The sequence below is a fragment of the Cedecea neteri genome, assembly GCF_000758305.1.
Taxonomy (GTDB): Bacteria; Pseudomonadota; Gammaproteobacteria; order Enterobacterales; family Enterobacteriaceae; genus Cedecea; species Cedecea neteri_C.
Genome location: NZ_CP009458.1, coordinates 115,344 through 171,731 on the forward strand (window position 1 = coordinate 115,344; position 56,388 = coordinate 171,731).

The 56,388-nt window shown below is 55.6% G+C and carries 56 protein-coding genes (2 of these 56 running past the window's edge); 33 read left to right on the forward strand and 23 right to left on the reverse strand.

Translation table 11 applies throughout. The features are described from left to right. Positions 1–69 carry the start of a hypothetical protein gene (locus tag LH23_RS00525; RefSeq protein ID WP_039286933.1) on the reverse strand. Its footprint begins 183 nt before the window's first position, so the window shows 69 of its 252 coding nt (coding positions 1–69); the start codon lies at positions 67–69; the stop codon falls past the left edge of the window. Between the two features lie 407 nt (positions 70–476). Further along, positions 477–827 carry a helix-turn-helix domain-containing protein gene (locus LH23_RS00530; protein WP_039286935.1) on the reverse strand — a complete coding sequence of 117 codons (351 nt, stop codon included), beginning with the start codon at positions 825–827 and terminating at the stop codon, positions 477–479. A gap of 335 nt (positions 828–1,162) precedes the next feature. Here LH23_RS00530 and LH23_RS00535 point away from each other — a divergent pair, with 335 nt between their 5' ends. Both LH23_RS00535 and oqxB read left to right on the forward strand, forming a co-directional pair. Then, positions 1,163–2,341: an efflux RND transporter periplasmic adaptor subunit gene (locus LH23_RS00535; protein ID WP_039286938.1), complete on the forward strand. Its 1,179-nt coding sequence runs from the start codon at positions 1,163–1,165 to the stop codon at positions 2,339–2,341. A 23-nt stretch (positions 2,342–2,364) separates the two neighbouring features. Continuing rightward, on the forward strand, positions 2,365–5,517 hold the full coding sequence (oqxB, locus tag LH23_RS00540; RefSeq protein WP_039286941.1) for a multidrug efflux RND transporter permease subunit OqxB: 3,153 nt from the start codon (positions 2,365–2,367) through the stop codon (positions 5,515–5,517). Positions 5,518–5,619: 102 nt separating this feature from the next. Here the strand turns inward: oqxB and LH23_RS00545 are convergent, their stop codons facing one another. Together LH23_RS00545 and LH23_RS00550 are read right to left on the reverse strand one after the other, a co-directional pair. Further along, positions 5,620–6,099 carry an RrF2 family transcriptional regulator gene (locus tag LH23_RS00545; protein ID WP_008458195.1) on the reverse strand — a complete coding sequence of 160 codons (480 nt, stop codon included), beginning with the start codon at positions 6,097–6,099 and terminating at the stop codon, positions 5,620–5,622. Between the two features lie 292 nt (positions 6,100–6,391). Beyond that, on the reverse strand, positions 6,392–6,976 hold the full coding sequence (locus tag LH23_RS00550; protein ID WP_039286944.1) for a hypothetical protein: 585 nt from the start codon (positions 6,974–6,976) through the stop codon (positions 6,392–6,394). A 202-nt stretch (positions 6,977–7,178) separates the two neighbouring features. Between LH23_RS00550 and LH23_RS00555 the strand changes: the two genes are divergently transcribed. The 4 genes from LH23_RS00555 (at position 7,179) to LH23_RS00570 (ending at position 9,932) form a co-directional block, all read left to right on the forward strand. Continuing rightward, the gene (locus tag LH23_RS00555; protein ID WP_039286947.1) at positions 7,179–8,066 is read left to right on the forward strand and encodes an AbaSI family restriction endonuclease; all 888 of its coding nucleotides are present in this window, start codon (positions 7,179–7,181) and stop codon (positions 8,064–8,066) included. Between the two features lie 131 nt (positions 8,067–8,197). Further along, positions 8,198–9,118, forward strand: coding sequence for a curved DNA-binding protein (gene cbpA / locus LH23_RS00560; protein WP_039286950.1), 921 nt, complete (start codon positions 8,198–8,200; stop codon positions 9,116–9,118). Then, positions 9,118–9,423: a chaperone modulator CbpM gene (gene cbpM / locus LH23_RS00565; RefSeq protein ID WP_039286953.1), complete on the forward strand. Its 306-nt coding sequence runs from the start codon at positions 9,118–9,120 to the stop codon at positions 9,421–9,423. The genes cbpA and cbpM overlap by 1 nt, the downstream gene beginning before the upstream one ends. Positions 9,424–9,572: 149 nt before the next feature. Continuing rightward, positions 9,573–9,932 (forward strand): hypothetical protein, encoded by a 360-nt coding sequence (locus tag LH23_RS00570; RefSeq protein ID WP_039286956.1) that lies wholly within the window; start codon positions 9,573–9,575, stop codon positions 9,930–9,932. Between the two features lie 47 nt (positions 9,933–9,979). On the opposite strand, the gene LH23_RS00575 is transcribed toward LH23_RS00570, so the two are convergent. Next, the gene (locus LH23_RS00575) at positions 9,980–10,765 is read right to left on the reverse strand and encodes an AraC family transcriptional regulator (RefSeq protein WP_039286961.1); all 786 of its coding nucleotides are present in this window, start codon (positions 10,763–10,765) and stop codon (positions 9,980–9,982) included. A 92-nt stretch (positions 10,766–10,857) separates the two neighbouring features. On the opposite strand from LH23_RS00575, the gene LH23_RS00580 reads away from it, so the two are divergent. Then, entirely contained in the window at positions 10,858–11,724 is an 867-nt protein-coding gene (locus LH23_RS00580; protein WP_039286963.1) for an EamA family transporter, read from the forward strand. Here LH23_RS00580 and LH23_RS00585 read toward each other — a convergent pair. Next, positions 11,721–12,401: a nitroreductase gene (locus LH23_RS00585; RefSeq protein WP_039286966.1), complete on the reverse strand. Its 681-nt coding sequence runs from the start codon at positions 12,399–12,401 to the stop codon at positions 11,721–11,723. The genes LH23_RS00580 and LH23_RS00585 overlap by 4 nt on opposite strands. Positions 12,402–12,520: 119 nt before the next feature. Between LH23_RS00585 and LH23_RS00590 the strand changes: the two genes are divergently transcribed. Continuing rightward, positions 12,521–13,453, forward strand: coding sequence for a LysR family transcriptional regulator (locus LH23_RS00590; protein WP_039286969.1), 933 nt, complete (start codon positions 12,521–12,523; stop codon positions 13,451–13,453). On the opposite strand, the gene LH23_RS00595 is transcribed toward LH23_RS00590, so the two are convergent. The 3 genes from LH23_RS00595 to LH23_RS00605 all read right to left on the reverse strand — a co-directional run bounded on the left by LH23_RS00595 (position 13,450) and on the right by LH23_RS00605 (position 15,405). Further along, complete coding sequence (locus LH23_RS00595) at positions 13,450–13,851, reverse strand: type II TA system antitoxin MqsA family protein (RefSeq protein ID WP_039286972.1); 402 nt, start codon at positions 13,849–13,851, stop codon at positions 13,450–13,452. The genes LH23_RS00590 and LH23_RS00595 overlap by 4 nt on opposite strands. 1 nt (position 13,852) lies before the next feature. Further along, positions 13,853–14,152 carry a type II toxin-antitoxin system MqsR family toxin gene (locus LH23_RS00600; RefSeq protein ID WP_039286975.1) on the reverse strand — a complete coding sequence of 100 codons (300 nt, stop codon included), beginning with the start codon at positions 14,150–14,152 and terminating at the stop codon, positions 13,853–13,855. A gap of 116 nt (positions 14,153–14,268) precedes the next feature. Next, positions 14,269–15,405, reverse strand: coding sequence for an alpha/beta fold hydrolase (locus LH23_RS00605; protein WP_039286978.1), 1,137 nt, complete (start codon positions 15,403–15,405; stop codon positions 14,269–14,271). Between the two features lie 187 nt (positions 15,406–15,592). On the opposite strand from LH23_RS00605, the gene LH23_RS00610 reads away from it, so the two are divergent. From LH23_RS00610 to LH23_RS00625, 4 genes are read left to right on the forward strand one after another with little or no spacing between them, the layout of a single operon-like run. Continuing rightward, positions 15,593–16,105 (forward strand): winged helix-turn-helix transcriptional regulator, encoded by a 513-nt coding sequence (locus LH23_RS00610; RefSeq protein WP_052050090.1) that lies wholly within the window; start codon positions 15,593–15,595, stop codon positions 16,103–16,105. Then, on the forward strand, positions 16,038–17,093 hold the full coding sequence (locus LH23_RS00615) for a 2-dehydropantoate 2-reductase (protein ID WP_197062501.1): 1,056 nt from the start codon (positions 16,038–16,040) through the stop codon (positions 17,091–17,093). Before LH23_RS00610 ends, LH23_RS00615 begins: the two co-directional genes overlap by 68 nt. A 9-nt stretch (positions 17,094–17,102) precedes the next feature. Continuing rightward, positions 17,103–17,951, forward strand: a complete 849-nt coding sequence (locus LH23_RS00620; RefSeq protein ID WP_039286984.1) for an AraC family transcriptional regulator — start codon at positions 17,103–17,105, stop codon at positions 17,949–17,951. Between the two features lie 50 nt (positions 17,952–18,001). Beyond that, the gene (locus LH23_RS00625) at positions 18,002–19,375 is read left to right on the forward strand and encodes an MFS transporter (protein WP_231560166.1); all 1,374 of its coding nucleotides are present in this window, start codon (positions 18,002–18,004) and stop codon (positions 19,373–19,375) included. Between the two features lie 3 nt (positions 19,376–19,378). Here LH23_RS00625 and LH23_RS00630 read toward each other — a convergent pair whose 3' ends face one another. Beyond that, on the reverse strand, positions 19,379–20,410 hold the full coding sequence (locus tag LH23_RS00630) for an SDR family oxidoreductase (protein WP_039286986.1): 1,032 nt from the start codon (positions 20,408–20,410) through the stop codon (positions 19,379–19,381). An 81-nt stretch (positions 20,411–20,491) separates the two neighbouring features. Between LH23_RS00630 and LH23_RS00635 the strand changes: the two genes are divergently transcribed. After that, a complete protein-coding gene (locus LH23_RS00635; RefSeq protein WP_039286991.1) occupies positions 20,492–21,457 on the forward strand; it encodes an AraC family transcriptional regulator in 966 nt (321 codons plus the stop codon). A gap of 48 nt (positions 21,458–21,505) precedes the next feature. On the opposite strand, the gene mgrA is transcribed toward LH23_RS00635, so the two are convergent. Continuing rightward, a complete protein-coding gene (gene mgrA / locus LH23_RS00640; RefSeq protein WP_039286994.1) occupies positions 21,506–22,540 on the reverse strand; it encodes an L-glyceraldehyde 3-phosphate reductase in 1,035 nt (344 codons plus the stop codon). 239 nt (positions 22,541–22,779) lie between these two features. Here mgrA and LH23_RS00645 point away from each other — a divergent pair, with 239 nt between their 5' ends. Continuing rightward, positions 22,780–23,691, forward strand: coding sequence for a LysR family transcriptional regulator (locus LH23_RS00645; protein WP_197062502.1), 912 nt, complete (start codon positions 22,780–22,782; stop codon positions 23,689–23,691). 146 nt (positions 23,692–23,837) lie between these two features. Here the strand turns inward: LH23_RS00645 and LH23_RS00650 are convergent, their stop codons facing one another. From LH23_RS00650 to LH23_RS00670, 4 genes are all read right to left on the reverse strand, one after another. Continuing rightward, positions 23,838–24,902 (reverse strand): aldo/keto reductase, encoded by a 1,065-nt coding sequence (locus tag LH23_RS00650; protein WP_039287000.1) that lies wholly within the window; start codon positions 24,900–24,902, stop codon positions 23,838–23,840. Positions 24,903–24,945: 43 nt separating this feature from the next. Beyond that, complete coding sequence (locus LH23_RS00655; protein ID WP_039296256.1) at positions 24,946–25,536, reverse strand: cupin; 591 nt, start codon at positions 25,534–25,536, stop codon at positions 24,946–24,948. Positions 25,537–25,763: 227 nt separating this feature from the next. After that, entirely contained in the window at positions 25,764–29,831 is a 4,068-nt protein-coding gene (locus LH23_RS24350; protein WP_156108005.1) for an autotransporter outer membrane beta-barrel domain-containing protein, read from the reverse strand. A gap of 594 nt (positions 29,832–30,425) precedes the next feature. Then, positions 30,426–31,037 carry a histidine phosphatase family protein gene (locus LH23_RS00670; protein ID WP_039287004.1) on the reverse strand — a complete coding sequence of 204 codons (612 nt, stop codon included), beginning with the start codon at positions 31,035–31,037 and terminating at the stop codon, positions 30,426–30,428. Between the two features lie 66 nt (positions 31,038–31,103). On the opposite strand from LH23_RS00670, the gene LH23_RS00675 reads away from it, so the two are divergent. The 3 genes from LH23_RS00675 (at position 31,104) to LH23_RS00685 (ending at position 32,209) form a co-directional block, all read left to right on the forward strand. After that, complete coding sequence (locus tag LH23_RS00675; protein WP_039287007.1) at positions 31,104–31,406, forward strand: ArsR/SmtB family transcription factor; 303 nt, start codon at positions 31,104–31,106, stop codon at positions 31,404–31,406. A gap of 8 nt (positions 31,407–31,414) precedes the next feature. Further along, positions 31,415–31,939 carry a rhodanese family protein gene (locus tag LH23_RS00680; RefSeq protein ID WP_039287010.1) on the forward strand — a complete coding sequence of 175 codons (525 nt, stop codon included), beginning with the start codon at positions 31,415–31,417 and terminating at the stop codon, positions 31,937–31,939. A gap of 90 nt (positions 31,940–32,029) precedes the next feature. Next, positions 32,030–32,209: a hypothetical protein gene (locus tag LH23_RS00685; protein ID WP_039287014.1), complete on the forward strand. Its 180-nt coding sequence runs from the start codon at positions 32,030–32,032 to the stop codon at positions 32,207–32,209. A 113-nt stretch (positions 32,210–32,322) separates the two neighbouring features. Here LH23_RS00685 and LH23_RS00690 read toward each other — a convergent pair whose 3' ends face one another. Further along, positions 32,323–32,610 carry a DUF2623 family protein gene (locus LH23_RS00690; RefSeq protein ID WP_008458220.1) on the reverse strand — a complete coding sequence of 96 codons (288 nt, stop codon included), beginning with the start codon at positions 32,608–32,610 and terminating at the stop codon, positions 32,323–32,325. A gap of 351 nt (positions 32,611–32,961) precedes the next feature. On the opposite strand from LH23_RS00690, the gene LH23_RS00695 reads away from it, so the two are divergent. Further along, positions 32,962–33,417: an L-alanine exporter AlaE gene (locus LH23_RS00695; RefSeq protein WP_039287017.1), complete on the forward strand. Its 456-nt coding sequence runs from the start codon at positions 32,962–32,964 to the stop codon at positions 33,415–33,417. 43 nt (positions 33,418–33,460) lie between these two features. Here LH23_RS00695 and LH23_RS00700 read toward each other — a convergent pair whose 3' ends face one another. Beyond that, positions 33,461–33,805: a DUF2002 family protein gene (locus tag LH23_RS00700; protein WP_008458222.1), complete on the reverse strand. Its 345-nt coding sequence runs from the start codon at positions 33,803–33,805 to the stop codon at positions 33,461–33,463. A 160-nt stretch (positions 33,806–33,965) separates the two neighbouring features. Between LH23_RS00700 and LH23_RS00705 the strand changes: the two genes are divergently transcribed. Next, the gene (locus LH23_RS00705; protein ID WP_008458223.1) at positions 33,966–34,295 is read left to right on the forward strand and encodes a DUF883 family protein; all 330 of its coding nucleotides are present in this window, start codon (positions 33,966–33,968) and stop codon (positions 34,293–34,295) included. A 71-nt stretch (positions 34,296–34,366) separates the two neighbouring features. Here LH23_RS00705 and LH23_RS00710 read toward each other — a convergent pair whose 3' ends face one another. Then, on the reverse strand, positions 34,367–35,743 hold the full coding sequence (locus LH23_RS00710; RefSeq protein WP_052050094.1) for a PLP-dependent aminotransferase family protein: 1,377 nt from the start codon (positions 35,741–35,743) through the stop codon (positions 34,367–34,369). An 87-nt stretch (positions 35,744–35,830) separates the two neighbouring features. Here LH23_RS00710 and LH23_RS00715 point away from each other — a divergent pair, with 87 nt between their 5' ends. From LH23_RS00715 to leuA, 14 genes are all read left to right on the forward strand, one after another. Further along, complete coding sequence (locus LH23_RS00715; RefSeq protein WP_008458225.1) at positions 35,831–36,262, forward strand: carboxymuconolactone decarboxylase family protein; 432 nt, start codon at positions 35,831–35,833, stop codon at positions 36,260–36,262. Between the two features lie 453 nt (positions 36,263–36,715). Beyond that, positions 36,716–36,952: a glutaredoxin-like protein NrdH gene (gene nrdH, locus LH23_RS00720; RefSeq protein WP_039287022.1), complete on the forward strand. Its 237-nt coding sequence runs from the start codon at positions 36,716–36,718 to the stop codon at positions 36,950–36,952. Then, on the forward strand, positions 36,949–37,359 hold the full coding sequence (gene nrdI / locus LH23_RS00725; protein ID WP_008458227.1) for a class Ib ribonucleoside-diphosphate reductase assembly flavoprotein NrdI: 411 nt from the start codon (positions 36,949–36,951) through the stop codon (positions 37,357–37,359). Before nrdH ends, nrdI begins: the two co-directional genes overlap by 4 nt. A gap of 35 nt (positions 37,360–37,394) precedes the next feature. Further along, positions 37,395–39,476: a class 1b ribonucleoside-diphosphate reductase subunit alpha gene (gene nrdE, locus LH23_RS00730; protein WP_419672748.1), complete on the forward strand. Its 2,082-nt coding sequence runs from the start codon at positions 37,395–37,397 to the stop codon at positions 39,474–39,476. 22 nt (positions 39,477–39,498) lie between these two features. Continuing rightward, positions 39,499–40,461 (forward strand): class 1b ribonucleoside-diphosphate reductase subunit beta, encoded by a 963-nt coding sequence (gene nrdF / locus LH23_RS00735; protein ID WP_039287029.1) that lies wholly within the window; start codon positions 39,499–39,501, stop codon positions 40,459–40,461. Between the two features lie 34 nt (positions 40,462–40,495). Continuing rightward, a complete protein-coding gene (locus LH23_RS00740) occupies positions 40,496–41,686 on the forward strand; it encodes an alginate lyase family protein (protein ID WP_039287032.1) in 1,191 nt (396 codons plus the stop codon). A gap of 255 nt (positions 41,687–41,941) precedes the next feature. After that, complete coding sequence (proV, locus tag LH23_RS00745) at positions 41,942–43,141, forward strand: glycine betaine/L-proline ABC transporter ATP-binding protein ProV (protein ID WP_039287034.1); 1,200 nt, start codon at positions 41,942–41,944, stop codon at positions 43,139–43,141. After that, a complete protein-coding gene (proW, locus tag LH23_RS00750) occupies positions 43,138–44,217 on the forward strand; it encodes a glycine betaine/L-proline ABC transporter permease ProW (RefSeq protein WP_039287037.1) in 1,080 nt (359 codons plus the stop codon). Before proV ends, proW begins: the two co-directional genes overlap by 4 nt. 56 nt (positions 44,218–44,273) lie before the next feature. Beyond that, on the forward strand, positions 44,274–45,266 hold the full coding sequence (gene proX, locus LH23_RS00755) for a glycine betaine/L-proline ABC transporter substrate-binding protein ProX (RefSeq protein ID WP_039287040.1): 993 nt from the start codon (positions 44,274–44,276) through the stop codon (positions 45,264–45,266). Between the two features lie 259 nt (positions 45,267–45,525). Then, on the forward strand, positions 45,526–46,704 hold the full coding sequence (locus tag LH23_RS00760; RefSeq protein WP_039287042.1) for an MFS transporter: 1,179 nt from the start codon (positions 45,526–45,528) through the stop codon (positions 46,702–46,704). 455 nt (positions 46,705–47,159) lie between these two features. After that, entirely contained in the window at positions 47,160–47,690 is a 531-nt protein-coding gene (gene mprA, locus LH23_RS00765) for a transcriptional repressor MprA (RefSeq protein WP_039287045.1), read from the forward strand. 135 nt (positions 47,691–47,825) lie between these two features. After that, positions 47,826–48,998: a multidrug efflux MFS transporter periplasmic adaptor subunit EmrA gene (gene emrA / locus LH23_RS00770; protein WP_039287048.1), complete on the forward strand. Its 1,173-nt coding sequence runs from the start codon at positions 47,826–47,828 to the stop codon at positions 48,996–48,998. Between the two features lie 15 nt (positions 48,999–49,013). Further along, positions 49,014–50,552 (forward strand): multidrug efflux MFS transporter permease subunit EmrB, encoded by a 1,539-nt coding sequence (gene emrB, locus LH23_RS00775; RefSeq protein ID WP_039287050.1) that lies wholly within the window; start codon positions 49,014–49,016, stop codon positions 50,550–50,552. A 299-nt stretch (positions 50,553–50,851) separates the two neighbouring features. Next, a complete protein-coding gene (gene leuA / locus LH23_RS00780) occupies positions 50,852–52,513 on the forward strand; it encodes a 2-isopropylmalate synthase (protein ID WP_039296264.1) in 1,662 nt (553 codons plus the stop codon). Here the strand turns inward: leuA and LH23_RS00785 are convergent. The 5 genes from LH23_RS00785 to yqaB form a co-directional block, all read right to left on the reverse strand. After that, entirely contained in the window at positions 52,510–53,274 is a 765-nt protein-coding gene (locus tag LH23_RS00785) for an AraC family transcriptional regulator (RefSeq protein ID WP_039287053.1), read from the reverse strand. The two genes, leuA and LH23_RS00785, sit on opposite strands and share 4 nt — an antisense overlap. Before the next feature lie 89 nt (positions 53,275–53,363). Continuing rightward, positions 53,364–53,879 carry an S-ribosylhomocysteine lyase gene (gene luxS, locus LH23_RS00790; RefSeq protein WP_039287055.1) on the reverse strand — a complete coding sequence of 172 codons (516 nt, stop codon included), beginning with the start codon at positions 53,877–53,879 and terminating at the stop codon, positions 53,364–53,366. Positions 53,880–54,035: 156 nt separating this feature from the next. After that, positions 54,036–55,592, reverse strand: a complete 1,557-nt coding sequence (gene gshA, locus LH23_RS00795; protein ID WP_039287058.1) for a glutamate--cysteine ligase — start codon at positions 55,590–55,592, stop codon at positions 54,036–54,038. A gap of 76 nt (positions 55,593–55,668) precedes the next feature. Next, positions 55,669–56,097 (reverse strand): YqaA family protein, encoded by a 429-nt coding sequence (locus LH23_RS00800; RefSeq protein WP_008458252.1) that lies wholly within the window; start codon positions 56,095–56,097, stop codon positions 55,669–55,671. Further along, positions 56,094–56,388, reverse strand: partial view of a fructose-1-phosphate/6-phosphogluconate phosphatase gene (yqaB, locus tag LH23_RS00805; RefSeq protein ID WP_039287062.1) — the 3' portion only. 272 nt of this gene lie beyond the right edge of the window; 295 of the gene's 567 nt are visible here — the last part of the coding sequence; its start codon lies off the right edge, out of view — the gene reads right to left on this strand; its stop codon occupies positions 56,094–56,096. The genes LH23_RS00800 and yqaB overlap by 4 nt, the downstream gene beginning before the upstream one ends.

The following is a 56,388-nucleotide window of genomic DNA, read 5'->3' on the forward strand; positions in this document are numbered from 1 at the left end:
GCCGATCACGCCATCCAGTAAACCCGCACCGCTAACTGACTTAACTTCCTGAGTGGATAATTCTTTCATGATTTTCACCATAATAAAATAAACGGAAAGAAAGGTTAAAAGCTCTCGCGGATAGTGAGGCGGTAAAACAATGCATTCCCTACCCTGATATAATTTCTAATACAGGCCAGGCAAAAGATCAAACCACCATAAAACATTATTTTTTTATTTTTAATAGGCCTGTTTTTAACAAGCTTATAAATGTCACATTACTTTAATGGTGATTATTTGAATAAGCATTTGTACAAAATGGAATATAGCGAAAAGGTGGGTTAACTATGTTATATATTGTATATAGGCAGGTTTATTTCATCGACTATATATTCATTCTGATTCAACAGGCTGAACGCCATTTTAATATGACTTAAAAAGAAACAGGCATCACCCAACCCGCTCTGACCAAAGAGCAGGCTGGAAGTCGATGTCTCTCAGGCCCCATAGCGGTTCCCGGTGTGCGCCAACTGCCGACGCCACACGCCCGGCGCAATGCCGAACTGGCGCTTGAAGCTGCGGTTGAAAGACTGCTGCGAGTCAAAGCCCAGGGAGATCGCCACGTTCAGGATCGGCTCTTCGGTGCGGCTCAGGCGCTCGGCGGATTTTTTCAGCTTTTGCGCACGAATGTACTCGCCCAGGTTGTAGCCGGTGTGCTGCTTGAAGATCCGCTGCAGGTGCCACTTCGAGTACCCTGCCCGCTCGGAAACGGTGTTGATGTCGAGGCGGCTGTCGAGGTGGTTATCAATCCAGCCGAGTAAATCATGCATGAAGGCATCGGTGCTCATTGTCTCTCTCCCCTGCGGGTTTGTTAAAAGCATCTTTATCAGTTGCATTTAAATCTGACCTGCTTTGACAATAATTGCAAGTTTTATTGTTACATTAAATCCTCGTTACAAATGGGCCTTTTTCGAATGGCACAAATAGCACAGAAAGTGCAACAATTATTCTTGCACTTAGTTCTACGCCTTCCTACAATCGCCGCGATACTGTATTCGTAATTGATACACATTTTGTGCCGATGAGCGACACAAATGGCCTCAGGTCAGCCCGGACAAAGGAAGTGGCGCGGCACCCTCCGCTGCGTCTTGCCCGGCCGACTTCAACTATCGGAATAAGAATAATGAGCCTGCAAAAACATTGGGTTAGCCTTCATCTGCGCGTGTTGGGGCCGGTACTGCTTGCCGCGCTGCTCGCCGGATGCGACTGGGGAGTCGCACAAAACGCCGTGCCGCAGGCACCAGCCGTGAGCGTCGCCGACGTGGTGGTGAAACCCGTTAGCCAGTGGGATAGTTTTAACGGCCGCATCGAAGCGGTGGAAAGCGTTCAGCTCCGCCCCCGCGTCTCCGGCTACATCGACAAAGTGAACTACACCGACGGCCAGGAAGTGAAGAAAGGTGAAGTGCTGTTCACCATCGACGACAGAACCTACCGCGCCGCGCTGGAACAGGCGCAGGCGGCGTTGATGAGAGCCAAAACCCAGGCCAGCCTCGCCCGCAGCGAAGCCAGCCGCACCGACAAGCTGATCGGCACCAACGTGATTTCCCGCGAAGAGTGGGAACAGCGCCGCTCCGCCGCCACCCAGGCTGACGCCGATATTCGTGCGGCCCAGGCGGCGGTTGACGCGGCGCAGCTAAACCTCGACTTCACCAAAGTCACTGCCCCGATCGACGGCCGCGCCAGCCGCGCGCTGATCACCAGCGGCAACCTGGTCACGGCGGGCGACAGCGCCAGCGTGCTCACCACTGTGGTGTCTCAGAAGACGGTTTACGCCTACTTTGACGTGGATGAATCCACCTATCTGCACTACCAAAACCTTGCCCGCAGCGGCCAGGGGGCGTCCAGCGACCATAAAGCCCTGCCGGTAGAAATTGGTCTGTCCGGCGAGGAAGGTTACCCGCATCAGGGTACCGTGGATTTCCTCGACAACCAGCTCACCGCCAGCACCGGCACCATCCGCATGCGCGCCCTGCTGGATAACGCTCAGCGTCAGTTCACGCCGGGGCTGTTCGCCCGCGTTCGTCTGCCGGGCAGCGCGGAGTTCCAGGCGCTGCTGATCAACGACAAAGCGGTGCTGACCGACCAGGACAGAAAATACGTCTACATCGTGGATAAAGACGGCAAGGCCCAGCGCCGCGACATCACGCCAGGGCGCCTCGCCGCCGGGCTGCGCATCGTGCAGCAGGGGCTGAACCCTGGCGATAAAGTCATCGTCGACGGGCTACAGAAAGTGTTTATGCCGGGCATGCCGGTGAACGCGAAACCTGTCGCCATGGCCGCCACCAGCGCTGCCGTTAACTGATCCCTTACCAGAGAATCCGACGCATGGACTTTTCCCGCTTTTTTATCGACAGGCCGATTTTTGCCGCGGTGCTGTCGATTCTGATTTTTATTACGGGGCTTATCGCGATCCCGCTGCTGCCGATCAGTGAATACCCGGACGTCGTGCCGCCAAGCGTGCAGGTCCGGGCGGAATACCCTGGCGCTAACCCGAAAGTGATCGCTGAAACCGTGGCGACGCCGCTGGAAGAAGCGATCAACGGCGTCGAAAATATGATGTACATGAAATCCGTTGCTGGTTCCGACGGCGTGTTGGTCACTACCGTGACCTTCCGCCCGGGCACCGATCCGGATCAGGCGCAGGTTCAGGTGCAGAACCGCGTTTCCCAGGCCGAAGCTCGCCTGCCGGAAGACGTTCGCCGCCTCGGTATTACTACCCAGAAACAGTCGCCCACGCTGACCCTGGTGGTACATCTGTTCTCGCCGAACGGCAAGTACGACTCGCTGTACATGCGTAACTACGCCACGTTGAAAGTGAAGGACGAACTCGCGCGCCTGCCGGGCGTCGGGCAGATCCAGATTTTCGGCTCCGGCGAATACGCCATGCGCGTGTGGCTGGATCCGAACAAAGTGGCGGCGCGTGGCCTTACGGCTTCTGACGTGGTCACGGCGATGCAAGAGCAGAACGTGCAGGTGTCTGCCGGTCAGCTCGGCGCAGAGCCGCTGCCGAAAGCGAGCGACTTCCTGATTTCTATTAACGCCCAGGGCCGCCTACACAGCGAAGAAGAGTTCGGCAACATCATCCTGAAAACCGCCCCGGACGGATCGCTGGTTCGCCTGCGTGACGTGGCACGTATCGAGCTGGGTTCAGGCAGTTATGCCCTGCGCTCCCAACTGAACAACAAAGATGCGGTCGGGATCGGTATCTTCCAGGCCCCCGGCGCCAACGCCATCGACCTGTCTAACGCCGTGCGCGCCAAGATGGCCGAGCTGTCCACACGTTTCCCGGAAGACATGAAGTGGGCCGCACCTTACGACCCGACCGTGTTCGTCCGCGACTCCATCCGGGCGGTGGTGCAAACCCTGCTGGAAGCGGTGGTGCTGGTTGTGCTGGTTGTGATCCTGTTCCTGCAAACCTGGCGTGCGTCCATCATCCCGCTGATTGCCGTTCCGGTTTCAGTGGTGGGTACGTTCAGCATTCTTTACCTGCTCGGCTTCTCGCTGAACACGCTGAGTCTGTTCGGGTTGGTGCTCGCCATCGGCATCGTGGTGGATGACGCCATCGTGGTGGTGGAAAACGTCGAGCGTAACATCGAAGAAGGGCTTGCCCCGCTGCAGGCGGCGCACCAGGCCATGCGCGAGGTTTCCGGGCCGATTATCGCTATCGCCCTGGTGCTGTGCGCGGTGTTCGTGCCGATGGCGTTCCTCTCCGGCGTCACCGGGCAGTTCTACAAGCAGTTCGCGGTGACCATCGCCATTTCGACGGTGATTTCGGCGATTAACTCCCTGACGCTTTCCCCGGCGCTGGCAGCTCTGCTGCTGAAGCCGCACGGCGCGCCGAAGGACATGCCTACCCGGCTGATCGACCGCCTGTTCGGCTGGCTGTTCCGCCCGTTCAACCGCTTCTTCCACCGCAGTTCGGAAGGCTACCAGGGTCTGGTGAGTAAAACCCTTGGCCGCCGTGGCGCGGTGTTTGCGGTGTACGTGCTGCTGCTGTGCGCTGCCGGAGTGATGTTCAAAACCGTGCCGGGTGGGTTTATTCCGACCCAGGATAAGCTCTACCTGATCGGCGGCGTGAAAATGCCGGAAGGTTCTTCGCTGGAGCGCACCGACGCGGTGATCCGCAAGATGAGCGAAATCGGGATGAACACCGAAGGCGTGGATTACGCGGTGGCATTCCCTGGCCTGAACGCGCTGCAGTTCACCAACACGCCGAATACCGGCACGGTGTTCTTCGGCCTGAAGCCGTTCGGCGAGCGCAAGCATACCGCGGCGGAAATTAACGCCGAGATCAACGCCAAAATCTCGCAAATTCAGGAAGGTTTCGGCTTCTCGATTCTGCCGCCGCCGATTCTGGGGCTGGGTCAGGGTTCCGGCTACTCGCTGTATATCCAGGACCGGGCGGGCTTAGGCTACGGGGCGCTGCAAACCGCGGTGAACACCATGTCCGGCGCGATCATGCAAACGCCGGGGATGCACTTCCCAATCTCTACCTATCAGGCGAACGTGCCGCAGCTGGATGTGCAGGTAGACCGTGACAAAGCCAAAGCGCAGGGCGTGTCGCTGACCGATCTGTTCGGCACACTGCAGACTTATTTGGGCTCGTCCTACGTGAACGACTTCAACGAGTTTGGCCGCACCTGGCGAGTTATGGCTCAGGCCGACGGACAGTTCCGTGACAGCGTGGAAGACATCGGCAACCTGCGCACCCGCAACAGCCAGGGGGAAATGGTGCCGATCGGCAGCATGGTGAAAATCACCACCACCTACGGGCCGGACCCGGTGATCCGCTACAACGGCTACCCGGCGGCGGATCTCATCGGCGATGCCGATCCACGCGTGCTCTCCTCCGCGCAGGCAATGACTAAGCTGGCCGCGATGTCCGGGCAGGTATTGCCGAACGGGATGAACATCGAATGGACGGATCTGAGCTACCAGCAGGCAACCCAAGGCAACACGGCGATGATCGTCTTCCCGGTAGCTGTGCTGCTGGCGTTCCTGGTGCTCGCCGCGCTGTATGAAAGCTGGACGCTGCCGCTGGCGGTGATCCTGATCGTGCCGATGACCATGCTGTCCGCGCTGTTTGGCGTCTGGCTGACCGGGGGCGATAACAACGTGTTCGTGCAGGTCGGGTTGGTGGTGCTGATGGGCCTGGCCTGTAAGAACGCCATCCTGATCGTCGAGTTCGCCCGCGAGCTGGAGATGCAGGGCAAAGGCATTATGGAGTCCGCGCTGGAAGCCTGTCGCCTGCGTCTGCGCCCTATCGTGATGACCTCGATTGCCTTTATCGCCGGGACTATCCCGCTGATTCTGGGCCACGGCGCGGGCGCAGAAGTCCGCGGCGTAACCGGGGTGACGGTGTTCTCGGGCATGTTAGGGGTGACGCTGTTTGGTCTGTTCCTGACGCCGGTGTTCTACGTCACGCTGCGCAAGCTCGTGACGCGCGGCAAAACCCAGGCAAAAACTGTCGAGGCGTGAATGTCATAAATCAGGCGGTGTAAAAGCCGCCTGGTTAGCCCAACAAAAAACCGCCTTTCAAAGAGGCGGTTTTTTTATTTCTGCGGAAAGTGGCTGCGGGGTTTAATGGCCTTTTTTGTACAGCGCCTCTAGCTCAGGCACCGGCTGGCAGCCGCTGGTATCGCTTTTTTTCACTTTCTCCAGCGCGCTGGCCACGGTATGGCGAGCCAGCACCGCCAGCGATGCCTCTTCGGCTTCTTCTGCAATCGTTTTGAAGTACCAGCAGGCGTTGGCGCTCACCACGCAGCGGGCAGGCACGTCCGGGCGGGAAGCCCAAATCTTTTTGTCTTCAATCACCGACAGGTAAATATCTCGCAGGGTTATCTCTTCGGCCGGGCGGCCAAGATGAATGGAACCGTTGCGCCCCAGCGTCGAGACAATAATGCCGTCACGCGTGAGGGGAACCATCAGTTTACGGATAAAGCTCGGGTTGGCTTCCAGGCCGTAGGCGAGGATGGCGCTGGTCGAACGTTCACCCATTTGCTCCGCCATCGCTACGCTGAGAACCATCTGCAAAGCTGTCGGGAAGCGGTAATCTAACATTTCATTTTCCTGGGTCGCGGTGAATCTTGTTCTTTTTTGCACCGCTAAGGTGAATAATCAATGAGCAACAATATACCAAATGTCACGTTTTTTTTGAAGCAATCTGAGCTTTCGCTGGGAGCCAGCTCAAAATAACTGAAAGCTCGTTTTCAATAAGTTACGTTACTAAACTATTCAATAAATGAATTCTGCCAGGCTGGTTAATTAATTCAAGTATTTGCCATACTGAATAATAAGTCATCTAGCTCGCGTTTAATAAAATGCCCCGGCCAGTTTTGACCGGGGAACATATTTAGCGGCATTCTGGTTTCCAGTTTAACGCCTGCAGCGCCGCCATATCTTTGTCGTTATCCCCTTTGATTCGCTTCACCATTTCGTTTTCGGTGACTTTTGGATCGGCAGGATACTGGCGGGCAAACTGCAGGTTGACGATACCGCCGCAGGCTTCACGGGCAAGCCACACGTCGGACTCGTAGCCGCTTTGTTTTGCATCGCCCGGCTTCGGCAGATAGATAATGCGAACCTCGGCCACATCACCGTTCCGCGCCACGTCGAAATGCGGTTTCGGCACCGTGCGGTTTAACTCCAGCGCGGTCGCCTGCATCCAGCGATCTAGCGGCGCGTTAATTTTGATCTGATTAACCGTAATCAGCCGGGTCCACTGCCAGTTTTCGGCTTTTTCACCGTCGGTGGTGTATTCCCACACCGCCTGCTGCGGCGTTGAGCGAGTGAAGGATTGCCCGTAGGTTTTACCGGCAAAAGCGATGCTTTGCGGGGCGGTCAGGTCTTTAATTTGCGATGTTTTTGCCGACTGTGGGCCAGCACAGGCGGCCAGCAGGCAGGCCGAAGCCAGAACAGCGATGGAGTAACGGTTCAACGGTAAGTTTCCTTCTTTTTGTTATTTAATCACGCCAGAAGTCGAGGCAGAAAATAGCCTCCAGCAGCCTGAAGCGATGCTTGCAGGCGATTTTATGCTCTCTGACCTTAGAAGGAAGTGAGTGAATTATCAATTTTTGCAGATATACTTCGCAGAATGATCTCTTCAATTGAAAATTTAAGATCGTTATAAAAGGAAGTCTATGAGTAAAACGGATTATATCCTGAGATCTCTTGCTAAGATTTCAGGCAAGCGCTGGGAACATTACACGATTAATCGAATCTACCATCTCCTGAACGATCCTGACCTGGAGTTTATTTGCCAGCAGTGCATCAGGAAAAACGATGGAAAAATCTATCTCGCAGATCTTTTTTTCCCTCAGTTAGGCCTATATCTGGAAATCGATGAAGGGCATCATGACAGTGAAGACGCAAAAATAAGAGATGCCATACGCCGCCTTGATATAACTGAGGCAACAGGTTTTCGCGAAGAGAGGATCCCCGCCAGTGACGTCAGTATCAACGAACTTGATAAATATATAGATAAATTCATCGAGTTAGTTAAAGAAATTAAATCAACTCTTTTGCAGCAAAAAGCGTTTAAGCCATGGGACTATGAACATCGCTATACTGCTTGCAACCATATAAAAAAAGGGATGATATCAGTAGGGCCAGAAGCTCTTTTTCGCCACCATAAGGATGCTCTAAACTGCTTTGGATATGAAAAGGGGCATCATCAGGCGGGTCACTGGAATATACCAGAACATGTTAACAAGATTATTGGTCTTGAAGGAAAAAATATGATCTGGTTCCCAAAACTTTATGAGCAGAAAGATTGGAAAAATTCACTTTCAGATAATGGCAAACTTATCACAGAATACCCGAACGATCTGCAAAAGAGCTATACAGAACGCTGGGATCACCGAGTTGTAATGGCTCATTCGCGAGATGAGTTAAACCGAACACTGTATCGCTTTCTTGGCGTGTTTAAGGTTGATCCAGCCACATTATCCTCTGCAGAGAAAAAATTTATTCGGATCGCCACTAGTGTAAAAACATTCCCAAAATGTCTCTGCAAAAAAACTGATTAACGAGCTCTTTCCTGCTTTTCAACAATGGAAAGCAGGATTCCGCCCCACCTTCCCGCAACGGGCCTATACTTATCGGCGACACTTTTCCGCACGTTCTGTTCTGCATGCACTGATTTATGCGAGATAACGCTATGGAATTAAAGGATTATTACGCCATCATGGGCGTGAAACCGACGGACGAACTCAAAACCATCAAAACTGCCTACCGCCGCCTGGCGCGCAAATATCACCCCGACGTCAGTAAAGAGCCCGATGCAGAAGCCCGCTTTAAAGAGGTGGCCGAAGCCTGGGAAGTGCTGAGCGACGAGCAGCGCCGCGCCGAGTACGACCAGATGTGGCAGCACCGCAACGACCCGCAGTTTAATCAGCAGTTCCACCAGGGCGGCGAGCAGAGTTACAACGCCCAGGACTTCGAAGATATCTTCTCGTCTATGTTCGGCCAGCAGGCCAGGCATTCTCGCCAGCCGCACGCCGTGCGTGGCCACGATTTAGAAATCGAAGTTGCCGTATTCCTCGAAGAAACCCTGGCCGAACACAGCCGTACCATCAGCTACAAGCTGCCGGTCTATAACGTGTTTGGTATCGTCGAGCAGGAAATCCCGAAAACGCTGAATGTAAAAATTCCGGCGGGCGTCGGCGACGGGCAGCGCATTCGGCTCAAAGGCCAGGGCACGCCGGGTGAAAACGGTGGGCCAAACGGTGACCTGTGGCTGGTGATTCATATCGCGCCGCATCCGCTGTTCGACATTGTCGGCCACAACCTTGAAGTCGTGGTGCCGCTTGCCCCGTGGGAAGCCGCGCTGGGGGCAAAAGTCGAGGTTCCTACCCTCAAAGACAGCATTCTGATGACCATTCCTGCCGGCAGCCAGGCCGGGCAGAAGCTGCGCATCAAGGGCAAAGGGCTGGTTAGCAAACAGCACACCGGTGACCTGTTCGCGGTGATCAAAATCGTAATGCCGCCTAAGCCGGATGAAAACGCCGCGGCGCTGTGGCAACAGTTGGCAGACGCCCAGTCGGCGTTCAATCCGCGCAAAGATTGGGGGAAAAAATAATGACTAACGTCACCGTCACTTTTACCATCACTGAGTTCTGTCTGCACACCGGCATTCAGGAGGAAGAACTCAATGAGATTGTCGGCCTTGGCGTCGTCGAACCTTACGATTTTGAGGTCAAACCGTGGCAGTTTGACGACCACGCGATCAACATAGCGCAGCGGGCATTGCGGTTAAGGCGAGAATTAGAACTCGACTGGCCCGGCATCGCTGTGGCGCTCACCCTGCTGGAGGAGAATGAACGCCTGCGTCAGGAGAATCGTCTGCTTCGGCAGCGTATAGGGCGATTTATTCGCCATCCATAAGCGTATCTTCTGGTGGATTATTCAGCAGAATATATCCACCAGCCGTGAACATCCTGATTAATTTAGGAATATTACCTAAGGCAACATCCGCTTCGCTGTGCCAGGCTTATTCACGGTCATAAGGACTGATAACGTTTGTTGAGGATATTATGAAAAAAACGATCATCGCTTTATCTGCAATTCTGCTGGCTGCCCCTGTTTTTGCCGCGACCACCACACATGCAACCGATGAGACCGTCGCTGCGGCACACGAAGGCGCGAACACCGCCAAAGAGAAACTGCACGAGGCAGAGAACAAAGGCGAAGAGCTGAAGCTCAAGTCTAAACACGCCGCCGAAGGTAAAAGCGACAGCGTAGGCAGCAAGGTGAGCGAAGGCTCCCAGAAGGCCTGGCATAAAACCAAAGAAGGCACCGAGAAAGGTTGGGACGCAACCAAAGAAGGTGCTGAAAAAGGCTGGAATAAAACCAAAGAAGGCGCGGCTGACCTGAAGAAAAAGGTCACTGAATAAGTCGCTTTCTTTAAACAATAAGCCGCGAAAGCGGCTTTTTTATTGCCTCAACCTGCCAGTTTTTCAGCAAAATATCGTCCCGGCGTTTTCCCCAACGCTTTTTTAAACACACCAGAAAAAGCCCCCGGACTGCTGTAGCCTAAATCCAGCGCAACACGCGTGATCGCTTCCCCCTCACCTAACCGACCTATCGCCGCCAGCAGGCAGGCCTGTTGCCGCCATGCCACAAAGCTGATGCCGGTCTGCTGCCTGAACTGGCGGGTAAAGGTTCGGCGGCTCATGCCCACGCGCGCCGCCATATCGTCGAGGGACGTTTCCAGCGAAGGTGCCAGCAAGAACGCCCGGCAGGCCGCCTGCAGACGAGGCTCGTCGGGCAGCGGGGCATTGAGAGAAAGCGCAGGCATCGACGCAATTTCATAGAGCAGCAAATCAAGCAGGCTTTGGCTGCGCCCTTCAGGCTGAGTGACATTGGTCAGGTCGACAGACTGCACCAGCAGTTCGCGTAGCAGCAGCGACACGCCAAAAACCTGGCTTGTCTGCGGCAGCCTGAGCCGGTGCGCTGCGGCGTCACTGATATAGCCGTTAAGCATGATGACCGGCCCACGCATTTGCATGGCGTGAACCAGGCCGCCCGGCACCCAAATGGCGCACTGTGGCGGCACCGCCCAGTTTCCACCTGGCGTCTCCACGGAGATAACGCCGCTAGCGGCGTAGGCAAACTGCCCGCGCTCGTGGCTGTGCTGCGGAAAACACTCGCCATCGGCGAAGTGCTTCTCCGTGACAATCACCGCCTGAGGCGAATCCCGATAAACTGCTGCGCTGTTATTTTGCATGGCCCAATTTTAACAATAATTGACCCGTTAATAAAAGCAGGCCAATTCGGGAAGCGCTACAGTCACGGCGACACTTTTCACCGGACAAAGACATGCAGCGCAAACACCTTTTTCTCGCCCTGGTCGTCACCGCGGCCTGGGGGATTAACTTTCCACTCACCCGGCTCGGACTGGCCCATATCGATCCGCTTTTGTTAACCGCTCTGCGGTTTACGCTTGCCGCCCTGCCCTGGGTTTTCTTTATCAAACGCCCGGCGGTGGCTCTGCGCTGGATAGTGGCCTACGGTCTGATTTTTGGCGTGGCGATGTGGGCGCTGATCAATCTGGGTATCGCGTTTGGCGTGCCGCCCGGCAGCGCCGCCTTGCTTATCCAGCTCAGCGCTTTTTTTACCCTGGGCTGGGGCGTTCTGCTGTTTGGCGAGCGTCTGACACGCCCGCAGCGCTATGGCATCGTTCTGGCGGCGGTGGGCCTGCTTGGCGTGCTGCTGGATAGCACCGGCAGCGCAACGCTAACCGGGTTGATACTGATTGTGATCAGCGCGCTGGCCTGGAGCGCCGGCAACATCATCATCAAACTTTCCGGCGTGAAAGAGATCTTTGCTTTTGTGGTGTGGGCCAGCCTGTTTCCCCCGGTGCCGCTGGTGCTGCTGACCTGGGTCTGGCACGGTTCCGCGCCCTTCACTTCGCTGGCGCAAAATATCGATAAACAGGCCGTGCTTTCGCTGCTGTTCCAGGTTTATGCCGCCACGCATTTCTGCTACTGGGGCTGGAACACCTTGCTTCACAAATACCCGGCTTCCCGCGTGGCACCGCTTTCTCTGCTGATCCCGGTCTTCGCCATGCTCAGCTCGGCGTTGATTCTTGGCCAGGTTCCCGATCTCGCCAGCGCGCTTTCGCTGGCGGCGATCCTGCTGGCCCTGGCCATCGGCATGAAAAAAGAGCGCCCGCTCGGCCGTTAGTTATGCAGCGTCACGCTGTCGTCCACGCTCTGGCGCCACATGCGGACCTGAGCAGAAGGCGCATTCGGGTCGGCATAGCCGAAGGAGATCCCGAACAGCAGGCGATACTCGTCCGACACGCCAAGAATTTTACGCGTCGCATCGGCATGGAAGCCGAGCAGCGTCTGCGGAATACCGGCAAAACCACGTGCCGCCAAAGACAGCAGGAAGCTCTGCCCGTACATGCCGATGTCGGATGCCACGCGCACGTTGTCGCCAAACGAGGGCATAAACAGGAACGCTACGTGTGGGGCACCGAAGAAGTTGAAGTTGCGCAGATACGCTTCGCGGCGCTTCTCTTTATCGTCACGGGCGATGCCAAGCGCATCGTAATAAACCTTCGCCTGGCGCTGGCTGCGCTCGTAATAATCGCCGTGAAAATCGTCATAGCTGAAGCTGAAATCTGGCGTGACGTTACCCGCCGTATCGTTCTCAATCATCATTTTTTGCAGCGCATCTTTGGTTGCGCCGGAGGCAATATGGACGTTCCACGGCTGCGTGTTGCAGTTGGACGGAGAATGCTGGGCATCCTGTAAAACATCCCGAATTTGTGCCTCTGTCAGCGGCGTAGGCAGAAACGCTCTGGATGAAAAACGCTGACGCACGGCCTCGTCAAAAGCCAAAACTTTATTGCTCATACCATTCTCTCTCTGTTTCCCGGCGAGTCCGGGCATCATTACTTGCCGGGGAGGATAACGCTGCCTGACATAGCGAAAAACCGTATAATCCATTAAGGACTTTTGCGGAAATTGCACAAATGAAAGATCTGAGCCAGATAAACGCGCGCTCAATGCGCCTCTTCCTTGCCGTTATCAGCGAAGGCAGCTTTTCAGAAGTGGCCCGCCAGGAGAACCTTTCGCCCTCTTCCGTTTCCCGCACCGTGATTCAGCTTGAGCAATCGCTGGAGACACAGCTGCTTTACCGCAACACGCGAGCCGTGGTCGCCACCGAGGCGGGGAATATCTATGCCACAGCGTTCAGGGAAATGCTGAGGCAGCTTGAGCAGGCGCAAAACCAGATTGTCGAGCGCCGCCAGCAGCCCGGCGGCGTGCTTCGCTTCAACGCGCCGGTGTCTTTCGGCCTGCGTCACATCGCCCCGTGGATTGCTGAATTCAGCGAGCGCTACCCGGCGCTGAGGCTGGAGCTAAATCTGACCGATAACTACATCGACCCGCTGGCGGACGGCACCGATCTGCTGCTGCGCATCTCGCCGATGCAGGACAGTTCGCTGCACGGACGTTTTATTACCCGCCAGCGCGCTTACCTGGTCGCCAGCCCGGCCTATCTCGCCCGCTACGGCACGCCGCAAAAGCCCGAAGAGCTACACAATCACAAGCTACTGGCCTACCGAGGGCTGATGGGCCTTCAGCGTTGGTATTTCACGCAGGGCGAAGAAAAAATACAGCTAACGCCGGAGCCTAAAATCGTTTCTGGCAATGCGGAGATGCTGGTGAAAGCGGCAGAAGATGGCGCAGGTATCGTGCTGTTCCCGGACTGGCAAATCAGCGATGCGCTGCGGGCCAAGCGGCTTATCCCGATGATGACGGATTACACCGCATCCTACAGCGCCACCGACCATTCGCTCTATATGCTCTACCCCGGCGGGCGCTTTCCGTCGCTTAACACCCGCACGGCAATAGACTTCTTTATGGCGAAGTTCGGCTCTCCGCCCTACTGGCAGGAGGCTTAACTCGTTTTGAGCTCGTCAAAAAGCTCAGGGTGTTTATCCAGCGCTTTAAACAGCAGGATCAGCGGCCGAGGGGGGGCAATGCGCCCCGTTTCATAGCGGCTGAATGCATTTGCTCCCCCGCCAAAAAACTCGGCGGCCTGCGCCTGATTCAGCTTCAGGCGTTTACGCACGGCGGCAATAAAGGCGGGGTCGACCTCCTGGGCATTCACTTCGCGATTAAACGCCAGCATGCCGCTGAAATACGCCTCACCTTCCCCATCGGCAAAAACAATTTCACCGCAGTCATTGCAGTGCAGCCCGGTCACGCCCGGAAACGTTTTGGAATGGCCTTTGTATTCGTAGTGAATATCGCGGGCTTCATGAACGGCATGTTCGCCGCCGCACACAGGGCATTTCATCTCAGGACTCCTTAAATGACACGATAAGCACTCCGCCATAAACAATCAGCTTTATATAGAGCGACTGCCCATTGAAGACTGGCCGGTAGACCTCATGCCAGAGGGTATGATCGTGGTAAGCCGTCATACTTTTTTCGAAATCCCTGGGGCTAAGCGCCAGCACGACGTCGAAAAAATCCCGCTTTGCGGTAAAACCAAGCGCTGCGCCACTCGCTAATGCGGTATGGGTTATCGCAACATTGCCCGATCTGACCATCGAGTGAATAAAACTCAGGCGGGTATGGGGCGTTCTCTTCTCCATGAGATTAACCTATCTGCAAAAATATGCAAATAGGTTAATTTCGTTCCTGGTGCGTGTAAATCACCCCGGTAGAAATCCTCGAGGCATCTCCAGAAATATGTGACGCCCGACGAGAGTTAGCCTTTATCGCCAATCCATTGCATAAATTCGCCGACGTGATTAGCCCACAAATCCGGGCGCGTCATGGTGAAATGCCCCGGAGATGTCGGGGTGCCAGCCTGTACCACGTAGCGGCCTTGTTTTAGCTTCGGCACCTCGGTTTCCAGCACGCGCAGGCTGTCCGGATTGAACTCGTCGTCCGAGAAGTTCAGCGCATACAGTTTGGTGGTGATTTTGCTCAGATCTGGCTGCGGGTTATAGCTGAAAGAGGATTTGAGTGAATAAATCACATCGTTGGTGTCGATATGGTTGGCCGTAAAGCGGTTGTTCGCCAGGAACTTGTCCGCTGCGGCACCGTCCGGGATAGTCCTTTGCAGATCCGGCGCGCTGTCGATCATCATTCGCAGGATGTTGTAGCCCTGAAGCCAGCTCTCAGGCGCCTGAGTATAGTTGCCGTTGTGCCAGGTCGGATCGGCTCGCACCGCGTCCACGATCATTCTGCGCCACAGCAAATTACGCCCGGAGACCTTGATCGGCAGCGACACCACCGGCATAACGCCGTCCATCATGTTCGGGTACGCCACCGCCCACTGCCAGGCGTTCATGCCCCCCATCGACATCCCTATCACCGCATGCAGATGTTTAATGCCCAGCGTTTCGGTCACCAGCTTGTGCTGCAAATCAACCATATCGCCGTAATCGTAGTTGGGGAATTTTGCCTTTAAGCCGTCGCTGGGCTTGCTCGACTGGCCGTGACCAATGCTGTCGGCAAAAATCAGGTAGTAGCGGTTCGAATCCAGCGGGCGGCCCGGTCCGTAAAGGGATTTAGTCCAGACCGGACTCAGCAGCGCCCGGCTGTCTGCCCCCGTCCAGTGCAGCACGAGAATTGCATTATCAATCTCTCCCTGTGCATTTCGGTGCGCCTTCCCGAGCGTGGCGTAGTGCAATTTCACCTGAGCCAGCGTTTCGCCATCCCGAAACTTATAGTTAGCGAATACGGCATCGGCCTGATGCGCCGCCGGGTTGAGCTGAGTGTCCCAGGGAGCCGCGGGTACTGCTGCGGGGGCGGCAAATACGGGGCTGGAGAGCCCGGTACCGGCCAGCAGAAGGCTTAACAACAGACTGATTTTCGTAAGGGTACGCGTAGATTTCATTAAGGTTCACCTGGGTAAATGAGCGACGGTTCTCTGGCATCGGTTGTTTAAAACTTGCCCTCCCGCCATTAACTCTTATAATAAGAGTAACAATAAAAAGATCAACTGCAGCGTAACCATTGGCCGGTGGCAGAGATCCGGCTATAGACTGTTACCGGGCCCACGTTGATGAAAAATAAGGAACGCTATGCGCTCGAAAGGTTTTGAAGGTATGACCTGCTCCATCGCCTGCGTGATGGGAGCCTTAGGCGACCGCTGGGGAATGCTGATTATGCGGGACCTGTTTTTAGGCCTCCGCCGTTATGACGATTTTCGCCGCTCCAGCGGCATCACCAATGCCACATTGTCCGACAGGCTAAAAGTGCTTGAAGAGCAAGGGCTGATTACCCGGCAGCGCTACCAGACGAGGCCGGATCGCTACGAATATTTGCTCACCGAAAAAGGGCGGGATATCGGGCTGGTGCTGCTGAGCATGATGCAGACAGGCAGTAAGTGGAATATTCCAGGCCTTGTGGGGCCGTCGCTTTTCATGGTGGACGGCAACAGCGGGCATAAAGTGAAAGTTGCCCTCGTGGATACCGAAACCGGGCAGCAAATTTCGCCGCAGGACGTCATGGTGGAGTTGGGGCCCGGTGCCGACGACCTCACCCGCTGGCGTGCTGCAGGCCGAATCAGAAACCCCGAACCCAGCGAAAGCTAAGTCGGGCAAGATCAACGTAAACTCAGCGAGAAAAGTGATGAAAATACTGGTGGTTGGAGCAGGTGCAATCGGGGGTTATTATGGCGCAAGGCTTATTCAGGCTGGCGCTGACGTGACTTTTCTCGTTCGGCCAAAACGGGCTGAGTTGCTGGCAAAACAAGGGCTGCGGCTGGAAAGCAGTCTGGGCGATTTCAACGCCCCGGTTAATACGGTCACCCGGGACAGTCTCCGGCCCGACTACGATCTAATTTTGCTCAGTTGCAAAACGTACGATCTGCAGGCGGCTATCGAGGACATTACGCCCGCAGTTGGCTCTTCAACCTCCATTTTACCTTTCCTTAATGGCCTCTCGGTTTACGACGAACTCGACGCTCGCTTTGGCCGCGATCGGGTGCTCGGCGGCGCGGCTTATATTGCCACCACGCTTAACGCCAACGGTGAGATCAAACAAATGGGAGCAGCGGATCAGGTTGTTGTCGGCGCAAGATCGCCAGCCACGCTTGCTGTAGCAAAAGCGGTTTACACGCTGTTAGCCTCTTCCGCTGGCGGGCGCGCCCTGTCAGATAACATAATGCAGGCGCTGTGGAATAAATGGGTGATGCTGGCTTCCGGTGCGTTGATGAACTGCCTGATGCGCGGCACGGTGGGAGATATCATGGCGACACAGGACGGCGAAACGCTGATGAAACAGGCAATTTCCGAGAGCCTTAGCGTCGCCGCAGCGGAAGGCTATGCGCTGCCGCAGGAGGAAATTGCCAGCATCGAAACACGCCTGCTGGACCCACAATCCGCCTGGGCCGCCTCAATGAGGCGCGACATCGCCAGCAACGCGTCACGCCTTGAAGGTGATGCTATCGTCGGCGATATGATTACCCGCGCCACCCGGCACGGCCTGAACGTGCCGCTTTATCGGGCGGCGTACTGCCATCTCCAGGTTTACGCCCACCAGCACACGCCGGGCGCAGCGGCCCAGCAGCCGTTCAAATAACGAGGTCATATGGAGCTTCTCGCCAACGAGTGGACGCAATTTGTCGCGGCGCCGTCACAGGGGCTCCAGGGCCTGCACGCCCATTTTAATAAGCACCGCTATGAGCGCCATTCCCACGATTACTTTGTGATCGGCACTATGGACGTCGGGGCCTCGAAAGTGGGGCTGGGCCGCGGATCAATCATCGCCCCTGCAGGCAGCGCGATGATTGTGAATCCGGGGGATGCCCACGACGGCAGCGTTTACTCCGAGCAGGGGTACACCTACAGCATGCTCTACCTGCAGCCCTGGGTTGTGGACGGCATTGCTAATGAGCTGGAACTCAATCCCGACCACAGCCTTTGTTTTACCCGCCCGGTGTTAAGCGACCCGGATATCGTGGCCGGGCTGCAAACGCTTCACCGTACCCTGTTTCAACAACAGGACAGCTTAGCGCTGGAGGTGACGCTGATTGACGCCCTCAAACCACTGCTAAGCCGCTATTCCACGCGCTGTTTTACCCCGCAGGAAGAACACCATGAACCGCGGATTGCACGAGTACGCGACCTGATTCACGACAGCTTTGCTTCCACGCTGACCACGGAAGATATGGCGCAGGCTTCCGGGCTGAGCCGTGTTCGCCTGAACCAGCTCTTTCGTGCCGCATATGGCTTGTCGCTGCACGCCTACCTCAACAGAGTCCGCATGGATGCAGCAAGGCAAATGCTCCGCGCGGGCCTGCCCGCTGCGGACGTCGCCAGCGCCGTTGGCCTGTTCGATCAGAGCCACTTGATTCGCCGCTTTAAAGGCTGCTTCGGCATCACTCCGGCACAATTTGTTAGCGCTCATTTTTCAGATATCCAATACGGCCGCCGCTGACTTTTTCATACTCCTGCCCTTTAAGGTCTTTCTTTCCTTTGGAGCAGAGTATGTCTCATTCCACGGATTCACCGTCCGTCAGCCAGGCCAGCGCACGCGTGTCCGCCTGGGTCATGATTGTGATTGGCGCGGGAAGCGTGCTGTCGTCGCTCGACCTGTTTGTCGTTAACCTTGCTTTCCCGGCTATTCGCGATAGCTTTGCCGGGGCCACTAACCAGGCGCTGTCCTGGGTGATCAGCGCCTATTCCATTGCCTTTGCTGCGTTTCTGGTGCCCGCAGGCCGAATGGCGGATATTTACGGCCGCAAACGTATCTTCAAGGCAGGCCTGGCGGTGTTTTCGGTGGCAAGCGTGGCCTGCGCTTTTGCCCCGGACGTTGTCACCCTGATTTGCGCGCGAGGCCTGAAAGGCGTGGGCGCAGCGCTGATGATCCCCACCAGCCTGGGGCTGCTGCTGGCGGCGTATCCTAAAGAGCGCCATAAGCAGATGGTCGGGATTTGGGCCGCAACCGGCTCCGTTGCCGCCGCGCTCGGCCCAATGCTCGGTGGCGCACTGGTGAATATCGACTGGCGATTGATCTTCCTGATCAACCTGCCGGTGGCGATCCCGGCGCTGTGGCTGAGTAAGCACCTGACGGAAACGGCGGTCACTAAAAGCCGCTTCCCGGATATTCTCGGCTCGCTAATGCTGGTTGCGGGGCTTGCTCTGCTGGTGGCCGGGATCTCCTGGGCCAGCGACTGGGGCTTCGCCAGCGCCAGGCTTTGGACGGTGTTGGGCGGGGCGTTCATCTTCCTGACGCTGTTCGTTCGTCGCTGCCTGACTCAGCCCTCCCCGGCGCTCGACCTGCGGGTATTCCGCGTGCCTGCGTTTACCCTGGCGACGCTGGGCATGGCCTTTTTCTACATGGGATTTGCCATCATGCTGCTGGGCGGCAGCCTGTTTTTGACCCAGGTCTGGCACTGGCCAACCGTTGAGGCGGGTGCCGCTTTTGGTCTCGGCCCCGGCACTGCCGTGGTCGCTTCGTTGATCGCCGGCAGAACAGGGTTTTCCCCTAAAAAACTCACCATCGCCGCCGGTATTTTGTATGTGATAGCCGGCCTCTGGTGGCACAGCACTCTGAACGCCGAACCGGACTATCTGCTGGCCTACCTGCCTGCGCTGATGCTGACCGGAGCCGGAGCGGGTATCGGTCAGACGGGGTTTATCGCAGGCGGCACGGCAGCACTCCCGGCGCATCAATATGCCACCGGCACCGGGATCATTAATACATCGAGGCAAATTGGCGCCGCCATAGGCGTGGCGGTGTTTGTGGCCGTGTCCGGCAGCGCCGTTGCCAGCGAGCAGTACCACACCGCGTGGCTGCTGATGTCGCTCTTCGGGCTTATCGCTTCGCTGTCAGCCCTGCTGCTGAGTGCGAAGCGGTAGCGCTTATTTTTCCAGTAAGCCGAGGCGAATAAAGCTTTCGGCGGTGGCGACAATCGCCTCCTCCGGGGAGCGCGGCGCCCAGCCGAGCAGGTTTACCGCTTTCGCGTTGGTCACATTCATGTCCACACCCAGCAGAGTCAGCGACCCTTTCATACCCGGATTTTTGTGCGCCGCCAGGCGCACCATCCAGTCGGGCAGCGCGAGGGTAGAAACTTTGCTGGCGGCTTCGCCGAGATGTTTACGCAGGATTTTTGCCACCTCAACCATCAGCAGGCTGTGGCCGGAACTGGCAAGGAAGCGCTCGCCGTTGGCTGCCGGGTGCGTCATCGCCAGCCAGTGCAAGTCGGCCACATCGCGCACGTCCACAAAGCAAGAGTTGATGTTCGGATTGCCCTTTTGCCCGTCCAGCATGTTTTTCACCAGCCGCGTGGAGTGGGAAAAATCAGGCCCCAATACCGGCCCCATTACCGCCACCGGGTTCACCGCCGACAGCTCCAGGCCACGCCCTTCTTTCTCCACAAAGTCCCAGGCGGCTTTTTCCGCCAGCGTTTTCGATTTCTGATAGGGCCACACTTTGCCGGACACGTCGCTCCAGTCCGTTTCATCAAACGGGCGGCGATGGCTTGCCGGGTGCCCGACGCCAACGGCCCCAAAGGCAGAGGTGAGGACGACACGCTTAACCCCGGCAAAGCTCGCAGCGCGGAGCACTCGCAGGTTGCCGTCTACCGCAGGTTTGATCCAGTCTTCGTCGGTGGCGTGGTTGCCTGAAGGCGTCGGCGATGCGCCATGCATCACATAGCGGCACCCGGCCATCGCTTCAGCCCAGCCTTCATCCGCCATTAAATCTGCAACGAAAAAGGAGAGACGATCGCCCGGCTCGCAGCCGCCCTCTTTCAGGTTTTTGAGCACTTCGGCTTTGCGGTCAGCAGAACGTACGGTGGTGCGAACTTCATAGCCTTTTGCCAGCAGCGTAATAATGCAATGCTGGGCAATAAATCCGGTCCCGCCGGTAACCAATACGCTATCTTGTGTCATGCTTCTGTCCTCTGCGGCCTGGCAAGCAGGCGGTATATGTTCACTTGCTGCGCAGAATAAAACCAGCCAGTCGGATTTTGAATGCTTGATAGTCCGTTCTACTTGCGCAATAGTACGGAAATGCATACCGACCCGTTTTCTGAAATCCTCAAATTTGCCGACGCCGAGTCGCTGGTTACCGGCGGCTTTACCGCGGGCGGCGACTGGGCGCTTCACTTCCCCCCGCCGGACAAAATCAAGTTCTTCGCCATCGTCAAAGGCAGCTGCTGGGTGATGCTCGAAGGCCATCCCGAACCGATCCATTTTTGCACCGGCGACGTCGGCCTGCTGAATGCCAGGCGGGCGTTTATTGTCGCCAGCTCACCGGAGATCAAGCCGGTCGATGCCATGAGCGTTTTTAAGGCCGGAGAGCGGAACTACGCCGCGCTGGGGGAAGGGAAAGAGTTTGAGTATATGGGCGGCCACGTCCTGCTGGATCCCAACCGCGGGCAGATGCTTGCTCAGGTGCTGCCGCAGTGGATTCACATCCCGGCCGCATCTCCGCAGGCGGCGTCTTTCCGCTGGCTGCTCGACCAGCTGATTGCCGAAAGAGAAACGGCCCAGCCCGGCACCCAGCTCGCCTCCGCGCAGCTTTCACAGCTGCTGTTTATTCAGATCCTGCGTGCCCATTTGCAAACCAGCAGTTCGCTTCCGGCAGGTTTGCTGCGCGCCCTGGGCGATGCCCGCCTTGCCCCGGCGCTGCAGCTTATCCACGCCAACCCGGCTCAGAACTGGCGCCTGGAAGATCTCGCCAAAGCCTGCGCCATGTCGCGCACCACATTTGCGGAGTATTTCCGTAACGTATCGGGCATTACGCCCGTGGCTTATCTTACCCAGTGGCGTATGCGGCTGGCGGAGAAAGCGCTGCGCGAGCAGGCAGACCAAATTGCCATGGTGGCCCAGTCCCTGGGCTACACCTCGGAAAGCGCCTTCAGCAACGCCTTTAAGCGTGAAACCGGGCTGTCGCCGAAAGCATGGCGTAACGCCGCTCGCAACACGGTAAGTTGAGAATAAAAAAACGCCGCACAGTGGCGGCGTTGAATCAGTGAAATAACCTCATTTAATTTGCGAAGAGACACGCCATAAGTCCACGCCGCCTTCGGTGGCATGCCTGTCAATCTCGGCCAGCTCCTGAGCACTAAACGCCAGGTTATCCAGCGCTTTTAGCGAGTCCGCAAGCTGCTCTACGGTACGTGCACCAATCAACGCAGAAGTGACACGAGCATCACGCAGAACCCAGGCAATCGCCATTTGTGCCAGCGTTTGCCCACGACTTTCCGCCACGGCATTCAGCTCGCGGATCTTATTGAGGTTCTCCGTATTTAACATGCCAGCCACCCGAGAGCCTTCTCCGGCAGCACGCGCGCCCTGCGGCACACCGTTCAGGTATTTTGACGTCAGCATGCCCTGCGCCAGCGGGGAGAAAGCAATGCAGCCGCTGCCGATCTCTGCCAGCGTATCCAGCAACCCGTTTTCAATAGTCCGGTTCAGCATGGAGTAATTCGGCTGGTGAATGAACAGCGGGACTTTCTCTTCAGCCAGAATTTGCGCCGCCTGACGAGTCAGCTCCGGGGAGTAAGAAGATATTCCCACGTAAAGCGCTTTGCCCTGACGATGCAGCTGTACCAACGCCCCCATTGTTTCCTCAAGCGGTGTATCGGCATCCACGCGATGGCTATAGAAGATATCGACATAATCCAGTCCCATGCGCTTCAGGCTTTGCTCGCAGCTGGCAATCAGGTGTTTTTTTGTGCCCGTTGGGCCACCGTAAGGACCTGGCCACATATCCCACCCGGCTTTGGTGGAAATAATCAGTTCGTCACGGTAAGGAGCAAAGTCTTTTGCCATCCAGCGCCCGAAGTTCTCTTCCGCCGATCCCGCCGGCGGGCCATAGTTGTTGGCGAGATCGAAGTGGGTAATACCGTTATCAAAAGCATGACGCAGAATGGCTCTGCCGGTTTCAAAAATATCCACCCCGCCGAAGTTTTGCCACAGCCCTAACGAAATAAGCGGTAACGCCAGGCCACTTTTTCCCGTTTTACGGTATTGCATATTATTGCTGTAACGAGATGGTGCAGCACTGTAATTCATAACGCATTCCTCATGGTGAAGAAAAATATCAACGACAAGTTCGCATTAGATTAATAAAGCAAAACTTATAAAGCAGAGGTTTATAACCGACGATAAATCACCGACGTAATAAAAAGGAAATTAACCAATGAATAGCTATTTTGGGCGCGATAAATATCCATTGCGAAATCTATTTTCTCAGCGTATCGTTAATCTGTAAAATTCATTATTGAGATTGAATTAATCTTTACTGGAGATAAATGATGGAGCTGCGCCAAATTCGGCATTTTATTGCCGTTGCGGAACACGAAAATTTTACCCGCGCCGCACTCAGCATGCATATTGTGCAGTCGGCGCTGTCCACCTCCATCAAGCAACTGGAAGAAGAGCTGGGGACACCGCTGTTTATACGCTCCACGCGTAAAGTCCGCCTGACGATGGCCGGAAAAGTGTTTTTGCACTATGCCCACACTATCGGCCATTACGTGGATAAAGCGGTGCAGGAAGTAGACGCGATTGTGTCATTGAAAACCGGGACGCTCTCCATTGGCACCGTGCAAAGCGTGCCGCCGTTTATTGATTTACCGGAACTTCTGGAAACATTTATCCGTAAGTTTCCCGATTTCGAGGTCAAACTCTGCCAGGGCTCCTCTGAAAGGCTGAATGAAAAAATCCAAAACCAGCAAATCGATCTCGCCATTATGCCGGTGGAAGAAGTCTCCGACCGACTAGCCTCACGTATCATTGCCTGCGATGAGATGGTGCTGGCCTTCGCCCACGATTTTCCCGGCCTGCCCACAGAGGGGGAAACCATCGCGATGGAAGCACTGGCCGGCCTGTCATTTATTGATTTTGAGTCTGGCCAGGGGACACGAAAGGTCAACGACGGCTGTTTTGCGCTACAGGGGTTAAGTCGAAAAATCACCTTTGAAGTGAGCGATCTTGATACATTACTGAGCCTTGTAGAGCGAAAAATGGGGGTTGCACTGCTACCGGAAGAGGTGGTGCTGGCCCGGGGTGACAAGCTGGCGCGACTAAAAATCAGTAACGCAGATTTATGCTGGGAGCTGGCCGTGGTCTGGCTGAGCGACACACCGGGCAGCCTGAAGGTTCACGACCGCCCAGTACAAGAGTTTTTGGATATTCTGGATCCAGCGGGTGAGGAAGCCTGAATATACCGGCCCTTGAGGAAACATCTGCCGCTGGCGGTCAGTGAAAACAGCGGTTTCTTATATGACTGCATCATTTTTGATTTAAATCCCAGAGCAGAAAAGAGAGGCCAATGGCCTCTCATGAACAACAAAGTGCTACCTGCAACCTACAATCCCTGAATTTCGCGCCATCCTTCCAGATACATTTTTTCCGCCGGTGACGGCAGATCTAATGCCAGCTGGGCACGATGCCAAAATGGATAAATGGCCGCCGGGCGCCCCGCCTCTTCGATTTTCAGCATCTGTGCTTCCGTCAGCGTCAGGTGGATAGAGGCAATATTTTCCCTGAGCTGCGCTTCGTTACGCGCCCCTAAAACCAGAGAATCTACATTCGGGCGCTGCCTGACCCACGCCAATGCGACCTGTGGCACGGTTTTACCACATTCCGCCGCAACCTCTTTCAGCACGTCGATCACCTGGTATAGCCGTTCGCGATCGCTGATGTGCGGCTCGGTCCAGGTCGATCCCTGGCGCGTTCCATCCTGCGGCGGCGTCTCCCGGTCAATAAGCCCGGTCAACAAGCCTTCACCCAGCGGGCTCCAGATCATCGACCCAATGCCCATTTCTTTACCTCCGGGCAGCAGTTCATATTCGGCATCACGCCCTTCCGCAGTGTAATAAATCTGCTGGGCAACCGGCGCGGTATAGCCCAGTTTTTCCGCCAGATATTTGGTTTTTGCCAGCTGCCAGCCGCTGTAGTTAGACACGCCCCAGTAGCGAATTTTACCGGCCAGGACCAGCGAATCCATCACCTCCAGCGTCTCTTCCACCGGCGTCACGCCGTCCCAGCCATGAATCCAAAAGAAATCCAGCCAGTCCGTTTTCAGGCGGCGGAGGGAATCATTAACCTGAGGAATGAGATGCTGACGAGAGGCACCACTGCCGTTCGGCCCTTCATGCATACGAAACCGTGCTTTGCTGAACAGTAACCAGTCATCACGCTGCCCCAGTAAAGCCTCGCCCAGAATGCTTTCCGCCTGGCCAAAAGAGTAAAGATTGGCGGTATCAATCGCATTAATCCCCGCGTCGCGTGACAGCGCGATCATCGAGGCAGCCTGCTTCACATCAACGCTCCCGGCCCGATCAAAACCAAAATCACCGCCAAAAGTTAAAGTGCCGAGCACGTACTGCGAGACCTGCAGGCCGGACTGCCCCAGATTGACATACTGCATAGAGACTCCCGTAAAATATTTAATTCACTGAAAAATAGAAATATTACGCCTTCCAATAAGCGGTAATATCTGGCGCCAGTCCATTCACCGGGTCGTTTTTTGGAAACTGCAGGGAGGCCATACGTGCCTTCATTTCGGCAGTAGGTGCTTCCCGACAAATATCAAAACTCTGTCCTGCCGGATAAGCCCCAACGACCAAAAAATCGTCACTAGCCGACAGCCGACAATGCCCGGTACCGGCAGGTAAAAGCACCACATCACCGGCATTGACCGTGACTTCATGCCCCTCAGGCCCCCCCAGCATCAGGCGCGCCGTACCGCTGGCAAACCCCAGAACTTCATGTGCCGTTGAGTGGTAATGGTGGTAGTCATAAACGCCGTTACGCCATTGTGGAAACCACTGATTCGCCGCGAAGATGGCCTCCATTTGCGAGGCAATATCACCCTGCCTCAACACATTTCTGTAATGCAGAACCGGCAGCTTTGCATTATTAGGCACCCAGCCGTTGGCCGTAATTATTGTGGCTTCAGGTATTATTCCCGAACTGGCCCAACCGCGAGTTGGAGTGAGCGCTATTCCAGCTCCGGCCGCCAGGACCGATTTAATAAAATCTCTTCTGTCGAATGTGGCCATAACAATATATTTCCGCGTCGTGATGAGAAAAAAGACATACACCAGCGCTGTCGGTGCCTTTGTAGCATAGCCAGAAGGATTTATTTTTTAAGTAGATTATTTAGATGGGAGTTATCTATGAGAGAGATACTGATTGAATAATAAAAAGAAAAATGAAACAGAAGGGAAAACAAAAAGTCTTTATATGAAAAAAGCGGCCGAATTATTACGGCCGCTTTTTGGGTTTATCAGAACCCGTATTTCACGCCAATCATCGCGGAGGTGTCGTGATAGCCTTTATCGCCGATTTGCTGCGCGACGCCGCCCCACATGTTGAGGTCATGCGAAATCTGCCCCTGCACGCCAAGCTTGAGCTGGCCGATGTTGCGCGCCCCCTCTTCATTGAGCAGTTTATCCCCCATTCTCACACCAAAGTTTTTGGTGTTATGCAGCCAGTCGGCTTCCACATAAGGCTTGAACTCGCGCCCTTTGCCGTCATCCTCTGTGCGGTGACCACGCAGGTATAACCGCACGCCCAGGCGAGACTGCAGGTTGCCCTGGCCACTATTCTGAATGCGAGTGCCGTTAACCTCGGTATGATCGGCGCTGCGTACGCCCATCCAGGTCAACTGCGCCTGAGGTTCAAGATAAACCGCCTGGCGCTCACTTTCGCTGAGCAGCATGTTGTAGCCGCTTTCCAGCGAAGCGGTGAAGCCTCGGCTCTTGTAGTCCTCGTTCGGCAAATCATCACTGCTTACGCGGTTGTTAAACCAGTTGTACATCACCCAGCCGTCAACATAGATGCCTTCGCGGGAAACAGCGTTCTGATACCAGGTCCCGTAGGCCCCGACGCTGTAACCGTCCAGCTCTGACTCAGAGCGATAGCCGGTCAAGTTTGAACGTGAGTTGCCCTGCACGTTGCCGTACCCGGCCATCAGACCCGCGCCCCAGCGGTCGGTCTGATTGCTGGTGCCGTGTAAGAACTCGTTCCCCATCTGTGCCACATAACGGTTGGCACTGGATCTTATCTGACCTTCCCCGGTATGGAAGCGGTTCTGTCCGCCTTCCTGACGCAGCCAAAAAGTGCTGCGGGTCAGACCGCGCTCGTCCAGTGGGGCACGATACTCGGTGGCCCCTTCGCGATCGTCCAGCGTCAGGTTAAACAGCGTGTTCGCTGCGGTCAGGTTCACCAGGTAGCTGCCGACCTCAGGGCGATAAACCCTTACAGGATCTGGCTGCGTTGGCGTAACCGGGGTAACAGGTGGCTCCGGCGGCAGGTTGCTCATAGAGGTCAGGTACCAGTTTTGCCCCTTCTGCACCAGGCTGTAGTCCCATGCCCCGGCAACGATACGCCCGGACTGGGTAAACGCGCCCGCTGCGGAGTTCCCGTCAACGGTCACCACTTCAATGCCCTGTTCGGTTTGCGCGCCCTGGCCACCAACGTTGTTGACCGTCAGCACGGTTGAACCAGAAGTCCCACCATGAATCACCAGTTTGTCGGTGAGCGAACTGTCGTCCCCCAGCACGGTGTTAATGTTCAGCCGGCTGTCGGTACCGCCTGTATAATCACCGCCAACATTCAATGTGTTACCGACAATATCGGCCCGGCGAGAAAGATTCACGGTCCCGTTGTTACTCAGAGCCCCGTTCACGGTGAAACTGGCAGCATCATCGTTACCCTGCAGCGGGCTGCCAACGGTTAAGGTACTGCCGGTTTCCAGCGTGGCTGCGCCGATGCTGCCAGTCCCGGAAAGTTCGGTCAGGCTCTTAGCCGTAACGTCGCTGACCAGTGAACCCGTCACGTCCAGACTGCCTTCAGCCAGGGTGGTCGCACCGGTGTAAGTACTGTCCCCGGTCATGGTCAGCGCCCCGCTGCCAAGCTTAGTCAGGCTGCCGCTGCCGGCTACGCCCTGGCTGATGGTGGTATTGAATTCCTGGGTATCGAGCGTCCCGCCCGCGCTTTCCAGCGTGATGGGACGGTCTAAATCAAAGCTGTTGCTTAATTGCAGCGTGCCGCCGTCAAAGGTCAGCAGGCTGGAGTCTGACCCCAGCGCGCCATTCTCAGCCACCTGCAGAATGCCGTCATACAAAGTCCATGGCGTTGTCGCAGCCGTGGTGTTGTTCAGCACCCAGGTACTTGCGCCCGTTTTATGGAAGTGTTCGAACCCTTCATACTGTGCGCTGTCGCCAATATTGGCGGCATCGAACTGACTATTGGCGTCACCACCCAGAATAAGCGTGTCGTCGCCGGCCGTAGCCTGCACGGCACCCAGCACGTTATAGCCATCCCGAAGCTCGAGTGAGTTTGTCCCACCGGTAAACAGAATCGCCTGCGAGCGGTTTTGCCCGTTGAAATCCAGCCCGCCGCTGATGGTCCCGCTATTAACGATGGTCATATCGCTGCCGCTGATCCCGATCCCGCCGACGCCAATATCTCCAACGCCGTTTGTTCCACCTGCCGTACCGGGTTCACCGCCGTTACCGCCCGAAATCGTGCCGGTATTAACAACGCTGCCGCCACCGGAGGTAATGCTGATCCCTGCGCCGCCCGCGCCACCGGCATCACCGCCGCCGCCGCCGCCCCGGTTACCCGTGCCGCCAAGGATATCGCCGTTATTCACTACCTGGCCGCCCGCACCGATCAGCACGCCGCTCCCGCCTTCACCGCCGCTACCGCCGTGACTGGTATCACCGCCGCTGCCGCCTCCGGTCCCGCCTAGCCCGCCGGTAATACTGGCACCAACGTCGTTGGTCAGCGTGCCGTTGCCTTCAATGGATAAGCCGTTCCCGCCTTTTGCGCCGGTCCCGCCGTCGGACGTCGGGCTGTTACCGTTGGCCCCCGCGCCGCCGTTGCCGCCCACAAACGCACCCTGGTTAGTCACGTTCCCGGCCCCGACAATGGAGACTGCATCACCACCGGCGCCACCGACGCCACCGCCGCCCGCAGAATCATCTCCGCCTTTACCGCCGGTGACGACCCCGCTGGACTCATTGATAACATCCCCGCCGCCGTTGATTTCAATCCCAATGCCGCCAGCTCCGGAGTCTCCGCCCTGGGAAGTACTTAGATTGCCGCTGCCGCCGCCGCGATTGCCGAGCCCACCGGTGACTTCGCCGAAGTTACTGACGCTGCCGCCGCCTTTAAGCTCGATCCCGGTCCCGCCTTTACCGCCGTCGCCGCCATCGCCACCGCTGAGGTTATCCCCGCTACTGTTGGAGTTACCGCCACCACCAGTGCCGGCATTGCCACCGATAATATGGCCGCCCTGGTTGTTGATGACGTTGCCGCTACCCTCCACGGTGATCCCGCTGCCGCCGTTGCCGCCCGCAGAACCATATCCCACAACACCAGTCCCCTGGCCCGACTCAACGGCCCCGCCGTTACCGCCGTCGCCGCCGTCGCCGCCCAAAATTCTGCCGCTGTTGGTTATCGTACTGGTACCACTCAGCCAGACGCCGCTCCCGCCTTCGGCCGCCTCACCGCCGCTCCCGCCCACGCCGGTCACATTGGCGTTGTTTTTAGTATCCGCGTTTGCTGCAAGGCCACCTGTGGCACCGTGCCCACCGGTAATCGTCCCGGTGTTAGTCACATTCCCACCCTGGGTCAGCATCACGCCGTCACCGCCCGCGCCGCCTGCCCCACCGCTGCCGCCGTGGAGGGTTTCGCCCGCTTCGGTTTGATCGTTTGCCGTGGCACTCCCGGTATTGCCGCCGGTACCGCCGTCGCCACCGGTAATAGAACCGCTGTTGGTATAGCTGCCTGCGCCGGTGATCAGCACGCCGGCGCCGCCGTCACCGCCATCACCGCCGCTGCCGCCGTTACCCGATTCGGTAACATCCGTGGTATTACTGCCGCCGTTGCCTCCCCGGCCACCGTTCCCGCCTTTGATGTCACCGCTATTATTGCCGCTGTTGCTGTTCAGCACTTCCCCGGCAGATCCACCGCCACCGCCGCCACCGGCCGAACCGTTGCCGATAGAGGCAGTACCATCAGACTGCTGACCTTTCCCACCGGTTGCGGTACCCGCTGGCAGCGAATTGGTTACGCCGTCAACGCTGCCCGCGCCCCCGTTCTCCCCCTGGCTGCTGCTTTGCCCACGCCCGCCTGCGCCGCCCGCTCCGCCGTTCCCACCGATGCCCGTGGTGGTATCCATCGTGCCGCCTCCGCCACCCTGCGCGCTGTCAGACACGGTTGCCGGATTTCCAGCCTGTCCGTCGTCAGCAAACGTTGGCTGAGGGAAGGTACTTAATAAGGCGGCACTGATCGCGGTGGCAATCAAACGTCGCTTGCCTGGGTTCTGTAATATACGGGGCATTTGCGTCCTCTTTAACTCTGCGGAGTCGTGTTGATTCGAAATATCAGAAACAGGCGTGCAACAATTTATTTAAAATTGCCTTAGGGTTTTAAAAGACGAGCGAAAACAACCTTCAAATGAAAGCAGGCCTCATTTAAAAATCACTCTCGTGTTAAAATAATGTAATTACAAAAACACCCCAGACGGCGATAAAATCAACCTTTCACGGCTATCTCTTGCATGGATAAAATTCATTTCGGTGACTAATTTTAACACCGCGAAAATAGACCTAAGTAAAATTAAATTGTATTACAATTTGATTTGGCGCATGGAATGAATAGGAAGGAGAAATTAAACGGGGAAGAAAACAGATATTTTTCAGACAAAAACAAAACATAACACCATGTTTTATTTGAATTTAAATCCATTATCAAAATACAGAAAGGAAAGACTCAAAAAAAGCAATTTACAGATTAATCCTATTAGGAAATTAACCCTAATTTTGTTTTTGAAAGTAAAAAATCAATTTAGTCATCAAAAAAAACCTATAAAAAACCCTGTTTTCAGTGCAACAAATAAACCATCAACGAGCTTAAACAGCACCAATAATGTCCATCAAATATTGCGTAAATGCGTCGCAATACCCCATTTAACCAAATTGATACATTCACCTTCAATATTCATGATGCTATAACTGCAGTTTTGATGCCCATATTGCCGGAGATCGTCGGTAATTAAAGCGCCTTTCAATTGCCAGATAGCAATTTCCAAAGCATGGCCATGGCTGACAATAATAACGGTATCATTCTGGTGACGTTCGTTTAGCGCTTTCAGGCAGGAAAACAGGCGATGACTCACATTATCCAGGCTTTCACCCTGAGAACTTACCCGCAGCGGATCGCCCGATAGCAGGGCGCCAAATAACTCAGGATGCTGTTTTCGCGCCTCCATCGTATTTATCCCCTGAAGCAGCCCAAAATCACGTTCCTGCAGACGTTCATCTACGGTTATCTGACTGTGTAATTTACTGGTCAGCACATCCGCTGTGTGCCGGGCACGTAGCGCTGGTGACGTGTAAATATGCGCCACAGTTAAATCGGCCAACGCGTCAGCCAGCGCAAAGCTCTGCCGGATGCCCCGCGCCGTAAGTTGGCTGTCCAGCCTTCCCTGAATAATGCCTTGTTGATTCCCCTCACTTTCGCCATGCCGCACCAGAATTGCCCGCATACTCTTTCCTTTGTTGTGATTTTAATTTAGCATTTACTAAATTTAGAGTTATCTAAAGTAAAAATCATGACATCTGAACTATCCCAACTCCAGTCCAGTGCGGATGAAGCCGCAAAACTGCTTAAAGCCATGAGCAATCCCCGGCGCTTGCTGATCCTCTGCCTTCTCCTCGACTCCCCAGGCACCGGGGCCGGAGAACTGGCTGCCGCCGCAGGATTAAGCCCATCAGCGACCTCCCAACACCTGGCGAAAATGAAGGATGAAGGCCTCATTGAGCGCCAGCGTGATGCGCAGCGAGTGCTCTATTTCATCAAAGATAGCGCGGTACGCGAAGTGATCGCGACGCTGAAAACCATTTACTGCCCCTGAGGAATATCATGACTATTTCAGCCATCTTGCCAGAAGAAGCGAAAAAGCTCATTGCCGGCGGTGCCGCGCTGATCGACATCCGCGAGCCAGATGAACATGCCCGCGAGAACATTCCAGAGGCGCATCTGATGCCGCTTTCCGCGATTGAAAACGGCGCCAGGCTGGGGCCACTCGATCCCCATGATGTGGTGATTTTCCATTGCCAGTCCGGAATGCGTTCTTCTCAGCATGCCCAAAAACTGGCGGCGCTTGCCGAACCGGCCCAGGTCATGCTGCTGGCCGGTGGCCTCGAAGCGTGGAAAAAAGGCGGACAGGAGGTTCTGGCGGATAAAAGTCAGCCTCTGCCAATCATGCGGCAGGTACAAATTGTCGCCGGCACGTTAATCCTGCTTGGGGTTGTGCTCGGGTACAGTGTTAATAGCGGATTTTTCCTGCTATCAGGTTTCGTGGGAGCCGGTTTATTGTTCGCAGGTATCAGCGGATTTTGCGGTATGGCGCGCGTACTGGCCTGGCTGCCGTGGAACCGGCGCTAGCGTATCTTGCTTTATCCGCCTCGATTTCTGATCTATGGTTATCAGGCGGCAAAACCGCATTAAATTCCCTTAGCATTCAGAGGTTTTTCTATGTTTAAACCAGGTGATGTGGTTCAGCCTAAACAGGGCGGCCCAAAGCTGCAGGTAGTCGAGGTACAGGGAGAAGATTTGATTTGCGTCCCGGCCGCGACCTTAGGTGCGGAGCAACTGACGCTGAAGGCAGATTCGGTTTCGTTGTACCAGGAAGAAGGCGATTTCGGCGTTTGCTAAGCAACAAAAAAACGGCGTGAGGTTAATCACGCCGTTCTTCTCAATAAAAGTGCCCCTATCCTTGTCGTCGCCATTCATAAACAACCGGGCACGGCGGCAATCCAGGCCAGCAATCAATAGCCCTTCTCATAACCCGCAAAGAAACATCGAACCACAACGTCCGCGTTGACCTCTTTCAGGAAGTCAGCCACCGACTCTTTATCCAGCTGATAGCGACGGGTTAACACCCCGGCCTCCCAGGCAGCACGCTGGCGATCGCCGGTCTGCTCGGCCATATGGTGAGTAAAGCCCAGCACAAAGCCGCGTTTGTAATCCGCACAAAAACGCTCCACGTTAACCGCGCTGTCCGCCTGTCGGGCTTTCATTCCGGCCATCAGGCCCTTACCAAAATGGTTATCCATCAGCGACTCCCCATTGCTCGCTATATAAATAATTATATAACGATTCTAAGCGCGATGGATATCCCTAAAACCCAGAGTTTTTAGGGGATTTTGTGCTTTAAGACGCAGTTAAATCATCTTGTTGATAATAAATAAGAAATTAAAAACAGAATCACAAAATCAGGAAATACCAGCAGCAAAGTGTGTTTCAACGCACTTTATCGACAAAAAACCTATAAATAAAAATTTATAGCTAATTGATGAAAACATTGCAGTGACATACTCTACGCACGATAAATTACATGATTTATAACACCAACAATCAGTCATAAAAGTAGCGCAAGCGACTACTTTTAAACCGGAGTCAACATTATGTTTTCCCCTGAGTCACGCTTACGCCATGCCGCCGCAGATATTTTTGCAATGGTAGTGTATTGCTCGGTAGTGAACATGATGATTGAGATTTTCCTCTCAGGTATGACCTTCGAGCAGTCGCTCTCTTCCCGCCTGGTCGCCGTGCCAGTCAACATTATTATCGCCTGGCCCTACGGCTTCTACCGCGATGCCTTTATGCGCACCGCGCGCCGCCTGACTCCGGCGAGCTGGGCGAAAAACCTGGCCGACGTGCTGGCTTATGTGACTTTCCAGTCCCCGGTCTATGTGGTGATTTTATGGAGCGTGGGCGCTGACTGGCACCAGATTGTGGCTGCCGTGACCTCAAATCTGCTGGTGTCGATGATGATGGGTGCCGCTTACGGCTACTTCCTGGATTTCTGCCGCCGCCTGTTTCGCGTCAGCGGCCAGATGGGCATGAAAGCGGGCGCCTGAGTCCCGACTCGCAAGGGCGACTGGCCCGAAGCCAGTCGTTCACTTATTCAGACTCGCCAAATAACCCTGTCAGATATCTTTCCAGCGCAATGCGGGAACTGAAACCGTGCGGAATACCGTAGTGCTCGTGCGTTTCGCCGGCAAGATAGAGCGGGAACTGCTGGTAGTGATCGCAGGTTTTCATCTCTGAAGCCGGTTCGGCCAGCGACTGGCTGCGCTCTCTCAGAGTGGGGTGAATAATCAGGGCGGTGCGCCCCATGCGCGCTTCGCGGTTAACATAAACGTAATTCTCACCACGACGGTAGCCGTAGGTTTTTGCCGTTACCACATCCATGGTAAAACCCGATTTCTCAAGCACTCGGGCCACCTCATCCGGTCGTAAATACATAGATTTTCCTCGTCATCATTTACTGCATCGCAACCATACAATAAGCAGCATTGACAACGCTTTCGGAATTGTCCAGAAAGGCCAGCAAAGGCTTTGCGCCGCCCCATAACTAAAATCCATGGTCTACACTTAGCGTTACATCTTAGAAAGGGAGACAATAATGGCTAGCCGAGCAAACAAAAATAACGTTGACGATCAGGTAGACGAAATCAATAACGATGTCAGCCAGCTGGCGGATACGCTGGAAGATGTACTGAAGTCCTTCGGGAGCGACGCAAAAGATGAAGTTGATGCCGCACGCAAAAAAGCCGAAGCGCTTCTGAAAGAGACCCGTGCAAGGATTAACGGCAATCAGGGTCGAGTGACGCAAGCCGCGCGAGATGCCGTTGGCTGCGCAGATTCCTATGTTCGCGACAAACCCTGGCAGAGCGTGGGGATTGGCGCGGCGGTAGGTATTGTCCTTGGGGCATTGCTGGTGTCACGCCGCTAACCCCAGGCGTTTAACAGTCGATAAATGAGACTAAATGCGCGTTGTAACCCCGGCCCCTTTCGCCGGGGTTTTTACTTTATGGCCAACCGCAGTTGAAGCGCATAGCGCTGGGCCATTTCATACGAGCTGATATTGGTAAAACTCAGTAGCAAACCGCCAGGCCCGGCGTGTTCAATTCGCCAGCGGCTAAGCGCCTGCACAGCAAGTCCTGCGGCTCTGGCTTTGCCTTCGATGATCAAATCGTCACCTTCGACTTGCATCACCATCTGAATGCCGCCTTCCTGAGGCACAACCGTAAACCCTTGCTCACGTAGCGCCTCCTCGAGCCATAACCGACGTTCGGCGTAGCACTGACGCATTTTTTTTAAGTGCCGCCAGAAATGCCCTTCCCTCAAGAAGTCGGCAATCGCCTGCTGAATAAGAATCGGAGCGGTACAGGGTTGCCTGCGAGCCTGACGCTGAAAATCTTCTACCGCGTGGGAAGGCACCACCAGCCATGCAACACGCAGGGCCGGAAACATCGATTTGCTGAAAGTCCCCGCGTAAATAACCCGCTGCGGGCTGTCCAGACTTTTTAGCGGCGGCAAGGGCTTACCGTGGTAGCGAAACTCGCTGTCGTAGTCATCTTCAATGACCCAGCTTTGTTCCCGGCTGGCCCATTCCAGCAGCGCGTGCCGCCGTGAAAGAGAGAGCGCCACGCCTGACGGGCTTTGGTGCGCGGGCGTCAAAAGCGCAAAACGAGCATTGGGAAAATGGTTCACGCCGTAATCAACCTGCATGCCTTCATCGTCCACGGGGATCGCCCGGATCGCCATCCCGGCTTTGGCAAAATCAGGCCGAACAAAGCGGTAGCCGGGATCTTCCAGCCAGATGCCATCCCCCGGTCGCGCAAGCGTGGCGAGTACCAGGGCTAAAGCGGCCTGGAACCCGGAGGTAATAAAGATTTGCTCCGGCTGGCAGTCAATACTGCGTGAGAAGCGTAGGTAATCCACAATCGCCTGCTTCAATGAGGCTTCCCCGCCAGGTTCCGGCAGCATCAGGTCAAAACGAGTTTGCTGCCGTAACCGCCGCCCCATCAGCCTGGCCCAAATCGCGCGAGGGAAGAGATCCAGCGCGGGAAGCCCCATCTGAAAAGGCCTGGGCGCTCCTTGCGGGTGAGCGGCCGAAATGTTTTGACCACCGGGATCGTGCTTTACCGACGGACTCACAAAAGTGCCCGCCTGCCCACGCCGCTCCAGCCAGCCCTGAGCCACTAAATCGCCATAAGCATTCTCAACCGTGGCTCTGGCAACTCCCAGCTCCAGCGCCAGCGTCCGGCTGGAGGGCAGGCGACTCCCTGCAGCCAGCTCGCCGCTGTTGATCGCCTGCTTTAGCTGACGGGCGATTTGCTGGTAGCGCGGCTGAGCGGGATGAGAGGCCACGGTCAGCGGCGCGAATTTTTTCTTCATGGTCTGGTTTTTTAGTTAATTTATGGCTCTCTTTGATAGTCCATCATAGTGGTAAATTGCCCTCACACCAACATGAGGAGCCACACCATGATCGAATTACGTCAGCCTTACTATGAGCTTTCCCCCAACGTGATCAAACCGATGCGGCAGGCGCTGCAGGGGCTGGAAAATGGCCCTCTGAGCAACGAGCTAATCGAGCTGGTTTTCCTGCGTGTGTCGCAGATTAACGGCTGTGCTTATTGCCTGGAGATGCATGCCAAAGCGCTGCGTAAATCCGGCGTTGATCAGGTGAAGCTGGATTCGCTGGCGGGCTGGAAAGTCAGTCACCAGTTCACAGAAAAAGAGCGTGCGGCGCTGGCGTGGGCAGAAGCGCTCACCCTGATTGCCGACAGCAATGCCGAAGATGATGTGTACCAGCCGCTGCTGCAGTTTTTCAGCGCCGAGGAGATTGTTGATTTGACGCTGGCGGCCAGCATGATGAATGCGTTTAACCGGGTTGCGATTGGGATGAGGCAGTAATCTTTTAGATACAGACACGTTCTATATGGCTGCTCAGGCTTAAACCGCAGCATCGCTTCTGGTTTTTTTACCCTCACCCTAACCCTCTCCCTGAAAGGGAGAGGGAATAGTACGCCATCTATTCTGACCTGTTGTTTTCTCCCTCGCCCCAGAGAATAGATTTCGCACTGTTCTGACCTGCTGCTTTCTCCCCTTTGGGGAGAGGGCCGGGGTGAGGGGCTATCAGCAGAATAGCGAAATCTCAACCGTTCTTTCCTGGATAAAATCTCTTTGTACCGAAGAAGCCTCCCCTTCCCCTACACTTTTCAACCCCCTACAAAAAATCGCAAAAAACACTATATCTTGCGTGGTTGAAAATTTTAAAATCAACATCTAGTATTTCTTTCAGTAAGAACACACCACCCGCGGTCCACTTTATGCGGCGTTCCATCATTCTAAAGGGAAATACGAATCATGCGCATTACTATTTACACTAAAGATGATTGTGTTCAGTGCCATGCGACAAAACGGGCGATGGAGAGCCGGGGTTTTGCCTTCGAAATGATTAATCTTGATCAGTGTCCGGAGGCGGCTGACGACCTGAGAGCCCAGGGCTTCCGCCAGCTGCCGGTGGTGGTAACAGAAGCCGAAAGCTGGAGTGGTTTTCGCCCGGATATGATCAATCGCCTCTGCGTTGCCGCCAGCGTATGAGCACCCTCGTCTACTTCTCCAGCGAGTCGGAAAACACCCTGCGTTTTATCGAACGCCTGGGGCTACCCGCCTTACGCATTCCCCTGGAGGTAAAAGCGCGCCTGGAAGTGACGGAACCCTACATTTTAATCGTGCCCAGCTATGGCGGCGGCGGCATTGCCGGGGCGGTACCGCCGCAGGTGATCCGCTTCCTGAACAACCCGAACAATCGCGCGCTGATCCGCGGCGTGATCGCCAGCGGCAACCGCAGCTTTGGCGAAGGGTTTTGCCGGGCCGGGGACGTCATTTCACAAAAATGCCAGGTGCCTTATCTCTACCGTTTTGAGCTATTGGGCACCCCGCAAGACATCGACAACGTGCGTAAGGGAGTAAGCGAATTTTGGCAACGACAGAAGCAGTCCGTTTAGCAACGGAAAGCGTGGACTACCACGCCCTCAACGCTATGCTCAACCTCTATGACAAAGAGGGAAACATCCAGTTTGATAAAGACAAACAGGCCGTAGAAAGCTTCTTTGCGCAGCACGTTTTGCCGAACACCGTCAGCTTCCCCAGCCTGCAGGCGAAGCTGGACTATCTGGTGGCCGAGCACTATTACGACGATGCCGTGCTAACCCGCTATTCGCGCCCGTTTATCCTAGAGCTGTTCGATAGAGCCCACGGCAGCGGCTTTCAGTTCCAGACCTTTTTAGGCGCATGGAAGTACTACACCAGCTACACCCTGAAAACCTGGGACGGGAAACAGTATCTGGAACATTTCCCGGACCGCGTTTGCATGGTGGCGCTGACCCTGGCGCAGGGAGATGAGCCGCTTGCCACACGCCTGATGGAAGAGATGCTCAGCGGCCGTTTCCAGCCCGCCACGCCAACGTTCCTCAACTGCGGTAAGAAGCAACGGGGCGAACTGGTTTCCTGCTTCATACTGCGGATTGAGGACAATATGGAGTCGATTGGCCGCGCGGTTAACTCGGCGCTCCAGCTTTCCAAACGTGGCGGTGGCGTCGCCTTCCTGCTTTCGAACCTGCGTGAAGCCGGGGCGCCCATCAAACGCATTGAGAACCAGTCATCGGGCGTGATCCCGGTAATGAAAATGCTGGAAGACGCTTTTTCCTACGCCAATCAGCTTGGTGCACGCCAGGGCGCGGGTGCGGTTTACCTTAACGCGCACCACCCGGATATTCTGCGCTTCCTCGATACCAAACGGGAAAATGCCGACGAGAAGATCCGCATTAAAACGCTGTCGCTCGGGGTGACTATCCCGGACATCACCTTCCAGCTCGCCAAAACCAATCAGCAGATGGCGCTGTTTTCGCCTTACGACGTGGAGAGAATCTACGGCAAGCCGTTTGGCGACATCAGCGTCAACGATCTTTATCAGCAGATGGTGGACGACGACCGCATTCACAAAAGCTGGATCAACGCCCGCGATTTCTTCCAGACGCTGGCGGAGATCCAGTTTGAATCCGGCTACCCGTACATCATGTTTGAAGACACGGTTAACCGCGCCAACCCGATTGCCGGGCGTATCAATATGAGCAATCTCTGCTCGGAAATTTTGCAGGTAAACAGCGCCTCGACCTACGATGAAAACCTGGATTACGCGCAAACGGGCAAAGATATTTCCTGCAACCTGGGTTCGCTGAACATCGCGCATACCATGGATTCTGCGGATTTTGGCCGCACCGTGGAGACCGCCATTCGCGGCCTGACGGCGGTGTCTGATATGAGCCATATTCGCTCAGTCCCGTCGGTCGAAGTCGGGAATGCCGCCTCCCATGCCATTGGCCTGGGACAAATGAATCTTCACGGCTACCTGGCGCGCGAGGGCATTGCCTACGGCTCAGCGGAAGGGCTGGATTTCACCAATATCTATTTCTACACCATCACCTGGCACGCGCTTCGCGCTTCCAATGCTTTAGCCCGCGAACGGCAGCAGCGTTTTGCCGGTTTTGAGCAATCCCGCTACGCCAGCGGCGAATACTTCCGCCAGTACCTCGAGCAAACATGGGAGCCAAAAACGGAGAAAGTCCGGGGGCTGTTTGCCAAAGCGGGGATTGCGATTCCAACCCGCGAACAGTGGCTGCAGTTGTGCGACGACGTGCGCGAACACGGCCTGTACAACCAGAATTTGCAGGCGATCCCTCCGACGGGATCGATCTCTTACATCAATCACGCGACTTCGAGCATCCACCCGATTGTCTCCCGGATTGAGATCCGCAAAGAGGGTAAAACGGGGCGTGTGTATTACCCCGCCCCGTTTATGACCAACGACAATCTGGAGTTTTACCAGGACGCCTACGACATCGGCCCGGAAAAGATCATCGACACCTACGCCGAGGCCACCCGACACGTTGACCAGGGGCTTTCGCTGACGCTGTTCTTCCGCGATACCGCCACCACCCGCGACATTAATAAAGCGCAAATTTATGCCTGGAAGAAAGGCATTAAAACGCTCTACTACATTCGTCTGCGGCAGCTGGCGCTGGAAGGCACCGAGGTGCAGGGCTGCGTGTCCTGCGCGCTATAACGCGAAAGCACAAGGAAAGAAAATGACGCAACTGACGCGCGTAAGCGCCATCAATTGGAACAAAATCGAGGACGATAAAGACCTCGAGGTCTGGAACCGCCTGACCAGTAACTTCTGGCTGCCGGAGAAAGTCCCGCTCTCTAATGACATTCCGGCCTGGCAATCGCTCAGCGGGCAGGAGCAGCAGCTCGTTATCCGTGTGTTTACCGGGCTGACGCTGTTGGACACTATTCAGAATACCGTGGGCGCCCCGGCGCTGATGGCCGATTCGCTGACGCCACACGAAGAGGCGGTGATGTCGAATATCAGCTTTATGGAAGCGGTGCACGCCCGTTCCTACAGCTCGATATTTTCCACGCTCTGCCAGACCAAAGACGTGGACGCCGCCTACGACTGGAGCGAGCAGAACGACGCCCTGCAGCGCAAAGCCGCGATCATTCTGGGCCATTATCGGGACAACGACCCGCTGAAGAAGAAAATTGCCAGCGTGTTCCTCGAGTCCTTCCTGTTTTACTCCGGCTTCTGGCTGCCGATGTATTACTCCAGCCGCGGCAAGCTGACCAACACTGCCGATCTCATCCGGCTGATCATCCGCGATGAGGCGGTGCACGGCTATTACATCGGCTACAAATACCAGAAAGCGCTGACACAGCAGAGCCCCGAACGCCAGACCGAGCTGCAAAATTTTGCCCTCGATCTGCTGATGGATCTCTACGATAACGAGCTGGCGTACAGCGAAACGCTTTACCGTGAGCTGGGCTGGGAAGACGAAGTGAAGGCGTTTCTGAGCTACAACGCCAATAAAGCGCTGATGAACCTGGGCTACCAGGCGCTGTTCCCGGCGGAGATGGCGGAAGTCAACCCGGCCATTCTCGCCGCCCTGTCCCCCAATGCCGACGAGAACCACGATTTCTTCTCCGGCTCAGGCTCCTCTTACGTGATGGGCAAGGCGGTTGAAACCGAGGACGAGGATTGGGATTTCTAGTAATCTGGCCGCTGAGCATTTTGCGAGGTGGCCTATGTCGTTATTTCGTTGTTCTGTTTTGGCGCTGCTTTGCGGCAGCGCACCGTTAGCCTTTGGCGCCCCGCTGCTGCTGGACACGGCACAGCTGGCGCACAGTAAGCAAGAGATTAGCCAGCAGAATCCGGCGCTCATGCCAGCCTGGCAAGCCCTCAAGCATAAAGCCGATCAGGCGCTGATTCATCCGCTCTACAGTATCACCCAAAAAAGCCCCGGCGCACCGGCAGGCGATCCCCACGACTATTACAGCTTTTCTGACTACTGGTGGCCCGATCCTAAAAGCCCCGATGGCCTGCCGTGGGTGAGAAAAGATGGCCAGATCAATCCCGCCGCCGTCGGCAAACAAAGTGACAAAGCCCGCCTGAACAGCATGACAGATGACGTATGGAATCTGGCGCTGGCCTGGCAACTTTCCGGCAAAGATGCCTATGCGGATAAAGCCCGCCAGCAGCTGGTGAACTGGTTTATCACGCCGGAAACCCGGATGACGCCGAATCTCGCCTACGCCCAGACTATTCCCGGACGAAAAGGCGTGCGCGGCACCGGTATTCTCGACGGACGCGGTTTTGTGCGGCTGATCGACGCCATTGAATTGCTGCACGACGGCGGCAAGCTGGATGATAAAACCTGGCGCTCGCTCAGGCAGTGGTATCGGGATTATTACCAGTGGCTGACCACCAGCGAAAACGGCAAAAAAGAGGCCGCGGCTGAAAATAACCATGGCACCTGGTACGACGTTCAGGCCGCCGCGATTGCCCTGTGGCTGGGGGATAAAGACGCAGCCAAACAACGTTTAATTTCTGCCACCCAGCGCATTCCGGTGCAGTTTGACGCCAAAGGCGTGCCGGTAACGGAAATTGAGCGCACGCGTTCCTGGCACTACAGCAACTTTATTCTGGATGCCTGGAACCCGTTAGGGCTGTTGGGTGAAAAAGTTGGGGTCAACGTCTGGCAGGCCAAAAGCGGTGAACACAGCCTGCAAAATGGCTACCTGTACATCGCCCAGTTTGTCGATAGCCAGACTCCGTGGCCATACCCCAATATCGAGCCGTTCAAGCCCGATGAAGCTCTGGAAAATATTGTTACCGCCGCGCATGCCTGGCGGGAAAATAATACATTTCAAGACAAAGCCAAATGGCTGCTTAACAGGAATAAAACTGCCGTTATTAATTTAATTGCTAAGCCGTAATATGCCTGTCATTTCAGCCTGAATCACCCAGATTCAGGCTGAATATTCACCTCATTGACAAAAAATATTCCACCGCACTTATTCCCCCTCAGGCCAGCGCTCATGGGAAATTTCTCCCACATTCATCACATGGATATTTCGATATCACAGAATCGAGGGTTGCCTCAGATTCTTAGTATGTTAGGGTATATACCGGTCAATATTTCCATCAGGAATCACCTATAAATAAATTAAATACAGGAAACTGTTTATTGCATGGCAATTAAATTAGAAGTGAAGAATTTATATAAAGTATTTGGCGAACATCCACAGCGTGCGTTCAAATACATTGAGAAGGGCATTTCCAAGAGTGAATTACTGGAAAAAACGGGTCTGTCGCTTGGCGTAAAAGACGCCAGTCTGGCCATTGAAGAAGGCGAGATTTTTGTCATCATGGGGTTGTCCGGCTCAGGAAAATCCACCATGGTTCGCCTTCTCAATCGCCTGATTGAACCCACCCGTGGACAGGTGCTGATTGACGGCATTGATATTGCCAAAATATCAGACTCAGAGCTCCGCGAGGTGCGCAAAAAAAAGATCGCAATGGTCTTCCAGTCCTTTGCTTTAATGCCGCATATGACGGTGTTAAATAATGCTGCTTTCGGTATGGAGCTTGCGGGAATTCCGGTCAAAGAACGGCATGAAAAAGCGCTGGATGCGCTGCGTCAGGTCGGGCTTGAGAATTATGCCCATGCTTATCCCGATGAATTGTCCGGCGGGATGCGTCAGCGCGTAGGCTTAGCCCGCGCGCTGGCCATTAATCCAGACATATTACTTATGGATGAAGCCTTCTCCGCGCTTGACCCCTTAATTCGAACCGAAATGCAGGACGAATTAATTAAGCTGCAGGCAAAACATCAGCGCACCATCGTGTTTATTTCCCACGATCTCGACGAAGCCATGCGTATTGGCGATCGTATTGCCATTATGCAGGGCGGCGAAGTGGTACAGGTCGGTACGCCGGATGAAATTCTGAATAATCCGGCCAACGATTACGTGCGCACCTTCTTCCGCGGCGTGGACATCAGCCAGGTCTTTAGCGCCAAAGACATTGCCCGCCGTAGTCCGGCTGGCCTGCTGCGTAAAACCAGCGGCTTCGGCCCTCGTTCGGCGTTGAAACTGCTGCAGGATGACGACCGCGAATATGGCTATGTCATTGAGCGTGGACAGAAATTCCTCGGCATTGTCTCCACCGATTCGCTAAAAGCGGCGCTGGCGGCGGGTGAAGGCCTGGACCATGCGTTCCTGACTTCTCCGGAGGCGGTTTCTGCCGAAACCTCGCTGAGCGATCTGCTCTCTCATGTCGGCCAGGCTCCGTGCGCGGTGCCGGTGGTCAGTGAAGAGGGGCAGTACGTGGGCATCATCTCGAAAGGGGTGCTGCTGCAGGCATTAGATCGTGAGGGGGCAAGTCAATGAGTGACGCAACTAATCCGTGGGATACCGGCAGCGCAGCAACCGATGCCGCAACCAGTCAGGCAGCCAGTTCTACAGACGCATGGGGCGCTCCGGCGTCGGATGCGGCCACCGGCGGGGGTGCAGACTGGCTGAATTCAGCCCCGGCAGCCGCGCCTGAACATTTCAATATTCTGGATCCGTTCCACAAAACGCTGATCCCTCTCGACAGTTGGGTGACGGAGGGGATCGACTGGGTGGTGACCCACTTCCGCCCAGTGTTCCAGGGCATTCGCGTGCCGGTGGATTATATTCTCAGCGGCTTTCAGCAGCTGCTTTTGGGGATGCCTGCGCCGGTCGCGATTATCGTCTTCGCGCTGATTGCCTGGCAGATGTCCAGCCTCGGCATGGGCGTCGCCACGCTAGTCTCGCTGGTCGCCATTGGAGCGATTGGTGCCTGGTCACAGGCAATGGTCACCCTGGCGCTGGTGCTGACTGCCCTGCTGTTTTGTATGGTGCTCGGCCTGCCGCTCGGGATTTGGCTGGCGCGCAGCGAACGTGCGGCGAAAATCGTTCGCCCCTTGCTGGATGCCATGCAGACTACCCCAGCGTTTGTTTACCTGGTGCCTATCGTGATGCTGTTCGGCATCGGCAACGTGCCCGGCGTGGTGGTGACCATTATCTTTGCCCTGCCGCCTATCGTGCGCCTGACTATTCTGGGCATTAAGCAAGTGCCTGAAGATTTGGTCGAAGCGGCTCGCTCATTCGGTGCCAGTCCGCGCCAGATGTTGTTCAAAGTGCAGCTCCCGCTGGCGATGCCAACCATTATGGCCGGCGTTAACCAGACGCTGATGCTGGCGCTGTCGATGGTGGTTATCGCGTCGATGATTGCCGTGGGCGGACTCGGCCAGATGGTTCTGCGCGGCATTGGCCGTCTAGATATGGGTCTGGCTACGGTCGGTGGCGTGGGGATCGTGATCCTGGCCATTATTCTCGACCGCCTGACTCAGTCCATTGGGCGCGACTCTCGCTCCCGTGGCAACCGCCGCTGGTATACCACCGGCCCGCTGGGTCTTGTGACCCGTCCCTTCATGAAATAAGCCTGGCGGCGGCTTCGGCCGCCCCTCGCCCCATCCCTCATAAAAAAGGAATAACGATGCGACACAACGCTATTTTAGCCACAGCTCTTGCGACACTCGTTACCACCAGCGCTTTTGCCGCGGACCTGCCGGGCAAAGGCATTACCGTTCAACCGGTACAGAGCACCATTGCCGAAGAAACCTTCCAGACGCTGCTGGTGAGCCGTGCGCTGGAGAAAATGGGCTACACCGTGAATAAGCCAAGCGAGGTGGACTATAACGTCGGCTACACCTCTATCGCTTCCGGCGATGCCACCTTTACCGCCGTTAACTGGCAGCCGCTGCATGATGATATGTATGCTGCTGCGGGCGGGAGCAATAAATTCTACCGGGAAGGCACCTTCGTGACCGGCGCGGCTCAGGGCTACCTTATTGATAAGAAAACCGCTGACCAGTACCACATCACCAATATCGAGCAGCTTAAAGATCCGAAAATCGCCAAACTGTTCGACAGTAACGGCGACGGCAAAGCCGACATGATGGGCTGTACACCGGGCTGGGGCTGCGAGGCGGTGATTAATCACCAGAATGAAGCTTATAAGCTGGCGAACACCGTGACCGTCAACCACGGCAACTACTCGGCGATGATGGCTGACACCATCGCCCGCTTCAAAGAAGGTAAACCGGTGCTGTATTACACCTGGACGCCGTACTGGGTGAGCGACGTGCTGAAGCCGGGCAAAGACGTGGTATGGCTGCAGGTGCCGTTCTCTTCCCTGCCGGGCGAGCAGAAAGATATCGATACCAAACTGCCCAACGGCGCGAACTATGGCTTCCCGGTAAACACAATGCACATTGTGGCGAACAAGGCATGGGCTGAGAAGAACCCGCAGGCGGCGAAGCTGTTTGCCGTCATGAAGCTGCCGCTGGCGGATATCAATGCCCAGAATGCGATGATGCATAACGGTAAGTCTTCCGAGGCCGACATTAACGGCCACGTCGACGGTTGGATTAAGGCACACCAGGCGCAGTTTGACGGCTGGGTGAAAGAGGCACTGGCGGCGAAATAAACTGCCCCTCACCCTAACCCTCTCCCCAAATGGGAGAGGGGATAAACAGATAAGGACAACTCCTCAGCCTAATCCCCCAAAGGGGAGAGGGGATAAACAGGCAAACATCTTTTTTCTCCACCTTCTTTTCCCCCTCTCCCTTCCAGGGAGAGGGCCGGGGTGAGGGTCAATAACCGCACGATCCGACACCCACCTTCGCTTCTGCTGTCATCATTTTTCGCTATTATTCAAACCTCTCTTTGGCAAGTTGAAGATAATAATGAAAAACAATACTCACGGACTCAGCCCGGCGCTGATCGTCCTGATGTCCGTCGCAACCGGCCTCGCGGTCGCCAGCAACTACTACGCGCAGCCGCTGCTCGACACCATCGCAAACGCCTTCTCACTTTCAGTAAACCAGGCGGGCTTCATCGTCACAACAGCGCAGCTTGGCTATGCCGCAGGTCTGTTATTACTGGTGCCGCTTGGGGACATGTTTGAGCGCCGCGGGCTGATCGTCTTTATGACGCTGCTGGCAGCTGGTGGGATGCTGATCACCGCCACCAGCCAGTCCCTGTGGATGATGATTCTGGGCACCGCGCTGACCGGGCTCTTCTCCGTGGTCGCACAGATTCTTGTCCCGTTTGCCGCGACGCTCGCTGCACCGGAAAAACGCGGGAAGGTTGTCGGGACGATCATGAGCGGGCTGCTGCTTGGGATCCTGCTGGCGCGAACCGTCGCGGGTTTATTGGCAAGCCTTGGCGGCTGGCGCACCGTATATTGGGTTGCCAGCGTACTGATGGCGCTGATGGCGATCGCCCTATGGCGCGGGCTGCCGCAGGTGAAGCAGGACAGCCACCTCAACTATCCGCAGTTGCTGACCTCTATCTTCAGCCTGTTTATTAAAAACAGCCTGCTGCGCACCCGCGCTCTGCTGGGCTGCCTGACCTTCGCCAACTTCAGCATTCTCTGGACGTCGATGGCGTTCCTGCTGGCCTCGCCGCCGTTTAACTATTCCGAAGGGGTTATCGGCCTGTTCGGCCTCGCCGGTGCCGCTGGCGCACTCGGCGCTCGTCCTGCTGGGGGACTGGTTGATAAAGGTAAAGGGCATCACACCACCACGATTGGCCTGCTGCTGCTGTTGCTTTCCTGGGTCGCTATCGCTTTCGGTCAGTTCTCAGCTATCGCGTTAATTATTGGTATTTTGGTGCTGGATCTCACCGTCCAGGGCGTCCACATCACCAACCAGAGCCTGATTTATCGCATGATGCCGGAAGCCCGTAACCGACTGACCGCCGGGTACATGACCAGCTACTTCATCGGCGGCGCGGCGGGCTCTTTGATTTCAGCGAGCGCTTACCAACATGCTGGCTGGAACGGAGTGTGTATCGCTGGCGCCAGCGTCGCCCTACTAAATTTGGTAGTGTGGTGGCGCGGATACCAGCGGCAGGCCGATTAGCGCGATATCGTCGCTCCCCGTAAGGGAAATTGAAGATGTAATGGCGGGGACAGTCTGTTAAGGTTGTCCCCGTTTACTAATTCGAGTGACATTAACGCAGGTTATTTATTAACACCGTATATGGATAGACCCGCAACTGTTTCAGCCGACAATCGCCACAGGGCGAAACTGTTCGTAAGACTGAAAGCAGCGTTTCCATCGCCATTTCTCCTGTCCTCAAGGCATCAGCCTCCGGCTTCGATGCCGTTAAACGTCGTTACCCCACTCGAAACCCCATTTTCTCTCCCCACGCTGCTTAGCGCTCTGGGCTACGGCTTAGCGTGGTTTACGCCGATGGTGGCAACAATCAAACGTATATAAACGTATACAAACGCATATAAACGTATAAATAATGCATTTACTTTATTTGTCACCATCGTTACTATATCGGCTGCAACTAATGAGGTTATGCCAAAATGGATAGTTCGTTCACGCCCATAGAACAAATGCTGAAGTTCCGCGCCAAACGTTACCAGGAGTTCCCGTACCAGGAGGTTCTGTTGACGCGTCTTTGTATGCACATGCAGGGTAAACTGCTGGAAAACCGCAATAAGATGCTGAAGGCGCAGGGGATCAACGAGACCTTATTCATGGCACTCATTACCCTTGAGTCCCAGGAAAACCACAGCATTCAGCCTTCTGAGCTGAGCTGCGCGCTGGGTTCGTCCCGCACGAACGCGACCCGTATCGCCGATGAGCTGGAAAAACGCGGCTGGATTGAGCGCCGTGAAAGCGACAATGACCGCCGCTGCCTGCATCTGCATTTGACCGAAAAAGGTCACGAATTCCTGCGCCAGGTGTTGCCACCGCAGCATAACTGCCTGCATCAACTTTGGTCCGCGCTTGACGCCAGCGAAAAAGAGCAGTTGGAAATGATTACCCGTAAGCTGCTCAACCGCCTCGACCAGATGGAAGAAGACAAGGTGATCCTTGAAGCACTGAGCTAAGCTTTCACCGTCTGCACGCCCAACAACAATCCGATTTCAAAACTACTTTCAGGCCAGCAATCTCCTTGCTGGCCTGTCAGGTCTAACAGGTCGGCTCAGCTGACCGGAAATAATAATAAACAGGTGGAGATTAGCATGAGCGCAAATGCGGAGACTCAAGCCCCGCAGCAACCGGCTAACAAGAAAGGCAAACGTAAAAGCGCCCTGATCTTGTTGACCTTGCTCTTTGTCATTATTGCTGTGGCATATGGAATCTATTGGTTTTTAGTGCTGCGTCACTTTGAAGAGACCGATGATGCTTATGTGGCAGGAAACCAGGTTCAGATCATGGCTCAGGTTTCCGGTAGCGTGACCAAAGTCTGGGCGGACAATACCGATTTTGTGAAACAGGGTGATGTGCTGGTCAGCCTTGACCGCGCCGACGCCGAGCAGGCATTCGAGAAGGCCAAAACCCAACTGGCCTCTAGCGTGCGGCAGACTCGCCAGTTGATGATCAACAGCAAGCAGTATCAGGCCAATATCGAACTGCAGAAAACGGCGCTGGCACAGGCCCAAAGCGACCTGAACCGCCGTATTCCGCTGGGCAGCGCCAACCTGATTGGCCGCGAAGAACTGCAGCACGCCCGTGATGCCGTCACCAGCGCTCAGGCTCAGCTGGATGTGGCCGTGCAGCAATACAACGCTAACCAGGCGATGATCCTCGGCACCAAACTGGAAGAGCAGCCTGCGGTTCAACAGGCGGCGACCGAAGTGCGTAACAGCTGGATGGCTCTGCAGCGTACCACCATCGTCAGCCCAATGACCGGCTATGTTTCCCGCCGTGCCGTGCAGGTTGGCGCCCAAATTAGCCCGTCCACGGCGCTGATGGCCATCGTGCCTGCCAGCGGTATGTGGGTTGACGCTAACTTTAAAGAAACCCAGCTGGCGCATATGCGTATTGGCCAGACGGCCACTATCGTCAGCGATATCTACGGCGACGACGTGAAGTACACCGGGAAAGTTGTCGGCCTGGATATGGGTACCGGCAGCGCCTTCTCGCTGCTGCCAGCGCAGAACGCCACCGGGAACTGGATCAAAGTGGTTCAGCGCCTGCCGGTTCGTATTGAACTGGATGCCAAACAGGTTGAACAGCATCCGCTGCGTATCGGCCTGTCCACGCTGGTGAACGTGGATACTAGCAACCGGGACGGAAGCGTACTGTCATCTCAGACCCGCACCACGCCGGTTTACGAAAGTAACGCCCGCGAGCTGAATCTGACGCCGGCTAACCAGCTTATTGACCAGATTATTCAGGCCAATGCGGGTTAATAAAGCGGAGGGTGTATGGCACAACAAAAACCGCTAGAAGGCGCCCAGCTGGTCATTATGACCATCGCCCTGTCGCTGGCGACCTTTATGCAGGTGCTGGACTCCACCATTGCTAACGTGGCTATCCCGACGATTGCCGGTAACCTTGGCTCATCCCTGAGCCAGGGGACGTGGGTTATCACCTCTTTTGGGGTGGCAAACGCAATCTCAATCCCGATCACCGGCTGGCTGGCAAAACGCTTCGGGGAAGTGAGGCTATTCCTGTGGTCGACCGTGCTGTTTGCTATCGCCTCCTGGGCGTGCGGCATGTCGAACAGCCTGACGATGCTGATCTTCTTCCGCGTTATCCAGGGGATCGTTGCCGGGCCACTGATTCCGCTGTCGCAGAGCCTGTTGCTGAGCAACTACCCGCCCGCCAAACGCAGCATTGCGCTGGCGTTGTGGTCGATGACGGTGATCGTGGCGCCAATTTGCGGCCCGATTCTGGGCGGCTACATCAGCGACAACTATCACTGGGGCTGGATCTTCTTCATCAACGTGCCAATTGGTATCGTCGTGGTGCTGATGAGCCTGCAGGCCCTGCGAGGCCGCGAAACCCGCACCGAGCAGCGCCGTATTGACGGCGTGGGGCTGGCCTTGCTGGTGTTAGGGATTGGTAGCCTGCAGATCATGCTCGACAGGGGTAAAGAGTTGGACTGGTTCAACTCGACGGAGATCATCGTGTTAACGGTGATTGCGGTGGTCACCATCAGTTTCCTGATTGTCTGGGAGCTGACCGACGATAACCCGATAGTCGATTTGTCGTTGTTTAAGTCGCGAAACTTTACCATCGGCTGCCTGTGTATCAGTCTCGCCTACATGCTCTACTTCGGCGCGATTGTGCTGCTGCCGCAGCTGTTGCAGGAAGTGTATGGTTACACCGCGACCTGGGCCGGGCTTGCGTCCGCGCCGGTGGGGGTCATCCCGGTGCTGCTGTCGCCGATCATCGGCCGCTTCGCGCACAAGCTCGATATGCGCCGCCTGGTGACCTTCAGCTTCATTATGTATGCGGTGTGCTTCTACTGGCGCGCGTATACCTTTGAGCCGGGGATGGACTTCGCCGCGTCGGCCTGGCCGCAGTTTATTCAGGGCTTTGCGGTGGCGTGCTTCTTCATGCCGCTGACCACGATTACCCTGTCCGGCCTGCCGCCGGAGCGCCTTGCCGCGGCGTCGAGCCTGTCGAACTTTACCCGTACGCTGGCGGGTTCGATTGGGACGTCGATAACCACCACGCTGTGGACGAACCGCGAGTCGCTGCACCATGCGCAGCTCACCGAGTCTGTCACGCCGTATAACCCGAACTCGGTTGAAACCTACAACCAGCTTCAGGGCTTAGGCATGTCGCACCAACAGGCTTCCGGCTACATCGCCCAGCAGATCACCAACCAGGGGCTGATCATCTCCGCCAACGAGATTTTCTGGTTCTCGGCAGGGGTATTTATTCTGCTGCTTGGCCTGGTGTGGTTTGCTAAACCGCCTTTCGGGGCGGGCGGTGGCGGCGGTGGCGCACACTGACATTTCTCCCTAAAGGAGCCTTCGGGCTCCTCAGACAGCTGACCAACCTCTGGCGAGAGAAGAAATACCAGACGGCTCGTTAAAAAAAACAGGAAAATCAATTCATTGATTTTCGGCTGATAACCACAAAGAGGGAAAAACCACGCTTTTTCCCTCTTTGTCAGCAAACTCAGGAGCCTTCGGGCTCCTTTTTCTTTGCCTGAACCTGGCGGTTTCGCCACACAGGTTGTCAGCTTTGCGCCAGCCCCAGCACAGATTATTCGCCAGGATAAACAGACCACATGACCTGGAGAATTCTGATGCTGACCAACCCATCGCAAAAATACCTCGCCCATGCGCCGATTCAGTTGCCCGATCGCCAGTGGCCGAATAAAACCCTGACGCACGCTCCCCGCTGGCTTTCCACTGACCTGCGCGACGGTAATCAGGCGCTGGCTGAACCGATGGACGCTGCCCGCAAGCTGCGCTTCTGGGATTTACTGCTGAAGTGCGGCTTCAAAGAGATCGAGGTCGCCTTCCCATCCGCCTCAGAAACCGACTTCCAGTTTGTGCGTCAGCTGATTGAAGAAAATCGTATTCCTGAAGATGTCACCATCCAGGTGCTGACCCAGGCGCGCAGCGACCTGATTGAGCGCACTTTTGCATCTCTGGCCGGGGCCCACAGCGCCACGGTACATCTTTACAACGCCACAGCCCCACTGTTCCGCAGGCTGGTCTTCCGCCAGAGCAAAGCAGAGATCGTTCAGCTGGCAGTCACCGCCACCCGTCAGGTGCGAGCGCTTTGCGAGGCTAACCCGCAGACGCGCTGGCGCTACGAATACTCCCCGGAAACCTTTTGCTTCACCGAACCTGACTTTGCCCTGCAAATTTGTGAGGCGGTTGCAGACGTCTGGGAACCGTCTCCCGAGCGACCAATGATTATCAATTTACCTGCCACCGTGGAGGTGAACACGCCCAACGTCTATGCCGATCAGATTGAGTATTTCTGCCGCCACTTTTCCCGCCGCGATGCAGTGTGCATCAGCGTACATCCACATAACGATCGCGGCAGCGGCGTGGCCAGCGCTGAACTCGCGATCCTCGCTGGCGCGGACCGGGTTGAAGGCTGCCTGTTTGGCAACGGCGAGCGCACCGGAAACGTCTGCCTGGTCACGCTGGCGATGAATCTTTATAGCCAGGGGATTTCGCCGCAGCTGGACTTCAGCGATATGAAGCAAGTGGTGGAACTGGTTGAGCAATGTAATCAATTGCCGGTGCATCCTCGCCATCCTTATGCCGGAAAGCTCGCTTTTACCGCTTTTTCCGGGTCACATCAGGATGCCATCAAGAAAGGGTTTACCGCGCGGGGCGAGTCCAGCTCAGCGCTGTGGGAGATGCCCTATCTGCCCGTTGACCCGAACGATATTGGCTGCAGCTACGAAGCGGTTATTCGCGTCAACAGCCAGTCCGGGAAAAGCGGTGCCGCCTGGATGCTGGAGCAAAACCACGGCCTGGTGCTGCCGCGCGGTTTACAGCAGGACTTTAGCCGTCACGTCCAGGCACAAACCGACAGGGAGGGCAACGAGATGACGCTGAGCGCGCTGTGGCAACTGTTTCGCACACTTTATGGCCCGCATCAAACCGCCCCACGCCAGCTGCTGGATTACCGGACGGAGAGCCAGGCCGATGGCTCACTCCAGCTGTGGGCCAACGTTCAGACGCACGACGGCGTTATCGCCCTCCAGGGCAAAGGCAACGGTTTACTTTCTGCCGCAGCCGACGCCCTTAAATCTCGTTTTAACCTGGCGTTTTCTATTGAGGATTATCATGAGCATACGCTCGGCAGGCACAGCGAAAGCCGCTCGGCGGCTTATATCCGCTGTACGTTCAGGCAAGGTGTGAGCCGCTGGGGAACCGGCATTGATAACGATGTCTCACGAGCTTCGCTACAGGCGCTGTTAAATGCGTTACCTGTGGGTTAATCAGAGAAGAAATATTCGCTCGGTGACACGCCGAGCGTTCGCCGAAACATGGCGCTGAAGGCGCTGTGGCTTTCATACCCCAGATCCAACGCAACGCGCAGCACGGACTGCCCCTGGGCGAGACGATCGAGCGCCTCCATCAGCCTTGCCCTACGCAGCCATTCGCTAAACGCCAGGCCGGTTTGCTGGCGAAAATGACGCAGCAACGTTCTCTCACTGACGTTAAGCCGTTCAGCGGCAAGTGCGTTTGTCCACGGCTTACCGGGTTCCGCCTGAATCTGACGACACAGCGCCAGTAGCCCCGGAGACTGCGGCTCGGGAAGATTAAACGGCAGCGCGGCGGTACCCCGAATCTCATCGAGGATAAGCTCGTAAATTCGCTCTGCCCGACTTCCCGCCGGGTAAGCTTCCGGTAACTGGAGCGAGCAGATAATCAGCTCGCGTAACAAAGTGGATATCTGCACGACCTGGCAAACCGACGGCAAGTCAGCTCGGGCAAACGGATCAATAAACAATGTGCGTGCGGCTACGTGCCCGATGATTTGCAGGCGGTGCTGAGTGCCAGCGGGCAGCCAGACGCCGCGCCCCGGCGGAACAACCCATATCCCTTGCCCGGTTTCAACCCGCACGACGCCGCTCAGCGTATGCAGCAGCTGTGCGCAGTCGTGGCTGTGCCATGGCTCCGAGGCGCCATGATTGTAATCATGGGCAAAAGGAACCAGCGGCCGCGTGGCAAAGCTGAATTTCAGGCTGGTGGACATAGTTTATTTCGTGAGCAAAAAGATGACGATAGCATACCGCAGACGTAAAAAAAGGAGCCATATGGCTCCTTTTTACTGCTGGCACAAAACTAGATGTGCAGTTCCTGCAGCTTCTCTTTCGGCAGAGCCAGCTCATCATTGCTGTTGACGCTGACGCCATGCTCGATGATGTGGCGCGCGATATCCTGCGCTTCCTGCAGAGAGTGCATCTGATACGTCCCACACTGGTAAACGTTCAGCTCAGGGATCTGATTTTGCTCTTTCACTTTCAGCACGTCCTGCATCGCCGCTTTCCAGGCATCCGCCACGCGCTGCTCTGTAGGTACACCGATCAGGCTCATGTAGAACCCAGTACGGCAGCCCATTGGGGAGATATCGATGATCTCTACCCCATTTCCGTTCAGGTGGTCACGCATAAAACCGGCAAACAGGTGCTCCAGAGTATGGATCCCTTTTTCCGGCATCACTTCCTTGTTTGGGACACAAAAACGCAGGTCAAACACCGTAATGGTGTCACCGTGTGGCGTGTGCATAGTTTTGGCTACACGGACTGCAGGCGCACCCATACGAGTATGGTCGACTGTGAAGCTATCCAACAACGGCATCTGGTCACCTCCGATAAAATGATTTTTTTTAAAAATAATTGAAACTATTTTTACGCACGCGAGTCTGAGTATATGAAAGACGCGCATTTGTTATCATCATCCCTGTTATTCAGAGATGAATATTTGGCCACAAGTATGTGGCCATTTTCTTTTCTGTCAGGCCTTCTTCGCCAAAAAGCTATCGAACGACTCCGTATCCGCCGCCTCAATATCCCGCTGACGCTGCCATGATGCATCATGCTCTTTCTGCAGGGCATCCGCGGTTAAAATCTCCAACGGCTCCTGAATCAGCATCTGACGGTATTGTTCAGCCAGCGCAAGGCCAGTGCCGCCAATCCCGTTATCAATCATAGAACGTAAAATACGTGCTGAATACGTTAACTCCGGATCGTCAAAGCTGGCAACCAGTTGGTCGCAAACTTGCTGGTATTCCTGGCTGTCGGTCATGCCGTCCAGCGTTTCCGCCACGCGACGTAAATCGGTAAACAGATCTTTGCCTACTTTTGACAGCGGGTGCTGGGCCGTTTCACAGCCAATACCCAGGGTCAGCCCAGGTTTACGCCCTTCCAGAATCACGCGGTTCCAGTTGGTACGGGTGCACAGCAGCTCATCGCTGCTCATCTCTGGCGCATCCGCCAGTACGCACCAAATCATAAACAGGTCGAGGAATCGAACCTGCTGCTCATCCACGCCGATTGGCGAGAACGGGTTGATATCCAGCGAACGCACTTCGATATATTCGATGCCGCCGCGCAGCAGCGCATCCGACGGTGATTCGCCGTCACGCGTCACGCGTTTTGGACGAATCGGCGCATAAAGCTCATTTTCAATTTGCAGTACGTTGGTGTTGAGCTGCAGGTGCTTGCCGTCCTTCATCAAACCAATCTCAGCGTACTCTTCTGATGGGGTTTTAATCGCCCGCTTCAGCGCATCGACATAGGTGTTCAGATCGTTGAAGGTAATACCCAGATTGCTCTGCGACTTGTTGGTGTAACCCAGGTCACTCAAGCGCAATGACGTGGCATACGGCAGGTAATACATGCCGCATTCGGTTTTCTCAAACGGCAACGCGCTCTCTTTGCCCTGCAGGAATGAAGAGCAGATAGCCGGAGAGGCACCGAACAGGTAAGGGATAACCCAACCAAAGCGATAATAGTTGCGGATCAGGCGGAAGTAGCCAGCAGAAATCGCCTCTTTGCCGCTTTCTGCATCCTGTACGCCGCATTTTGCCTGCCAGAAAGCCATCGGCAGGGAGAAATTGTAATGCACGCCGGAGATGGTCTGCATCAGCGCGCCATAGCGATTTTTCAGCCCTTCGCGGTACAGCGTTTTAAAGCGCCCCGCATTAGAAGAACCGTACTGCGCCAGCTCGATGTTCTGACCGTCGTCGATGTAGCACGGCATACTCAGCGGCCACATACGTTCCTCGCCCAGTTCACGCGCCGTGTGGCGATGAATGTCGCGCAGGAAGGTCAGCATATGGTCAATGTCACCATCAACCGGAGTAATAAATTCCAGGAGGGCTTCGGCGAAGTCCGTGGTAATCCATTTATGTGTAAACGCTGAGCCAAGGCTTTCAGGATGCCCGGTGGTGGCTAAATCGCCTTCTGGCGTCACGCGCAGCGTTTCACGCTCAAGACCACGGCAAATGCCTTTTACTGCTTCAGGGTGTTTTTCCAGCCAGGCCAAAGCCTGTGATACGTCCGGGATCAAATTGACCTCCCGCCTGTCGAATTTATTTTAATAAGCATAATTGTTTTCGCCGGTGATGAAGACTCATCCCACGCAATTAGTGCCACCACGCCATGCCTTGTACCGTTGCAGCCGCGACAACGATGTAGCGTAGCGCTTTGCCAAGGCATAAAAAGAATATCACCGGCCCCCAGCTCAGGCGTAACCACCCGGCCAGCAGGCACAACAGATCGCCTATTAGCGGCATCCAGCTCAATAACAACGTCGCTGGGCCAAAACGAGTCAACCAGTCAGTCGCTTTCCCCTGCCAGCGCGATTGTATACGCTGCGGGAAAAAGCGCCCCAGAATAACGTTAGTCATACCGCCAAGGCTATTACCGATTGTTGCTATTATCACAAGAACCGATACCGGGCCACTACCGGCAACCAGAAGCGCCACAAGTACTGCTTCCGAGCTCCCCGGCAGCAGAGTCGCGCTCAGGAAACTGCTGGTGAACAATGACAGGAGCGATAGCGTGTCGCTCACAGTAAGCGCACGTCCACAACATCCATTCCTGCACTGCGGGCCGCCTGAAGACCAAAATCAGCATCTTCAAACACCACACATTTCTCCGGTGCCACGCCCATCAGCTCGGCGCAGCGTAAGAAGGTATCAGGTGCTGGCTTATGGTGTTTAACATGATCTGCTGCCACGACCGCAGCAAAATACTGACGCAGGCCAAGATGCTTAAGCAGCGCTTCCGCAATATCGCTTTCGCTCCCTGTGCCGACCGACATCGGGCGGCGGCCATGCCAGGCTTTCACCACTTCAATCAGC

What these genes read in the sequence shown, in the direction of transcription:
- LH23_RS00530 (WP_039286935.1), bottom strand. Translation starts at nt 827, where the DNA reads ATGAGCACCGATGCCTTCATGCATGATTTACTCGGCTGGATTGATAAC.
- LH23_RS00535 (WP_039286938.1), top strand. Translation starts at nt 1,163, where the DNA reads ATGAGCCTGCAAAAACATTGGGTTAGCCTTCATCTGCGCGTGTTGGGG.
- oqxB (WP_039286941.1), top strand. Translation starts at nt 2,365, where the DNA reads ATGGACTTTTCCCGCTTTTTTATCGACAGGCCGATTTTTGCCGCGGTG.
- LH23_RS00545 (WP_008458195.1), bottom strand. Translation starts at nt 6,099, where the DNA reads ATGTTAGATTACCGCTTCCCGACAGCTTTGCAGATGGTTCTCAGCGTA.
- LH23_RS00555 (WP_039286947.1), top strand. Translation starts at nt 7,179, where the DNA reads ATGAGTAAAACGGATTATATCCTGAGATCTCTTGCTAAGATTTCAGGC.
- cbpA (WP_039286950.1), top strand. Translation starts at nt 8,198, where the DNA reads ATGGAATTAAAGGATTATTACGCCATCATGGGCGTGAAACCGACGGAC.
- cbpM (WP_039286953.1), top strand. Translation starts at nt 9,118, where the DNA reads ATGACTAACGTCACCGTCACTTTTACCATCACTGAGTTCTGTCTGCAC.
- LH23_RS00570 (WP_039286956.1), top strand. Translation starts at nt 9,573, where the DNA reads ATGAAAAAAACGATCATCGCTTTATCTGCAATTCTGCTGGCTGCCCCT.
- LH23_RS00575 (WP_039286961.1), bottom strand. Translation starts at nt 10,765, where the DNA reads ATGCAAAATAACAGCGCAGCAGTTTATCGGGATTCGCCTCAGGCGGTG.
- LH23_RS00580 (WP_039286963.1), top strand. Translation starts at nt 10,858, where the DNA reads ATGCAGCGCAAACACCTTTTTCTCGCCCTGGTCGTCACCGCGGCCTGG.
- LH23_RS00585 (WP_039286966.1), bottom strand. Translation starts at nt 12,401, where the DNA reads ATGAGCAATAAAGTTTTGGCTTTTGACGAGGCCGTGCGTCAGCGTTTT.
- LH23_RS00590 (WP_039286969.1), top strand. Translation starts at nt 12,521, where the DNA reads ATGAAAGATCTGAGCCAGATAAACGCGCGCTCAATGCGCCTCTTCCTT.
- LH23_RS00595 (WP_039286972.1), bottom strand. Translation starts at nt 13,851, where the DNA reads ATGAAATGCCCTGTGTGCGGCGGCGAACATGCCGTTCATGAAGCCCGC.
- LH23_RS00600 (WP_039286975.1), bottom strand. Translation starts at nt 14,152, where the DNA reads ATGGAGAAGAGAACGCCCCATACCCGCCTGAGTTTTATTCACTCGATG.
- LH23_RS00605 (WP_039286978.1), bottom strand. Translation starts at nt 15,405, where the DNA reads ATGAAATCTACGCGTACCCTTACGAAAATCAGTCTGTTGTTAAGCCTT.
- LH23_RS00610 (WP_052050090.1), top strand. Translation starts at nt 15,593, where the DNA reads ATGCGCTCGAAAGGTTTTGAAGGTATGACCTGCTCCATCGCCTGCGTG.
- LH23_RS00620 (WP_039286984.1), top strand. Translation starts at nt 17,103, where the DNA reads ATGGAGCTTCTCGCCAACGAGTGGACGCAATTTGTCGCGGCGCCGTCA.
- LH23_RS00625 (WP_231560166.1), top strand. Translation starts at nt 18,002, where the DNA reads ATGTCTCATTCCACGGATTCACCGTCCGTCAGCCAGGCCAGCGCACGC.
- LH23_RS00630 (WP_039286986.1), bottom strand. Translation starts at nt 20,410, where the DNA reads ATGACACAAGATAGCGTATTGGTTACCGGCGGGACCGGATTTATTGCC.
- LH23_RS00635 (WP_039286991.1), top strand. Translation starts at nt 20,492, where the DNA reads ATGCTTGATAGTCCGTTCTACTTGCGCAATAGTACGGAAATGCATACC.
- mgrA (WP_039286994.1), bottom strand. Translation starts at nt 22,540, where the DNA reads ATGAATTACAGTGCTGCACCATCTCGTTACAGCAATAATATGCAATAC.
- LH23_RS00645 (WP_197062502.1), top strand. Translation starts at nt 22,780, where the DNA reads ATGATGGAGCTGCGCCAAATTCGGCATTTTATTGCCGTTGCGGAACAC.
- LH23_RS00650 (WP_039287000.1), bottom strand. Translation starts at nt 24,902, where the DNA reads ATGCAGTATGTCAATCTGGGGCAGTCCGGCCTGCAGGTCTCGCAGTAC.
- LH23_RS00655 (WP_039296256.1), bottom strand. Translation starts at nt 25,536, where the DNA reads ATGGCCACATTCGACAGAAGAGATTTTATTAAATCGGTCCTGGCGGCC.
- LH23_RS24350 (WP_156108005.1), bottom strand. Translation starts at nt 29,831, where the DNA reads ATGCCCCGTATATTACAGAACCCAGGCAAGCGACGTTTGATTGCCACC.
- LH23_RS00670 (WP_039287004.1), bottom strand. Translation starts at nt 31,037, where the DNA reads ATGCGGGCAATTCTGGTGCGGCATGGCGAAAGTGAGGGGAATCAACAA.
- LH23_RS00675 (WP_039287007.1), top strand. Translation starts at nt 31,104, where the DNA reads ATGACATCTGAACTATCCCAACTCCAGTCCAGTGCGGATGAAGCCGCA.
- LH23_RS00680 (WP_039287010.1), top strand. Translation starts at nt 31,415, where the DNA reads ATGACTATTTCAGCCATCTTGCCAGAAGAAGCGAAAAAGCTCATTGCC.
- LH23_RS00685 (WP_039287014.1), top strand. Translation starts at nt 32,030, where the DNA reads ATGTTTAAACCAGGTGATGTGGTTCAGCCTAAACAGGGCGGCCCAAAG.
- LH23_RS00690 (WP_008458220.1), bottom strand. Translation starts at nt 32,610, where the DNA reads ATGGATAACCATTTTGGTAAGGGCCTGATGGCCGGAATGAAAGCCCGA.
- LH23_RS00695 (WP_039287017.1), top strand. Translation starts at nt 32,962, where the DNA reads ATGTTTTCCCCTGAGTCACGCTTACGCCATGCCGCCGCAGATATTTTT.
- LH23_RS00700 (WP_008458222.1), bottom strand. Translation starts at nt 33,805, where the DNA reads ATGTATTTACGACCGGATGAGGTGGCCCGAGTGCTTGAGAAATCGGGT.
- LH23_RS00705 (WP_008458223.1), top strand. Translation starts at nt 33,966, where the DNA reads ATGGCTAGCCGAGCAAACAAAAATAACGTTGACGATCAGGTAGACGAA.
- LH23_RS00710 (WP_052050094.1), bottom strand. Translation starts at nt 35,743, where the DNA reads ATGAAGAAAAAATTCGCGCCGCTGACCGTGGCCTCTCATCCCGCTCAG.
- LH23_RS00715 (WP_008458225.1), top strand. Translation starts at nt 35,831, where the DNA reads ATGATCGAATTACGTCAGCCTTACTATGAGCTTTCCCCCAACGTGATC.
- nrdH (WP_039287022.1), top strand. Translation starts at nt 36,716, where the DNA reads ATGCGCATTACTATTTACACTAAAGATGATTGTGTTCAGTGCCATGCG.
- nrdI (WP_008458227.1), top strand. Translation starts at nt 36,949, where the DNA reads ATGAGCACCCTCGTCTACTTCTCCAGCGAGTCGGAAAACACCCTGCGT.
- nrdE (WP_419672748.1), top strand. Translation starts at nt 37,395, where the DNA reads ATGCTCAACCTCTATGACAAAGAGGGAAACATCCAGTTTGATAAAGAC.
- nrdF (WP_039287029.1), top strand. Translation starts at nt 39,499, where the DNA reads ATGACGCAACTGACGCGCGTAAGCGCCATCAATTGGAACAAAATCGAG.
- LH23_RS00740 (WP_039287032.1), top strand. Translation starts at nt 40,496, where the DNA reads ATGTCGTTATTTCGTTGTTCTGTTTTGGCGCTGCTTTGCGGCAGCGCA.
- proV (WP_039287034.1), top strand. Translation starts at nt 41,942, where the DNA reads ATGGCAATTAAATTAGAAGTGAAGAATTTATATAAAGTATTTGGCGAA.
- proW (WP_039287037.1), top strand. Translation starts at nt 43,138, where the DNA reads ATGAGTGACGCAACTAATCCGTGGGATACCGGCAGCGCAGCAACCGAT.
- proX (WP_039287040.1), top strand. Translation starts at nt 44,274, where the DNA reads ATGCGACACAACGCTATTTTAGCCACAGCTCTTGCGACACTCGTTACC.
- LH23_RS00760 (WP_039287042.1), top strand. Translation starts at nt 45,526, where the DNA reads ATGAAAAACAATACTCACGGACTCAGCCCGGCGCTGATCGTCCTGATG.
- mprA (WP_039287045.1), top strand. Translation starts at nt 47,160, where the DNA reads ATGGATAGTTCGTTCACGCCCATAGAACAAATGCTGAAGTTCCGCGCC.
- emrA (WP_039287048.1), top strand. Translation starts at nt 47,826, where the DNA reads ATGAGCGCAAATGCGGAGACTCAAGCCCCGCAGCAACCGGCTAACAAG.
- emrB (WP_039287050.1), top strand. Translation starts at nt 49,014, where the DNA reads ATGGCACAACAAAAACCGCTAGAAGGCGCCCAGCTGGTCATTATGACC.
- leuA (WP_039296264.1), top strand. Translation starts at nt 50,852, where the DNA reads ATGCTGACCAACCCATCGCAAAAATACCTCGCCCATGCGCCGATTCAG.
- LH23_RS00785 (WP_039287053.1), bottom strand. Translation starts at nt 53,274, where the DNA reads ATGTCCACCAGCCTGAAATTCAGCTTTGCCACGCGGCCGCTGGTTCCT.
- luxS (WP_039287055.1), bottom strand. Translation starts at nt 53,879, where the DNA reads ATGCCGTTGTTGGATAGCTTCACAGTCGACCATACTCGTATGGGTGCG.